This is a genomic window from Hafnia sp. HMSC23F03 (assembly GCF_001816025.1).
Classification (GTDB): domain Bacteria; phylum Pseudomonadota; class Gammaproteobacteria; order Enterobacterales; family Enterobacteriaceae; genus Hafnia; species Hafnia paralvei.
Window position 1 is genome coordinate 52364 of sequence record NZ_KV824196.1, and the last position, 57114, is coordinate 109477.

Genomic DNA, 57114 nt, shown 5'->3' on the forward strand with positions numbered 1-57114 from the left:
CCGCCGATATCGTGACGTTTTAGATCACGGCCAGCACGCCAGCCAGTCCCCATCCAGCCACCACCGGGCTCACCCCAGATGTTGCTGTTGAGCGCATCGTGCATTAGGAACGCCAGAGGCGTGCTGATGATGTGCGGTGCATACTGCTGATCTGAGTCTTGGCTAGCTTGTGCTGCGGTTACCTGCTCCAACTGCGGCATTGGTACGGCAGAGTTTGCGTTGCCATCTTGAGAGACGGCCACGTTTTCTACGTTGTCATCCGTCAGGGCAACGGATTTTGGTGTCTGCCCGTAAATAACCGGCAAGTTGCAGCTTTCACAAACGACTTTAGGTTTTGCCTCAAAAATGACCTTATCTTCACCGTCGAGGATCTTGGTGATGAAATAAGGGTCAATCAGATAGCCGCCGTTGGCAAATGCGGCGTAGCCGCGAACTAACTGCATTGGCGTGAACGACGCCGAGCCTAATGCCAGTGATTCGGTATGCGCGATGTTTTGTGCAGGGAATCCGAAACGTTGCAGATACTCAGCGGCATAATCCACACCCATTGCACGCATGGCACGTACCATCACCACGTTTTTAGACTCACCCAATCCCTGACGTAGGCGAATTGGACCGGCATAGGTCGGTGGTGAGTTTTTAGGGCGCCAATCGGTGCCAGCACCGGCATCCCAACGCGAAATTGGCAGGTCGTTCAGGATACTTGCTAGTGTTAAACCTTTGTCCATCGCAGCGGTATACAGGAACGGTTTAATGTTCGAGCCAGCCTGACGCAGAGCCTGAGTAACGCGGTTAAATTTACTCTGGTTAAAGTCAAAACCACCCACTAGCGCTTTGACCGCACCATCTTGTGGATTCAGAGAAACCAGCGCGGAGTTAACATCAGGAACCTGCGCTAGCCACCATTTCTGATCTTCATCTTGGCGAACCCAAATTTGCTGGCCTGCTTGAATCACATCGTTAACACGTCGTGGTGTCGGGCCCTGAACGCGGTCGGTCTTAAACGGACGAGCCCAACGGACTGTTGCCATTGGCAGTGTCACGTTGGTGCCATTTGCCAACATAACCGTAGCTTCGTCCGCGTTAGATTCAGTGACGACGGCTGGCAACAGTGGTCCATAAGTTGGCAACGTTTTCAGCGAATTAATAATTTGTTCGCGAGACCACGTAGGCTGTCCCACCTTCCATAGCACGTTTGATGGCCCACGGTAGCCGTGGCGCATGTCGTAAGCGATAACGTTGTTACGCAGCGCGCTCTGTGCGGCTAATTGCAAGCGCTTGGTTACCGTGGTGTAAACCTTGTAGCCATCGGTATACGCATTTTCACCGTACTGTTTCACCATCTCTTGGCGCACCATCTCAGAAAGATAAGGTGCAGAGAAGTCGATTTCAGGTCCGTGGTAACGGGCTTCTAACGGCTCGTTACGCGCTTGGTCATATTCCGCACGGGTGATGTATTTTTCATCCAACATGCGGCTCAGAACGACGTTACGACGAGCCAACGCGCGGTCATGAGAGTACAGCGGGTTAAACGTTGAGGGCGCTTTTGGTAAGCCGGCAATCATGGCAATTTCACTCAGCGTGAGCTGATCGACAGTTTTGCCAAAATAGACCTGCGCAGCGGCACCAACGCCATAGGCGCGGTAACCCAAATAAATTTTATTGAGGTATAAATCTAGAATTTCATCTTTGGTCAGCAGTTGTTCGATGCGGATCGCGAGGAAAGCCTCTTTGATTTTACGCATCAAAGTACGTTCTGGACTTAGGAAGAAGTTTCTAGCCAACTGTTGGGTAATGGTACTCGCGCCCTGCGAGGCATGACCGGTGAATAACGCCACGGAAGCGGCGCGGAAAATCCCCACCGGGTCTACACCATGGTGTTCGAAGAAGCGGCTGTCCTCAGTCGCAATAAAGGCATTGACCATCTGCGGCGGAACTTGCTTAAGCGGCAGAGGAACACGGCGTTTTTCGCCGTATTGCGCGATGAGGTATCCATCGGCGCTATAAACTTGCATTGGAGTTTGCAGTCGGACGTCTTTTAGCGTCGCGACATCTGGTAGCTGTGGCTCAACGTATTTGTACAGGCCAAATACAGCGGCTGCTCCCAGCAAAATGCAACAGACTGCAAGAATGATTAAATACTTTACGAACTTCACCTAGAATTTCCCATCACTTGTCAATTGGGCAGTTTATAAACAAACGCGCAGTAGTATAAAGGCAAGCCTGCACGGAGGATACGTTCTTTTCTTTCATTGACGATTCGGAGATCGTTACATATGTTCGCACGGACTTGGCAGTTAGGGATAGACATTCAGCCTCGCACACTTTGTGCCGTGGCGGTCACTTTTCAGCGTAAAGGCTGGCAGCTCAGACGTTGGTGGCAGTTTTCATCACCCATAAATGTGGTTGAAAGCGGGCGATTACGCCAGTCTGATGGGCTGAATCATCTGCTATCCAAGCTGCGAAGTCAGCTTCCATCGAATACTTCAGTTCGTATCGGACTCTCCCCCGAAATTATTATGCAACAAAGCATTTCGGTGTCGGATACTGGTGTCCCTGCCAGTCTGCAACAAAACTTACTTGATTTGGCTGCTGAGAAGAGTTTGTTATTGCCACGATCCGAGTTTGTATGTGATTACAGCCGCCTGCCTTCCTCCCCTAAAGATTGGTTGATGACCGCAGTTCGCCAGCAAGATATGCAGGATTGGATGACTCCGCTAGCAAATGCCGGCTTAGCGCCCAGTATTGCCGATATTACTCCCTGCGCGATGCGCCGTTCTGCGGCACTCAGTGGACAATCCCCCACGGCGCTGTTGCTGCATGTGGGGGAGTCTGTGCTGACTTGGGCCGCGCCCTTCTCTCAGTCGCTCGCCTTCGGCTACATCCCGCGTGAGGTCGGAGAAGCGCATTCCAGTGTGGTGGAGCGCGTCACTTCACATGCTGCTCAGCGTGATGTCCTGACCAGTTCGCTGCTGTGCTGTGGCGCGGTGCCATCTAGCGTCTGGTCTCCTTTTAGCGCATTGACCTATCTACAGCCTCCGTTACCGGCACAGCCGGAAATGTTTGCTTTGGCTATCGGTTTGGCGCTATGCGCAGAGAGAACATCATGGAGCAGATAAATTTATGTCCGTGGCATGCGGCGTTACGTATTAATCGGCTACGCAAGTGCGTGCAGTGCGCGATAGCGACTGCGATTTTATTCGCGCTAGTGGCCTGCTACGTCAGCTATAGCGCTTATTTACACATGCGCCATTGGCGAATGGATACTGCGATTTATCAGCAACACACTCAACGACTGCAACAGCAGAAAACTCAGTTACTCATGTGGAATTCTCAGGCAAAGACGCAACTTAGCCAGTATCAACGATACGAGAAGGGGCGTGAGTCAGGGTTACAACTCTCTTCTCTGCTGTTGGATATACAGCGCTATGTGCCCGCGCAAATATGGTTTACACGTCTGTCGTTGCAATCGGGTCAGCTTGAACTTGAAGGAACGGCGTTAACCCCCGAGGCGATCGCCGTTTTTATTGGGCGCTTCAGCGGAGCTGGCAGCATTGCAGATTTACATCTGCTGAAAATGGCCGACGCAGGGCAAGGTCAGCAGAGCTTTTTGTTGCAAGGGAAGAACGTTGGTTGGCAAAGCGGAAAAACACAGGGACGTTCACATGAGGATCAATAGTGGTGCTCTAGAGCCGCTTATCTGTTGGCTGTGCATGCTATCACTCCGGCGTTTTTATTTTGTTTTGCTTGCCGCGAGTCTGATTTGTCTTATTGGCGGGAAGCTTGGTTTAACGGCTCTAGCTCAGTGGGTGGAGTCTCCGACTTGGACAGCCAAGAACGGGGCAGAGATGCTTCAAGAACGCGTGGCCAAGGATGTTTTGAGCCAAAGAGTGCAGCTACTCAAACTTTCTGTTGGTACGTTGCTGTTTAAGCCATTAGCCACTCAGTGCACCGATTTGCCGGTCGGTGAGCGTTTTGCCCAGCAGATTAACTGGCAGAAGGACAAAAATACGCAGGAAGCGAATAGTGGACGATGGCAAATGAATGCCATGTTTAACTTCGCTCAACTGATGCAGTTAGTCGATAGATTGGCACAGTGTGCTAGACCGATTATGCAGATAGAACTCCGCTCTGAGCCGGAAATGATTTCAGGCCAGCTACTGGTCGGTGAGCCACAGTGAATTTGGGCCAAGCAATTCGTCGCGGGTGGTTTTTGTTGTTGCTGATATTGGAAATGGCGCCGATATCAATCACCCAGGCAGAGCGAGATCCATTTCACTCTTGGATACCTGAGTCAATAAAAACAGAGTCAGATGCAGCCAGAGTCCTTGGAGTTATTGGGAATGGTCGCTGTTGGACGGTGTGGTTACTTTTGCCAAATGGCGAGAGCGTGATGTCTGTGCCTAAATTTTCCCCGCGAGTGAAAGACGAAGACGTAAAAGGTGAAGGTCATGCCGAATATTCAGCCATCAGGCGGCCGACTGTTTATCCGTTTGGCTGTGCTGCTGAGAGTATTGGAGATGGAGCAAAGGAATGAAGAGATTAAAATATGGATGCTGTTATGGCTGCCTACTGTGGGCGTTGGCTTTTACCTCATGGGCTACAAAAATACGAGATGATACGCCGATTACACTCGCTTTCTCTGATGCTCCATTGGTGAACGTATTACAGGCTCTGGCAGACAATCAGCACCTTAATCTGATTGTTAGCGAGGATGTGAAAGGCAATACCTCGTTGAAACTGGTCGATGTGCCTTGGAAGCGGGCAATACAGGCGATCGCACGTTTGCATGAACTCTCAATAGAGCAGACAGGCAATATTCTTTTTGTGCAGACAATGGCTGTGGTTGATAAGCGGCAGGAGCGGGTTCACAACAAGCAGCTACAGGAAAATGCGCAGCGGCCCATTTCTCTGACTATCGCGCTACAGCAGGCGGATGTTGATGCCGTGGTAAAAAATCTGACTCAGCAAAAGGGTGGGTTATTAAGCGCTCAGGGGACGGTCAGTGCGGATCCCAGAACGAATACGATTCTGGTGCGAGACCTTCCCGAAAATACCAGAGCGGTTCAGGCATGGATAGATGAGCTTGATCAACCGGTGTCTCAGGTGCAACTCACTGCGCACATTGTGACTATTAATCGTGAAAGCCTGAATGAACTTGGTGTGCGCTGGGGGACCGCTGACTCCGATGAAGCAACATCTTCAGATTCAAGTTCAAACTCGAGTAATTTTCGGCTGAACCAATTCAACATGGGGCTGCCAGCCGAAGGGCGTTCATTTAATGCTGGATTTCAGATCGCTCGCATTGGTGGCCGTTTATTGGAGCTGGAACTTTCGGCACTTGAGCAGGAAGACAACGTCGAGATTATTGCAAGCCCGCATTTGATGGCGACGAATTTGCAAACTGCCAGCATTAAGCAGGGGACAGAAATTCCTTATGAGGTTTCCAGCGGAGCCAGTGGCTCTACCTCGATAGAGTTTAAGGAGGCGGTGTTAGGCATGGAGGTCACGCCTCGCGTAATGCGCAATGGAAAAATCACGCTAACGCTGCAGATTACGCAAAATATGCCTGGTAGGAGTATCAAGCAGGGCGATGGCGAGGCATTAGCTATCGACAAACAAGAAATAAAAACGCAGGTCACTTTGTCTGATGGGGATACTGTGATTTTAGGCGGAATCTTTCAACGACAGACGACGCATGGGAAAACGCAAGTGCCTAAGTTGGGCGATATCCCCCTGTTTGGGGCACTTTTCCGTGACTCAACAGATGAGGCTAAACGCCGTGAGCTGGTGATTTTTATCACTCCGAAGCTGGTAAAAGCCGAAACGCCCTCATCATTACTCAGGAAATAACCATTCGATACTTTTTTTACCCAAATGGTAAAATTTTTTATCACATGAATGGTTTCCGCGTTTGACGCTGCGCTTGATTTAGCTTACAAGGGTAGCGAATTAAGCACCGAGCTTTTCCGTACCCCGGCCAAAGCGTTATCGCCGTGATTTAACCTTTGGCGTGCGCTGTGATTTATTCGGTTGCCAAACTACCTAGAGTGTTGAGATAATTTTTCGTCTGATCTCACACTATCGCTCATGAGGTTTCAGTTTAGGTCCCGTCGCTAATTTGATTGGCGGGGCGGGTTATCATTAACGAATTGTCTTAGTAGTACCGAAAAACATGGCAGAGAAACGCAATATCTTTCTGGTTGGGCCTATGGGTGCCGGCAAAAGTACTATTGGTCGTCAGTTAGCTCAGCAACTGAATATGGAGTTCTTCGATTCCGATCAAGAAATTGAGCGACGCACCGGAGCTGATGTTAGCTGGGTATTCGACGTGGAAGGCGAAGAAGGATTCCGCGATCGTGAAGAAAAAGTCATCAATGAACTGACTGAGAAACAAGGCATTGTCTTGGCAACGGGTGGTGGTTCCGTGAAATCTCGCGAAACCCGTAACCGCTTGTCAGCTCGCGGCGTGGTTGTTTATCTTGAAACCACCATCGAGAAGCAGCTTGCTCGTACGCAGCGTGATAAAAAACGTCCGCTGTTGCAGGTAGATACACCGCGTGAAGTGCTGGAAGACTTGGCAAAAGAACGCAATCCGCTGTACGAAGAAATTGCTGACGTGACCATCCGTACGGATGATCAAAGTGCTAAAGTTGTTGCAAACCAGATTATCCATATGCTGGAAAGTAACTGATTATATTGAATTCTTAATCTGAAAAAGGTTCTGAGCACACCATGGAAAGGATTACCGTCACTCTTGGGGAGCGTAGCTACCCGATAACGATAGCCTCTGGTTTGTTTGAGGAGCCTGCTTCATTCCTGCCTCTAAAGGCGGGCGATCAGGCGATGTTAGTGACTAACGAAACGTTGGCGCCAATCTATCTTGATCGTGTTAGACATGCTCTTGAGCAGACCGGTGTTCGGGTGGATCAGGTGATCTTGCCGGACGGCGAACAATACAAAACGTTGTCTGTGATGGAACAGGTTTTTACTGCATTACTGCAAAAGCCCCACGGGCGTGATACTACGCTCATCGCTCTGGGTGGTGGTGTTATTGGCGATTTAACCGGTTTTGCGGCCGCGTGCTATCAGCGCGGAGTCCGTTTTATTCAGGTGCCAACGACATTACTGTCTCAGGTTGACTCTTCTGTTGGCGGAAAAACAGCGGTCAATCATCCACTTGGAAAGAATATGATCGGGGCTTTTTACCAACCCGCATCTGTTGTTGTGGATATTGACTGTTTAAAAACGCTGCCAGCGCGCGAACTTGCTTCTGGTTTAGCCGAGGTCATTAAATACGGCATTATTCTGGATGGTGAATTCTTCGTTTGGTTAGAAGAACATCTGGATGCTTTGTTAAACCTTGAACCAGCTGCAATGGCATACTGCATTCGTCGTTGTTGCGAGCTTAAAGCGGAAGTGGTTGCTGCGGATGAAACAGAGCAGGGCGTACGCGCATTGCTGAACTTAGGTCACACCTATGGTCATGCGATTGAAGCAGAAATGGGCTATGGTAATTGGTTGCATGGTGAGGCCGTTGCGGCTGGTATGATGATGGCTGCGCATACAGCTCGTCGTCTTGGCCAGTTTAGTGAGGCTGATGTTGCTCGCGTCAGAACGTTGATTGCGCGGGCGGGTCTGCCAGTTTCCGGGCCAAAAAGTATGACTCCAGAATCCTACCTACCACATATGATGCGTGATAAGAAGGTTCTGGCTGGTGAACTGCGTCTGGTGCTGCCAATCGCGATTGGTCAGTCAGAAGTGCGTGCAGGCGTGGCTCATGAGATTGTCCTAGCTGCAATTGCGGATTGCCGCGATTGATGTTGTCGAATCATTAAATATTGAGTTGACCGGTGAGAATAAAAGCGCCCCACCGGTTTTGCCTCTGACTGGAGGGTGGATATGGAAGAAGAAGAGTTCAAACCTGATGAAGATCTGAAGCCTGATGCTAGCGATCGTCGTCCAACTCGTACACGCAAGGCTCGCCCTGCGGCCCCAAAATTAGCGGTTTCTCGTCAGCACATGATGATGGGGATCGGTATTCTGGTGCTGTTGGTGTTAATCATTGGTATCGGTTCTGCGCTGAAATCACCGACGAAAAGTGAAACAGCCCAGCAGCCTAGCAATGGTGGAACCAGAGATATTAGCCTTTCGGGGTCATCTTCCCTATCCAACAACACGGCCAGCAATACCACCGATGAGCATGATGGCAGTGGTGTGAACAACTCAGGCATGATTGACCACTCTGCTGATAGCGGTAGCGCGACTGCGTCACAACCGCAGGATGTTTCTGTTCCACCTATTTCTGGAACGCCAACTCAGGCTGCTCCCGTTCAGGGCGAGCAAGGTCAGCAACGTATTGATCTTGCTGGTAACAATATGTCTGATGCGTTGACTCAGCAGCAAGGTCAGGTAGATTCTGCTGTCCAGGGCGTTGACGGTGGGGTTAATGCTTCAACATTGCCAACGGCTCCTGCGACATTGGGTTCTGGCGCAGTGGTCGCTAAACCGTCATCAACCACCACGGGTGCCGTACAGAATATTCGACCAGTGCAGACTAAACCTGTAGCGACGTCTAAGCCTCATTCAGGTAAAACAACGGTCGGTAAAACACCAACAAATGTTGCCAGCGCGGCGAAACCAAATGCAAATACTGCGAAGGTTCCGACAAAACCGGTGACAAATAGCGGTGCGGTAAGCTCTGCGGTAAGTGGTGCCAATACGTCTCTGAAAGGTGCTCCAGCTAGCCATTACACATTACAGCTAAGCAGTGCATCACGTTCTGAGTCGTTAAATGCCTTTGCGAGAAAACAGAATTTGTCGCATTACTGGGTTTATGAAACGACGCGTAACGGTAAGCCATGGTATGTACTGGTGAGTGGTAGCTACTCAAGTCCTGCTGAAGCAAAACGGGCGGTATCTACATTGCCTGCTGAGGTTCAAGCGAAGAATCCTTGGGTACGTCCGATGGCTCAAGTACAAAAAGATCTCAAAAAATAAACAGTGGAATACTTTGCTTCAATGGGCAGCGGTATCGTTTGATGCCGCTGTTCTCAAGTTGCAGGGTATAAAATGCGCGCTGAAGTGCTGTCTCGAACAGTGTTTGATCCGCCGATTTGAATTGTAAAAGTAGCTTACTGACGGCATGAAGAAAAACCGCGCTTTTTTAAAATGGGCTGGTGGAAAGTATCCACTGGTAGACGAGATCCGTCGATATTTGCCTGCAGGAAAGCGGTTGATCGAGCCCTTTGTTGGGGCCGGCTCCGTATTTTTGAATACGGATTATGAAGAATACTTGTTAGCTGATATTAATGCTGACCTGATCAATCTGTATAACATCGTAAAGACCCAGCCTGATAATTTTGTTCGCGACGCCAAGGTGATGTTCAGTGGCGAATTTAATCAGTCTGAGATGTTTTATGCGTTACGCGCTGAGTTTAATCAGAGCGTTGACCCGTACCGGAGAGCGGTACTGTTCTTGTATCTGAACCGCCACTGTTATAACGGTTTGTGCCGCTATAACTCACGCGGTGAATTTAACGTGCCATTTGGCCGTTACAAGAAACCTTATTTCCCTGAAGCAGAACTGTACTGGTTTGCACAGAAAGCCCAGAAAGCGACCTTTGTCTGTGAGCACTATACGCAGTCAATGGGGCAGGCCGTGGAAGGAACCGTTGTATATTGCGATCCTCCCTATGCGCCGTTGTCGGCAACCGCGAATTTTACGGCTTACCATACCAACAGTTTTAGCATGACAGATCAGATGAAGCTGGCCGAAGTGGCTTCGCATTTGTCGTCGCGGCAGAAGATTCCAGTTCTGATTTCGAATCATGACACCGAACTGACGCGTCAGTGGTATGCACAGGCGGATCTGTTTGTAGTGAGTGCGCGCCGCACAATCAGCAGCAAGGTAGGCGGACGCAACAAAGTAGACGAATTGTTGGCGCTGTATTCCTGAAATTTGCACAGTGTCTGAACCGAGCACATGGAGAAACGGATGAAACAGTATTTAATTGCCCCGTCGATTTTGTCAGCAGACTTTGCCAGATTAGGCGAGGATACTGCGAAAGTACTGGCGTCAGGCGCAGACGTTGTTCATTTTGACGTAATGGATAACCATTATGTCCCGAATTTAACCATTGGCCCGATGGTGTGCAAGGCACTGCGCGATTATGGAATCACCGCGCCGATAGATGTCCATCTGATGGTAAAGCCGGTTGACCGAATCATTCCTGATTTTGCCGAAGCCGGTGCTAGCATTATCTCTTTTCATCCAGAAGCCTCTGAGCACGTCGACCGCTCATTACAGCTGATTAAATCTTTAGGTTGTAAAGCGGGGCTGGTATTCAACCCGGCGACATCACTCAGTTATCTTGAATACGTGATGGATAAAGTTGACGTGATCTTGTTGATGTCGGTCAACCCTGGCTTTGGTGGTCAATCATTCATTCCTGCAACGCTGGATAAGCTACGTCAGGTACGTAAGCTGATTGATGCTAGCGGCCGTGATATTCGCTTAGAAGTCGATGGTGGTGTGAAAGCCGATAATATCGGTGCCATTGCCGCAGCAGGCGCAGATATGTTTGTCGCGGGTTCTGCTATTTTCGGTCACCCAGACTATGAACAAATTATCACTCAGATGCGCGGCGAAATCGCTAAAGCCACCGCTCAGAGTGAATAACATGAATAGCTCAGCGTCGGCTGGTTTTTCTCCTCGCCTGTTCGAGAAGATACAGGCGGTAGCCTTCGATCTGGATGGTACGCTTGTCGATAGCGCCTCTGGTCTATCGGCGGCCATGGATAAGGCGATGAAAGAGCTGGGTTTACCTGTCCCAGGCTTGGCCCGCGTTAAAAATTGGATCGGCAACGGTGCCGATATGTTGGTTAATCGAGCGCTAGTCTGGGCCGATAAAGAGCCAACGGATGCGCTGTGTCAACGAGCTCGAGCCGCGTTTGATTTCTACTATGCCAGCACGGTTGAAACCGGCAGTCAGCTATATCCTCAGGTCAAAGAAACGCTTGCCGCTTTATCCCATAAAGGCTATCCGCTTGCGGTTATCACGAATAAACCCACCCCTTTTGTTCGCCCGTTATTGGCCTCTCTCGGCATCGATGGCTATTTTAGCCACATTGTCGGCGGCGATGATGTGGTGAGGAAAAAACCACACCCTGCGCCGTTGTATTTGGTTTTAGCCCAAACGGGTGTATTGGCGAGTGAGTTGCTATTCGTGGGTGATTCTCGTAATGATATTCAGGCTGCACATGCGGCCGGATGCCCTTCAGTTGGGATGACTTATGGGTATAACTACGGCGAACCGATCGAGCGTAGCGAGCCAAGCTGTGTGCTGAACCAATTTTCTGAGTTGTTGCCCCTGATCGGGCTACCCCCTTTAAGCTAAGACGTATAGGAACCGAGACATGAGTAAGCCCATCGTTTTCAGTGGCGCACAGCCATCTGGTGAACTGACCATTGGTAACTACATGGGAGCTTTGCGCCAATGGGTGCAGATGCAAGATGAGTATGACTGCATTTATTGCATCGTTGACCAGCATGCGATTACCGTGCGTCAGGATGCACAGCAACTGCGTAAAGCAACGTTAGATACGCTAGCGCTCTATCTGGCCTGTGGTATTGATCCAGATAAAAGCACTATCTTCGTACAGTCTCATGTTCCTGAACATGCTCAGCTTGGCTGGGTGCTTAACTGCTACACCTATTTTGGTGAGCTGAGCCGTATGACGCAGTTTAAAGACAAATCTGCGCGCTATGCTGAAAATATCAACGCAGGTCTCTTTGATTACCCTGTACTGATGGCGGCTGATATCTTGCTGTATCAGACGACTCAGGTACCGGTTGGGGAAGATCAGAAACAGCATTTAGAATTGAGCCGTGATGTTGCAGCCCGATTTAACGCATTGTATGGCGATATCTTTAAGGTTCCAGAGCCGTTTATTCCTAAGTCTGGCGCTCGTGTGATGTCCTTGCTGGAACCAACCAAAAAGATGTCTAAATCTGACGATAACCGTAACAACGTGATCGGTTTGCTGGAAGACCCAAAATCAGTCATCAAGAAGATTAAACGCGCGGTGACAGATTCTGACGAACCTGCAGTTGTTCGCTATGACGTGGTGAATAAGGCTGGCGTGTCGAACCTGCTAGATATTTTATCTGGTGTGACCGGCAAAAGCATTCCAGAACTCGAGCAAGAGTTCGAAGGGAAAATGTATGGTCATCTGAAAGGTGCGGTTGCTGATGCCGTTTCTGGCATGCTAACTGAATTGCAGGAACGCTATAACCGTTTCCGTAATGATGAAGCCTTCTTACAGCAGGTGATGCGTGACGGTGCACAGAAAGCGCGTGCTCGTGCGCAGGAAACCGTGAAAAAAGTTTACGATGCGATAGGATTCGTTGCTCAGCCGTAAGCTTCAAAGCGCATGAATAATCAGAACCCGCCTCTTGGTGGGTTTTTTTATGCTTCGCGATTATGATGTGAATATAATCTGAAACAAGTTATTTGATAATAGAAATAGGATGTTATTCAGAAAATACGAGAACTGTGGGCTTAATGTTCTCTATTTTATTGGGGTGTATTGCCCTTGGAATAAGAGCAATATTGGTGATTGGCCACCGATGGTTAATAATAAAACCATAAATATAGATTTGATGAATGTCTAATGTGGCCACTCTGATAGGTTAAGAATTACTTCTGTGAATCAACGTCGCCACAGCCACCAATCATTTTAGAGATTGAAATAGCAGGGTGGAATAAATAGTCGTAGCTACAGTTTTTTGCTTTGTTATCAATGTGTCCAGTACAAGCGGTCAGCGTGGACAGTACTGCGGCAACAATGGAGAGTTTAATAAATTTATTCATTTTTCATTCCCGATCTTAAACTGAAATTAATAGTGGAGTATTAATATCTGAAACAAATGTTTGATTAAAAAAAACAGAATGCTCAAATATAGGTATGAAACTATAGATTATCGTGGTTGTGCATACAAGCATGATATTTAAATGGTGGGATAAATCGGAAGAATGCTTTTTTTAGTCCTGCTTAATTACATTTCCCATGTCATTTATATATGAAGTTATATTAATTTATTCATTGTTATTATTTGTTATTTATAATCTGTGATTTCAGGTTTATTGTGTATTTTTCACATTGTATTAATTTTGTTTCTCATAATCAGGTTATTTTGATGAGATTATTACGTTAATGTAACTTACTTTTATACGGATCTCTTTAATAATATATCTACGAAATCCTGCATCGTAGATATCTTGGGAAGGGATGACATCATAGCGCTTGCCCAGTTAATTTTGACGCTATAGGTCAAGGTGCGCTAAAACCCCGATCTCGAAGGTTACTGTGTAAGAGTTAGATTTATACTCTGGGATGGAAAGGCGTAGTTGATTTTCTTCTGTTATGAATAATATGCGTTTTTAGTTTTTAAACGGGCTAAACCTTGAGGCGTCGGCCTCAAGGCTTGAATTGAAGGGATAGTGTTTTGTCAGTGGTTGCTTTCAGTAAACCGTTTAGTGCTACTTTTTCGTCGCCGCGCTAAACCAGTTGAGCCTGTCACGTAATGAAACCACCGTGCCGACAATGATCAGGCTTGGGCTTTCAACCTGCTGAGCTAACTCACCAAGCGCTGACAGTTCACCGGTAACGACTTTTTGCTGCACCGAGGTGCCATTTTCAACCAAGGCGATTGGCATAGATGTGCTCATGCCATGCTTGATGAGCTGTGCCTGAATTTCAGCGGCCTGATTGAGGCCCATATAAAACACTAATGTTTGTTTTTCGGCGGCTAAATTAGCCCAGTCCAGCGAGGTGTCTTTCTTGGCATGTCCAGTCACCAGTCGCACGCTTTGCGCATAATCTCGGTGCGTGAGTGGAATACCGCTATAGGCTGAACAGCCTGATGCTGCCGTGATCCCAGGGACAACGGAAAACGCGATACTGTCGTCTGCTAATACTTCTAGCTCCTCGCCACCGCGACCAAAAATGAAGGGGTCTCCACCTTTTAAGCGAACTACGCGTTTGCCGTTACGCGCATTGCGTAGCAGGATTTGATTAATTTCATCCTGCGGTACGCAGTGGTAGCCAGCCCGTTTGCCGACGAAAATGCGTTCGGCGTCGCGTCGAACTAAATTCATAATGTCGTCAGAGACCAGCCGGTCATAAACGACTACGTCGGCCTGCTGGATTTGCTGTAGACCCTTTAGCGTGAGTAGCCCTGCGTCACCGGGGCCTGCCCCCACCAATACAACTTCACCACGCTGCTCCAGAGGCTGTTCAAAGAGATCGGTGAGGTGTTTGTCTACCATCGCTGCATCCTGATTCGCCAGCGACTGAGCTAAGCGGTCATGCGCAAAGAGACGCTCCCAAAAACGGCGACGTAGCGTGATGGTTGAGAATTTATCTTTCACCTGCTGGCGTAAATCACCCGCTAAACGAGCGAGCTGGCCTAAATGCTGTGGCAGGATTGCTTCCAGTTTTTCACGTAGCAAACGCGCTAGCACCGGGGATTTACCACCGGATGAAACGGCAACCATAAGCGGTGAACGGTCGATAATAGAGGGCATGATAAAACTGGCGCGCTTAGGTGCATCGACCACGTTGCAGAAAATCTGGCGATCGCTGGCCTGTTGGAACACGAGATCGTTGACACTCTCATCGTCAGTCGCTGCGATAACCAGCCATACGCCTTCGAGTAGAGCAGGGGAGAACTCACCGTGCGCCTGCTTTAGCTTGCCATCTTTTGCCCATAGGTCGAACTGTGGCGTGAACTCTTTGGCATTAACCGTGATATCAGCCCCTGCATCCATCAGCAGTCTTGCTTTACGTTCAGCGACTTCGCCGCCGCCAACCAGCAGACAGGCCTTTTGTTGCAACTGACAAAAAATCGGTAAATAGTCCATCGAACAATCCTCACTACGGAAATTTGCTTCGGCAAAAAAGCGCATCGCCTAAGCGATGCGCCATAAAATCATTAAGCTGTCTGATTCTGTTGTGCCGAAACTTTCGCCACCGGGCGCTGCGCGCGCGGTGTTGCATACCAGTAACCGAGACCCATAAAGACCGCACCGGATAACGTATTACCCAGTGTCACCCACAGCAGATTGTGTCCAATACCGCTTAGAGTAAAGGATTCGCTGTGATTACCGAGCCAAGATAGGGCAAAAAGGGTCATGTTGGCAACTGAGTGCTCGTAGCCTGATGCGATAAATGCCAGTAAACACCACCAGATAGCGAGGAATTTTCCTGCGCCTTCGGTGCGAAGTGCCATCCAGATTGCCAAGCAAACCAGCCAGTTACACAGCGCGCCTTTGAAGAAGAGTACGGCTGCGGGAGCTGTTGTTTTTGCTAACGCTGCGGTGTGAACCAAGCTGCTGTCAACCGGTAGTAGGTTGCCGCCGCCGTAGTAATACAAAACGGCGACGAAGATTGAACCGATAAGGTTCCCCAACCATGTTTGCGGCAGGATGGCTAACCATTGGCTTCTGCTAATAGTGCCCGCTTTTACACCAAGGGTCAGGAACATCGTGTGGCCGGTAAACAACTCAGATCCTGCGATAATGACTAGTGTCAGGGCGATACCAAAAGTGGCTCCCATTAACAGCGGACGCAATGCGGGCTCGACCATATTTCCCAGTGTAAAAATCAGAATGATGCCGAGGCCAACATAAGCCCCCGCCATCGCAGAGCTAATCCAAAAACCAAACGGGTTATCTTTGTTCAGGCGAACAATGCGTGCTGCATTGGTAGCGCATTTATTGATGGTGTCGGTAAACATACTGGCTTCCATTAGTTGCTAAAGATTAAAGGTGAAAATTTTGGTGAAAACTGAAATCAGGGTGACTTGATATTTTGTTGCTGTGTAAGGTTTCGACCGCCCGTCAATAACAGCTTCCAGCACATTGTCCTTCAGCCGAAGGGAGGCGTCCGGCTAGGATTCGCCGACAGGACGTCGGCGAAAGAACGGAGGAGCCAGAATGGCGATTGAGCCGCCTTGCTCGGACGCTTGCACTAGCGCATATGTAGATTTCGGTGCCTTAGGCGTACGAAACCTTACACTGACCGGATATCCGCCCCGCTCACTAACCCACCGCCTGCACCTGCACAAACCCATCAACTAAACGGGTCTTAAAGTGCGGAACCGAGTGGGTTTCATCCTCAAGACAATAGCCATCTACCAAGCGGAAATGCTGCTTTTTCAATGGACTGGCTACCCATAACTCACCTTGATGCTCGGCAATCAGTCCGCGAGATAGCACGCTTGAACCGGCAAACGGATCGATATTGCTGATGGCGAATACTTGTTCATCCTGATACGGGCGAAACACGGCGACCTGATGACTTCCGACTAATGCGCACACGCCGGTGCCTGGCAGGATGTCGTTTAACGGACAGACATTGATCCACTGGCTCATGCGTTAGCCTCCTCGGTTGCAATCAGGGTGACAGGAATACGTTCATCTGGACGCGCAGGGCGATGCTGAGCGCGCTCTGGAACGATTTGGACATTAGGATCGCGTTGGTCACTGTTGATAAAGTGTGCGAAACGAACCTGAGCGGCTGGCGTGTTAACGGTTTCAGTCCACTCGCAGATAACTTTTTCGCGTAGGCGGGTCATTTCTTGTTCTAACAGGGCGTTCATACCCAGCTTGTCGTCAATGATGACGGAGCGCAGGTAGTCGATACCGCCTTCCAAGCTTTCCAGCCAAACGGAGGTTCGCTGCAATTTATCGCCGGTGCGGATATAGAACATCATGAAGCGGTCGAGATATTTAATCAGGGTTTCACGATCCAGATCGGCGGCCAGCAGATCGCCATGGCGCGGTTTCATCCCGCCGTTGCCGCAAACATAGAGGTTCCAGCCGTTTTCGGTGGCGATAATCCCCACATCTTTGCCCTGTGCTTCGGAACACTCACGCGTACAACCAGACACACCAAACTTCATTTTGTGCGGAGTACGGATGCCTTTGTAGCGGTTTTCCAATTCCACGCCAAAGCCAACGCTGTCGCCAACGCCATAGCGGCACCAGGTACTACCGACGCAGGTTTTCGCCATACGCAGCGCTTTGGCATAGGCGTGACCGGTTTCGAAACCTGCCTCAATCAGTTTGCTCCAGATAGCGGGTAGATCGTCTTTTTGCGCTCCAAACATACCGATACGCTGCGAGCCCGTGATTTTGGTATACAGATTATATTCGCGCGCAATTTCGCCGATCGCCATCAGTCCTTCTGGCGTAATTTCACCGCCGGCAGAACGAGGAATGACCGAGTAAGTACCATCTTTCTGAATGTTAGCAAGGAAGTTATCGTTGGTATCTTGTAGTGGAGTGAGGTCTGGCTGTAGAACGTAGTCGTTCCAGCAAGAGGCTAACAGAGAACCGACGGTAGGTTTGCAAACTTCGCAGCCGTAGCCTTTACCGTATTTTGCCAGCAGTTCGCTGAAAGATTTGATCTCTTCGACGCGAATCAGGTGATAGAGCTCCTGACGTGAATAGGCAAAGTGTTCACACAGATGGTTGTTAACTTCGATACCTTGTTTCGCCAACTCAGCGTTCAAAACCTGAGTAACGAGTGGAATACAGCCACCGCAGCCGGTGCCCGCTTTTGTTGCAGACTTAATCGCGGCGACGGTATGGCAACCCGCATTCACCGCTTTGATGATGTCGCCTTTGCTGACGTCGAAGCAAGAACAGATTTGAGCAGTTTCAGGCAGAGACTCTACGCCAATAGCCGGTTTACCTTTCCCCGCATGAGCCGGCAAAATGAGGCTGTCTGGGTGCTCTGGCAGCTCGATGTCGTTCAGCGTGAGCTGTAGCAGATTACCGTAGTCGCTGGTATCTCCGACTAAAACGGCGCCGAGCAGGCGTTTGTTATCAGCGCTGACGATAATGCGTTTATAGATTTCTTGGCTTTCATCCAGATAAACATAGCTGCGTGCGCCTTCGGTACGGCCATGGGCATCACCGATGCCGCCTACGTCTACGCCCAACAGTTTCAGTTTGGCGCTCATATCTGCGCCATGGAATCCATTTTCTTTACCCAGCAAATGGTCAACGGTGACCTGAGCCATTTTGTAGCCCGGAGCAACCAAGCCGAAAGTGCGATCGTTCCAAGAGGCACATTCACCGATGGCATAGACGTCGGGATCTGAGGTTTGGCACTGATCGTTAATCACGATCCCGCCGCGACGGGCGGTGGCTAAACCGCACTGATGTGCCAGTTTGTCTTGTGGGCGAATCCCCGTGGAGAAGACGATAAAGTCGATTTCCAGCTCAGTGCCGTCGGCAAAGCGCATGGTTTTACGAGCTTCGCTGCCTGAATGCACAATCTCTTGCGTGTTTTTGCTGGTATGAACGCGCACGCCCATACGCTCAATTTTCTCACGCAGTTGTTGACCGCCCATTGGGTCGAGCTGCTCGGCCATAAGCACGGGCGCGAATTCAATAACATGGGTTTCAACGCCGAGGTTTTTCAGTGCCCCCGCGGCTTCCAGACCTAACAGTCCACCGCCGACCACGGCACCGCGTTTGCTACGGCGTGCACAGGCTTCGATAGCGTTAAGGTCTTCGATGGTTCGGTAAACAAAGCAATCTTGGCCTTCACTTCCCTTGATTGGCGGAACCCATGGATAAGATCCGGTTGCCATAATCAGTTTGTCGTAGTGGATAGTACGACCTGAGTTGGAATAGATGATTTTTTCGCTGCGATTGATGGTGATGGCGCGCTCGCCAACCAGCACATTCACGTTGTGTTTTTGATAGAAGCCTTCACGAACCAGAGAAAGCTCTTCAGCGGTGTGATGCGAAAAATAGGAAGAGAGATGAACGCGGTCATAGGCGACGCGGGGTTCTTCACAGAATACGGTAATCTCAAATTGATTCGGTTCAGCTTTTTCTAATAGTTCTTCGATGAAGCGATGGCCGACCATCCCGTTACCGATAATGGCGAGTCTTAGTTTGCTCATTTTTGCCTCAGAATTTGCTGCAAATGAAAGAAGTCTACGCCTACCATAATCCTCCGCGGTGAGTGTTTATTGATGTAAATCAATTTGCCCCTCATATACCTCTAAGGTGGTAGTTGCCTGATTTTATTGAAAATTTGTTAAGTTGCGGATTTTTCGCAACTTTGGCTGAAACGAGTCAGTCATGGAGGGAAATGGCTAATTAGCATCAGAAAAAGTGAAATGCCATTTTGTTTTAATTTTAAACAATAGAGAAATCACATCGGCCAAACAGGCTGGAATCGATAAAATTCTTACCCCCTGTACGAAAACGATTGCTTTTTGTGTGCAGAGGAATAGAATGCGGCGGATTTTTTGGCCTGAAAACAGCGAAAGGAGGAATGTCGTGTCGCAAGATAACAACTATAGTCAGGGGCCCGTCCCGCAGTCAGCGCGGAAAGGGGTATTGGCATTGACGTTCGTCATGCTGGGATTAACCTTCTTTTCCGCCAGTATGTGGACCGGAGGCGCTCTCGGAACCGGTCTTAGTTATCATGATTTCTTCCTCGCAGTACTCCTCGGTAATCTTCTCCTCGGTATTTACACTTCTATTCTTGGCTACATCGGCGCTAAAACCGGCCTAACCACACATCTTCTTGCTCGATTCTCTTTTGGCGTTAAAGGCTCATGGCTACCATCGCTGTTGCTGGGAGGAACTCAGGTCGGCTGGTTTGGTGTGGGCGTTGCGATGTTCGCTATTCCGGTTGGGAAGGCGACAGGGCTCGATATTAATTTGCTAATCGCAGTTTCAGGGCTGTTGATGACGGTGACCGTTTTCTTTGGCATTTCAGCACTGACGGTGCTTTCGGTGATTGCGGTTCCTGCCATTGCTTGCCTTGGCGGTTACTCGGTTTGGCTTGCGGTACACGGAATGGGCGGCTTAGATGCGTTGAAAGCGGTGGTACCTGCGGAGCCTTTGGATTTCAACGTCGCGTTGGCATTAGTGGTGGGGTCTTTTGTTAGTGCTGGAACGTTAACCGCTGACTTTGTCCGTTTTGGACGTAACGCCAAGCTGGCGGTGTTAGTTTCGATGGTGGCGTTTTTCCTCGGCAACTCTTTGATGTTTATCTTTGGTGCTGCCGGTGCCGCGGCGTTGGGCATGGCGGATATTTCTGACGTGATGATTGCCCAAGGCCTGCTGCTGCCTGCTATCGTGGTGCTGGGGCTGAATATTTGGACGACTAACGACAATGCGCTGTATGCGTCAGGTTTAGGTTTTGCCAACATTACCGGCATGTCGAGCAAAACGCTGTCGATTATAAACGGTATTATCGGCACTCTCTGTGCCCTGTGGCTATATAACAATTTTGTTGGCTGGCTGACCTTCCTCTCTGCCGCCATTCCTCCCGTCGGGGGCGTGATTATCGCTGACTACTTGATGAATCGTCGCCGCTATGAGCACTTTGCTACCGCGCGTATGATGAGCGTCAACTGGGTCGCTATTCTGGCCGTAGCATTGGGGATTGCGGCTGGCCATTGGCTACCAGGCGTAGTGCCGGTGAATGCGGTACTCGGCGGCGCTCTGAGCTATCTGGTACTTAACCCGATTCTGAATCGTAAAACTGCAACAACAGCAGTATCAACAATAACAAACGCGGAGGCTAACGGTGTCGAATAACTTACTTCAGGCGGTCATTAATGCTCGGTTACCGGGCAAAGAAGGTCTTTGGCAGATTCGTTTGCACGATGGAAAAATAAGTGCCATCGAAGCGCAATCTGGCGTATTACCGGTTTCGCCAAATAATCTGGACGCTGAACAAGGGCTCGTTTTACCGCCATTTGTTGAACCGCATATTCATCTGGATACGACCCAAACCGCTGGGCAGCCAAGCTGGAACCAGTCGGGAACCCTGTTTGAAGGTATTGAGCGCTGGGCCGAACGCAAAGCCCTCTTAACTCATGACGATGTGAAACAACGCGCATGGCAAACGCTAAAATGGCAAATCGCCAACGGTATTCAGCATGTGCGCACCCACGTTGACGTTTCCGATGCCACATTAACGGCGCTTAAAGCGATGCTCGAAGTGAAGCAGGAAGTTGCTCCGTGGGTCGATCTGCAAATCGTCGCGTTTCCGCAGGAAGGGATTATGTCTTATCCTAACGGCGAAGCTCTGCTGGAAGAGGCGTTACGTTTGGGTGCTGATGTCGTTGGTGCCATTCCGCACTTTGAATTCACGCGTGAATACGGTGTGGAATCTCTGCATAAAACCTTTGCCTTGGCGAAAAAGTATGATCGTTTGATTGATGTTCACTGTGACGAAATCGATGACGAACAATCTCGCTTTGTGGAAACCGTTGCCGCGCTGGCGCACCGTGAAGATATGGGGGCGCGAGTTACGGCAAGCCATACTACGGCGATGCACTCTTATAACGGCGCCTATACCTCACGTTTGTTCCGTTTGTTGAAAATGTCAGGTATTAATTTTGTGGCAAACCCACTGGTGAATATTCATCTGCAGGGGCGCTTCGATACTTATCCAAAACGCCGTGGCGTTACGCGCGTGAAAGAGATGTTGGAATCAGGCATTAACGTCTGTTTTGGCCATGATGATGTATTTGATCCATGGTATCCACTTGGCACAGCAAATATGCTGCAGGTGTTGCATATGGGCCTACACGTGTGCCAGCTGATGGGTTACGGTCAGATTAATGACGGTATCAATTTGATCACTCACCATAGCGCCAAAACCTTGGCTCTGAAGGACTACGGGGTCGAAGTGGGAAACAGCGCCAATCTCATTGTATTGCCTGCTGATAGTGGTTTTGACGCCGTACGTCGTCAGGTTCCCGTGCGCTATTCCGTACGTAACGCTGCGGTGATTGCTTGCACTCAGCCCGCGAAAACGACGTTGCACTTGGAACAGTCGGAAACCGTGGATTTCAAGCGTTAACCACAGTATTTGGGCAATAAAAAAACCGGCCATTTTACTGGCCGGTTTTTTTTCAGGATAAGCCTGAATTATTTAGTGCTGTGGCCATGTAGGCGGTGACGTGTCACGAAGCCCAGCAGTAAACACATCACGAATACCACCAGATACAGACCATTGGCCGTTGCCAGCGCTGCATGAGCACCGCTTTTTGCAACGATTGGGCCGGTAACGATGAAGGTCAGCATAGTACCGATAGTGCCGCAGGTCAGAATGAAGTTCACCAGTTTTGGTGAAGACACTTTGGTTTGCAGCGAGCCCAGAGTAATCAGCGTGGTATAAATTGCGCTGCTCACGAAGCCAAGACCCAGAATGTACATGCTCAGCATGCCAACTTGCTCAGTGGTGACGAACAGATACATCATCACGGTAGAAAGCGCCGCTAGAACGGTCACGATGCGTTGTAGATCGAAGAAACGCAGGATGAAGCTGAAGATCCACATGCCGACCATATAAGCAGTCCAGAAGTTGCTCACTAGCGCGCCCGCTTCTTCGATGCTCATATTAAAGTGTTTGCTGGCATATTCTGGCACCCACTGGATAAAGCCCAATTGGCCAAGGATGTAGCACAGCGCTGCAATCGACAAGAATAGTACGCCAATGCCCCACTTCTCTTTAGCGACAGGCTCGCTTTGATCGTCTTTTTTCTTGCCCAAAACAGGGAAGTCAGACATCAGCGTCAACACGAAAATCGCCAGATATAACACGCCGATGCAGGCATAAACCCAGTACCAAGTAACATGGTTAGCCAGTAAGGTTGCGGCCACAATTGGGAACACCATCCCCGCCATACTAAAGAAGGAGTCGGTGAACAGCAGGCGTGAGCCGCGCTGACGGCCTTCATAGATATGGGTGATGAGGAAGGTACCGATAGACATCGTAATCCCGCTCACCACGCCCAGTACAAACATGCACAGCGAGAACATCACCAAACTGTGTCCGACCATCAAGCCAGCAACGGCTAAGATCATCAACACGAAACCGAAAATCAGCTGGCGCTTGAGAGGAATGATTTCCATCAACCATGCATTGAGGAAAATAGAGACCAAAATACCAGCATTAAGGAATGTAAAAGTGTTACTCATGCTGGAAATCGGCAGATTGAAATATTCTGCGATATTGCCCATCACCATCCCGGTGACAATCACCAATGCACCGGTAAGTGCATAGGAGAAGAAACTGATCCATGTTAGGCGAATGCGGTTGCTGTTGGTCATAGCAAGGCCCGTGTCAGTAGTATTGAGGAAATAGGAAAGTATTTACGAGGGGTCGAAACAAGAATAATCGATCCCACAAGGCGGCGAATCCTAGCATAGTTACAGGCTATTTTTGTGATGAAAGTCGATTTTTTGCTGTAACTTTATGAATGAGTTTCTTACAAAGGCGATCTGGGTAGAAATTATTGGTCTTATTCGCTCATAAACTGTCTTTTCGAGCAATCACCGAACCACGATCAATGATCGTTGGTATAAAGACTTCTGGTGCGCATTTGGGATCGATCAGACGTTCGGTGGCATGCCGTGCCATATCAGTTATTGGGAAATGAAGGCTGGTTAGCGCTGGGCGTACGAAGGCTGCACGTTCACCGCTGTCGTAACAGATGAGCGAAATGTCATTGGGGATATTGAGTCGATGCTCGGTGATAGCGAGCAATGCGCCGATCGCCATCTCTTCATTGCAGCAATAAATCGCTGTTGGGCGACGACTTTGCAGCAGCTTATCGGCCATTTGGTAACCGCTTTGCATATCGTAATCACCTTCCAAACAGGCAACGGGTAGCAATCCTGCTGCTTGCATCGCATCTAAAAATCCTTGGCGGCGCAGTTGACTGGACGGTCGGGCGGAGGAACCGCTGATGCAGGCGATTTTGGTGTGCCCAAGTTCGATGAGTCTGTTAGTTGCCATTTGGCTGGCGCGATTATGGTCGAAAGCGATACAGCGATCTTCGAGGCCAGGAACGAGGCGATCCAGAATTGTAAATGCTTTTCCCTGCTGTGCTAGCTGGCGCAGTTGCTCGTCGCTGAGTGCTCTGACATGCAGAATCAACCCGTCGCAGCGTAAATTATATAGACGTTGGATTGCCTGCCATTCATTTTCGGCGCTGTTTTTCCCCTGAGTCACCAGGAGCTGTTTGCGATGGCTTTCGGCTTCACTTTGTACATTGTCCATCAGTGCGCCGAAAAAACCTCCGCGATAGGACGTGGTGACTAAACCTAATGTTTGGCTTTGGCTGGAGGCTAATGCTCTGGCGGCGGGGTGAGGGCTATAGCCTAGCTCGGCAATCGCCATTTCAACCATGAGACGCGTCTTTTCCCTGACGTTACTGTCGCCATTAACGACGCGTGAAACCGTGGCGCGAGATACACCAGCGCGGGCGGCAACGTCTTCAAGAGTGGTCATGGTTAATTTCCTTATGTACCCGTCATACTTTAAGTTGCATTTTTGTTGACTGCGTTCACTCACCCAAATCACAGACTAGAGTAAGTTTATCGGGGAGCTCTCACTGGCCGCCTTAATGCAACTCGAACCATTTAGGGTATAGCCGTTTTCAGTCCAACATTGCTGGCCGCTCTAGCACGTCGGCGAGCTAGGTTTATACCCCAGCAACGCTGCTGGGGTTTGCTTGCCCATCAACTAAATTGTGGCAGATATTCTTTGTTAACCGCCAGCACTTCATCTAATAAAGGTGACGCGAGTGCGGCATCGCCAATGAGTGGGTTAGTGACTAGTGCCAGAAGCGCAGATTTTCTGTCGCCGTGTACTGCGGCTTCAATGGTTAAGCGCTCAAATGATTTCACTTCTTGAGTGAGTCCAACCATTGAGACGGGAAGAGAACCAAAGGCCAACGGATGAGCACCTTGAGCATCCACAATACAGTCAGTTTCAATCACAGCATCATCAGGAAGATCGCGGATCGCCCCGCGGTTTGGTGTGTTAACGACCAGACGGGTGCCAAGATTGTTGTGGATGGCGCAGATCAGTTCCAGTGCGACCTCTGAATAGAAAGAGCCTCCGCGGAAGCTGAGCTGCTCTGGCTTGTGATCTAAATGCGGATCGGCATACAGCTCAAACAGTTCTTTCTCGACTTTCATCACCTGTTCAGCGCGGGTTCCACCTTCGCTGGCTTCAGCCATTTCATCCTTCAACATTGAGCGTGTTTGATAGAAATAACGATGGTAAGGGCAAGGGATCGCCCCCAGTGCGCGCAGGAATTCCGGCGGCCAAGGTTCTTCTTTTATGTTGTTCATGGTTAGTGCCGCGCCATCGCACAACATGTCGATCACTCGCTGTGTTTGGTCTTGTCCGTCTGCGGTGACCTGATGTACCCACACCATATGATTCAATCCAGCAAAGCGTAGTTGGACGTCTTGATAAGGGCGCTGTAACATTTTTGCGATCATATGGTGCATGGTGACCGGCACGTTGCACAGGCCGATGATTTTGGCTTTGGTGTAGCGCGAAACGGCTTCGGTGACTATTCCTGCCGGATTGGTAAAGTTGATAATCCACGCATCGGGCGCTAACTGCTCAACTTTACGAGCGATATTCAACATCACGGGGATAGTGCGCAGCGCTTTGGCAAAGCCACCAACACCGGTGGTTTCCTGCCCAATCAAACCAAATTTCAAACCGAGGCGTTCATCGGCGGCACGAGCGGGAAGCTGCCCCACACGCAGTTGAGTTAATACAAAACTTGCGCCGCGGATGGCATCGTCAGGCGAAAAATGTACGGTGACTTTTACGTGCTCAAGACCATTGCGTGCCAGCATCCGGCGGGTCAAATCGGCAATGATATCCACTTTGTGATGGCCAGCTTCTACGTCTACTAAGGCAAGTTCAGACAGCGGGATGTGTTCTGAACGCTGAATGATGCCTTCCACCAGTTCTGGGGTGTAACTGCTACCGCCGCCAATAATGGCAATTTTTATCGGGATCATGCGAGACTCTCCTCTTGAACCTGCATAACAGACTCTGCGGGCAGTCGGCGATACAGTTCGATCATATCTCCCGCCAGATCCTGAATGACCATGGCATTCATCAGATGATCCTGTGCGTGCACGGTAATCAGATTAATTTGTAATTTTCCACAGCCCTCATCCATGCCAATCAGCGTCGTCTGGATGCCGTGTGCTTCACGCGTAGCCGCTCTGGACTCATCCATCATTTCTTGAGCACCCACAAAATCTCCGGCTCTGGCGCGTTGAAGTGCCATCAATGCACTGCTACGAGCGCTGCCTGAATGAACCAACAGCTCCATAATCGTTTGTTCAAAATCCATAATTCCTCCGATACATCTTTCAAATCGGTTTAAGGTTGCGGCTGAGTTTCAGCGGCAGCGGCCATTTCTTGGGCTTGCTCATTTTCTTGAGCGAGTAGCTGTTTTTCATAGACTTTAAAGAACGGGTACCAAATCAGGATATCGATAACCATCAGCACTAAGACCAGAATCAGCGCTTTGTAATCCCAAGCGGCGGAGATCATCGCGCCGAGCGGCGCGGGAGCTGTCCATGGGGCTATTGCCACCATTTTTTGTACGAGATCTAAATGCAGCGCTACATAGGCCAAAATAGCGTTGACCATAGGAACGACGATCAATGGGATAAACAGCGTCGGGTTCATTACCACAGGAGAGCCAAACAGCAACGGTTCGTTAATATTGAAGATGGCCGGCACTACGCTAAGTTTGCCGATGGTTCGCAGATGAATAGAACGGCTGCGTAGGTAAAGGATTGCGAGAACTAAGGTAGAGCCGGAACCGCCAATACAGACATAAAATGACCAATAAGGTGCGGTGAGTATTTGAGTTGTTTCCATTCCGTGGGTCATTAACGCAGCGTTGGCGGCAATATTGGCCATAAAAATCGGGTTAAGCAGGCCGGTAACAATGTTGTCGCCATGAATTCCTGCAAACCACAGCAGGTTGGCAATCAGCAGTGCTAGCAAGATGGCAGGAAGCGTGTCACCGACGGCGATTAGCGGCTGGAAAACTTGCATCACGGCGGCGGGCAGCAGCAAGTTGAATTCGCTCTGCATAAACAAGCTAACCGGATAGACCGTGAGCAAAATACCGACGACCGGATAGAGTAGCTCAAAGGAGCGGGCTATCGCCGGTGGAACCTGTTCCGGCATACGAATCGTGATGTTGTATTTTTTCAGTAAGCGGATCAGTTCAACGGACCAGATCGCACAAATGAGAGCGGTGAAAACCCCTTGGCCACCGAGGTAGTCGAGCGCCATTTTGTTTTCAAGCTGAGGAGCCGCTGCCAGCAGGAATGCCATTAGCGCTAACAGTGCCGCGGTGAGACCGTCAATCCCATAAGATTTTGCCAGACTATATGCAGTGCCTACCGTAACAAACACGCTCATTAGCCCCATCGTCATGAAGAAAGGCATGGTGATAGTGTCCCAGTGCGCTTTGGCGAAGGAGAGCCATGCTTGTCCAAACGAAGAGGTGGTTTGTGCATCAAACGGCGGGTTGGCGATAATCAACATGATACTGCCGATAATCAGGAAGGGCATGGCTGAAATAAAGCCGTCGCGGATAGCGATGATGTGCCGCTGACTACCGATTTTCCCCGCGAGAGGGGCGATGTGGCTTTCAACCACGCGCATCAATGAAGCATAGAAACTCATAGCAGTGACTCCACAAGGTGAAGATAACGCTGACAGGGGGAATAAGACCCAAATAAGAAATCGTTATGCGATTAGCGCCAGCGCCTTATCGAGCACTTTGTCGCCGCGCAGCATGCCGTAGTCCATCATATCGATGACGGCAACGGGCTTGCCAAAAGGCTGGGCGATAGCGCTAAAGCGCGCCAGTTCATACTTCACCTGTGGGCCAAGCAGTACGACATCGGCATCTTGGATACGCTGTTCGAACTCAGCGGCGGGAACGGCTTGAATATCAACTTCAATGGCGCGTTTGGTTGCTTCGGTATTCATTCGTTGAACGAGCATGCTGGTGGACATTCCAGCTGCACAGCACAGTAAGATTTTTTTCATCACCCGCCTCACAAATCAGATTAATTAAAGAGAGTTATTTGTTGTAATTGTTAAATGAGAGCGCTCTCATTTGCATTTAAGACTAGCAACTTTCCTCAAACGGTTTGGGAGATGGTTCGCAAAAATTAACGATGGAATAAACTAGCCAAGATGGAACTGTGATCGTAATCCCAAATATTTACGGAGGTTAGCGCTGAAAGTCGGCTTTTTATCGGACTTATCCCATCGTTAAGTAAATGTGAGTAAATGGGTAGCTAATAGGGCTAGGCCTAATTAGAATTGTGAGGTTATTTTGTTGTTCACCTGCTTTGAAAAAGCCCGTTGAGAAAGGATGTGTCATGTTCAAAAGAGTATTAGTCACCCTAGCCGCGCTATTTTCGCTGACGGTATTGGCTCCGGCCGCTCTGGCTGCCAATAGCCATGTTTTACTGTCTACGACTGCTGGCAATATTGAGATTGAGTTAGATAGTCAAAAAGCGCCGGTGTCGGTGAAGAACTTCCTCGACTATGTGAACAGCGGGTATTACAACAACACGATTTTCCACCGTGTGATCCCTGGCTTTATGGTGCAGGGCGGCGGTTTCACTGCCGATATGCAGCAAAAAACCACGAATGCGCCAATTAAGAACGAAGCTGATAATGGTTTACGTAATCTGCGTGGCACCATTGCGATGGCGCGTACCGCAGAAAAAGACAGCGCGACTAGCCAGTTCTTTATTAACGTTGCGGATAACGCTTTCTTGGATCACGGCCAACGCGATTTTGGTTACGCGGTATTTGGTAAAGTGACGAAGGGAATGGATATTGTGGATAAAATCGCTCAGGTGCGCACTGAGAATGTCGGTCCATACCAGAATGTACCTTCAAAGCCGATTGTCATTACTTCGGTGAAAGTTCTGCCATAGTTTCTAAAACTCTCGCGGACGGCTAACGCCGTTCGTTTAAGAGATCGAGATACACTGGTCTACCACACCGCGGGGCGCTCAGGCGGCTTACGCCGCTACGACCCCATCGGTGTGCTCCCCCTAAAATCGAACTTAAGTGAACGATGTTACGCCGACGATGGTTTAGCGCCGTAAAAAGTTCTGTAGTAGCTCATGTCCCTGTTCACTCAAAATACTCTCTGGATGAAACTGCACGCCCTCAACGTCTAGGGTGCGATGGCGTACGCCCATAATTTCATCTTGTTCGCCGTTGTTTTCGCTCCATGCGGTAATTTCCAGACAGTCAGGCAGCGTTTCTTTTTCCAGAATCAAGGAATGATAGCGGGTCACCGTGAGTGGATTATTGAGACCATGGAACACACCACTGTTGGTATGGCGAATCGCACAGGTTTTACCATGCATGACCTGACGAGCACGAACAACCTTGGCTCCAAATACCTGCCCCAATGCCTGATGCCCTAAGCAGACACCGAGCAGAGGTATCTTGCCTGCAAAATGTTGTATCGCAGCTAAAGAGATACCGGCTTCATCGGGTGTACAGGGCCCTGGCGATACCACCAGATGTGAAGGCGCTAGGGATTCAATGAGATCAAGCGTTAGCTCATCATTGCGGCGCACCACAACGTCTGCCTTGAGCTCACAAAAATATTGATAGAGGTTATAGGTAAAAGAGTCGTAATTATCGATCAATAACAGCATCAGGGGTTCGCTTTGCGCAGTAAAAACATTAGATGCCCCGATGATAAATCATGCGGGGCACAAGTAAGAGGGGCACCATTAAGAATGGTTATAGCGCTATTTGCGTCCACCCATAATCGAACCTAAAACACCGCGTAGAATTTGGCGTCCTAGTGAACTACCGACCTGACGAGCCATGCTTTTAGCTGCGGTTTGCACCACACCATCTTTTTTACCCCCGCGTGGGCCGGTAGTGCCGAACAAAATTTCATTCAGACTTCCCATCAATCCGCCGCCTTCTTGTGCGCTGGCTTCTGGTTTTTTCACGTCGTCGGCGCTGGCTTTTTCATCACCGCTATCGACAGTGCTAAAGCCTTGTTGAGTAATTTTTTCATAAGCGGACTCGCGATCGATGGCTTCATCGTAGCGGCCATAAAGTGGAGAGTGATTGATCGCATGATTTAGCTCATCGGCGGTTAATGGCCCCATGCGAGATTCCGGAGCGATGACCATCGCTCGTTCAACGATGGTTGGACGCCCACCTTCATCCAAAAAAGACACCAGCGCTTCACCCACACCGAGCTCGGTGATGGCCACTTCGGTGCTGAATTCAGGGTTGGCGCGCAGGGTTTGAGCGGCTGCTTTAACCGCTTTTTGGTCACGAGGTGTGAAAGCACGCAACGCGTGCTGCACGCGGTTACCCAACTGACCCAGTACATTATCGGGAATATCCAGAGGATTTTGGGTGACGAAGTAAATCCCTACGCCTTTGGAGCGAATCAAACGAACGACTTGTTCAATTTTGTCGAGCAGCGCCGCAGGCGCGTCGTTAAACAGCAGATGAGCTTCATCGAAGAAGAACACCAGTTTTGGCTGAGCAACGTCACCCACTTCTGGAAGCTGTTCAAATAATTCGGCGAGCAGCCACAGGAGAAACACGGAATAGAGTTTAGGCTGATTAATTAACTTATCGGCGGCGAGGAGATTGATAACGCCCATACCATTGGCGTCGCAACGCATCAGATCGTTAATATCCAGCATCGGCTCGCCAAAGAAATGGTTAGCGCCCTGCTGGTCTAGCGTGAGCAAACCGCGCTGAATAGCGCCAATGGACGCAGTAGAAATGTTGCCGTACTCAGTGGTGAACTGTTTGGCATTATCCCCCACGAATTGCACCACGGCGCGGAGATCTTTCATGTCGAGCAGCAGCAGATTGTTGTCATCGGCAATCTTGAACACCAGCTGTAGCACACCGGACTGTACGTCGTTGAGATCGAGTAGGCGGGAAAGCAGCAGTGGCCCAAGGTCTGATACTGTTGCGCGAATAGGATGACCTTTCTCGGCAAAAATATCCCAAGGAACCACCGGACAGGCCTGCGGTGACCAGTCGGCTACCTGCAAGGCATCTAATCTTTTCTGTAACTTTTCTGAAAGCGTTCCTGCCGCTGCGATACCGGATAAATCACCCTTTACGTCGGCTAAAAAGACGGGAACGCCAATGCGAGAAAACTGCTCCGCCATTTTTTGCAGCGTCACGGTTTTACCCGTGCCTGTTGCACCGGTAATCAGCCCATGGCGGTTTGCCAGAGCGGGAAGGAGATGCAGCGTGACTTTTTGATTCTTGGCAATGGTAAGCGGAGCGCTCATGGTCAGTCCTTAAATAAAGAGGCGGAATGTAACTTCCAAGTTCAAAGTATAAGCACGCTGTATCTTAGTCTCAACTTTAGCGTCGTTGCCAAACGTGGGATTCGGAGAAAACCCAAGAGAAAATACGGTTGCCATTTTTTGATTTATTATGCATATTTTATGATTATATTTTCACTCATTGTGAGTGGGATTTTCTGGCAATGTAAAAAGGATGGTTGCGTAATGGCGAAGCAGCAGGCAGTCGCAAGAGACACATTTGAAAAAGTAATGTTGCCTATCTATGCACCGGCAGATTTTGTTCCTGTGCGCGGAAAGGGAAGCCGAGTGTGGGATCAACAGGGGCGAGAGTATGTGGATTTTGCGGGTGGTATTGCTGTAACGGCGCTAGGGCATTGTCATCCGGCATTGGTGGCAGCTTTACATGAGCAGGGCGAAAAGCTGTGGCATGTTAGCAATGTTTTCACCAACGAACCCGCGCTGCGTTTGGCACAGAAGCTGATTGATGCCACTTTTGCGGAGCGTGTTTTCTTTGCCAACTCCGGTGCGGAAGCCAACGAAGCGGCGTTTAAATTGGCGCGTTACTACGCATCGAGCAAAATCAGCCCATACAAATCCAAGATTATTGCGTTCCACCACGCGTTTCATGGCCGCACGTTGTTTACCGTTTCTGTCGGCGGGCAGCCTAAATATTCTGACGGTTTTGGCCCGAAACCTGCGGATATTGTTCATGTACCTTTCAACGATCTCGACGCGGTGAAAGCCGTTATCGACGATCATACCTGTGCCGTTGTTTTAGAACCGGTTCAGGGCGAAGGTGGGGTAATGCCTGCGACTGAAAGCTTCCTTAAAGGTGTGCGCGAGCTGTGCGATCGCCATCAGGCGCTGTTGGTATTTGACGAAGTGCAAAGTGGAATGGGGCGTACCGGCAAGCTGTTTACTTATATGCATTATGGCGTGACGCCGGATATTCTGACTACCGCTAAAGCTTTGGGCGGCGGTTTTCCGATTAGCGCCATGCTGACGACGAATGAAATTGCCAGCGCGATGCATGTGGGAACGCATGGTACCACCTACGGTGGTAACCCTTTGGCCTGCGCGGTAGCAGAGGCAGCGCTGGACGTGATTAATACTCCAGAGGTTATGGCTGGTATTGAAGAACGTCACTCGTTGTTTGTCGAGGCGCTGGCGAACTTGAATGCTAAGTACAATGTCTTTACGCAGGTACGTGGTATGGGGTTGTTACTGGGCGCTGAACTGAGCCCCGAATATCATGGCAAAGCACGCGATATTCTGCACGCCGCCGCCGCTGAAGGTCTCATGCTGCTGAATGCGGGCCCTGATATTTTGCGCTTTGCTCCATCACTCGTCGTGGAGTTTGCGGATATCCATGAAGGTATGATGCGATTAGAAAAAGCGATTGGGGCGGTGATCGCCAAAAAGTCGTAATGCTTGGCTGTACGGGAGCGGTGTAAGACATTTAACTCATGGGGTAATTGATTGTTTATTTGGCGTCTTTTACAGATTGAGACAAACGCTTTACCGCTGCCGTCATATCATTGCAGTTGGATTCATATCCATAGTTTGGAATGGATTTAAGGCCATCGATATATTTTTGTTGAGTTGCGCTGTTGTTGGATTGGATCGCCAATGTAGAGGTGGTGGCTAAATCAGCAATCATGTAGGAGTAGCAAAGGTTGGAACTTAACCCTTGCGAAAATGTGCCAATGAAATACGCGAGTGGCATGACTGAAATGACGGAAAGCGTAGTGAACACGATATGTATTAGCGGGTATTTTCTGAATAGCAGAAGAGAAACAATAAGTATTATTTGAAATGATATTAGCAGTGAAAATTGTATGTTCATCAATGAGTTGGCGTTTTATCTTGGCGTGAAGAAGAATATACGCCATTTCTTGAAAAAAACGGTAGAGATTTAATCCCTTAATCGACGGCTCATCCAAATCCCATGATGCGGTCGTTGCCGCCAGGCTATCGATGAAATGGTATGCATGGCACGCAGGTGCGCAATGATACGGCGTAGATGAACTTCAATCTGGGTTACGGGCATTCCACTGGTTTCCTGCTCATCAGATTGGAAGACGGCGGCGTTATTGCTCAGGGTTGGACCATCGTGTTCTAAGCGCTGTTGACAGAGCTGTAGGGCGATTTCACAGCGTTGCAAATAGTCTTGCGCTAGGTTTTCAGTCAGCATGTAGTGATCGCGGGCGAGGATTGTCATTGCGTTAAGATGTTCCACGATAAACTGGCTGTGAGTGATCCACAGACGCATGTCTGTTAGGTAGCGGGAATCAAACCCTGGCTCCTGCATCGCCTGGTTTAGCGAGGTGAATACGGCATTATGTGCCTGATTGACCTTCATGCGGGCATAGGCTAAATCGGTTGCTTTAGGTTCAGGAGAGAGCAGTAGGCGAAGCTCATCTTGATAGGCTTCTAATGCCTGATGAGCATTTTTGCGCAGTAGACCACTTTGCCATTGTGGCCACAGCCAGATGGTACTCGCGAAGGCGAGAATACAGCCGAGTACGGTATCAATCAGCCTTGGAACCAAGAAATGGAGCCCATTGAGCTGCAAAAGCTGTAGGGTATAAACGGCAGTCACGGTGAAACCAATCACCGCCAGCCCGTAGTTTTTACGTAGTACTAAATAGGCTGCAATAGTGATCACCAGCATGCAGGTTAAGGTGACATTTAACGGTAGGTCTAACTGTAGTAATCCCGCAGCAATAATCAGTCCGATAAACGTTCCTAGCGCACGGTGTTGGATCCTTACACGCGTCGCATTATAGCCATTTTGAATGACCAACATGGTCGTGAGCAAAACCCAGTAGGGTTTTGGCAGATGGAATAGCATCCCCAAACTACTGCCTGCAGCGAGAGTAATGCCCAAACGTGCTGCATTACGTAGCGCTACGGATTTAAATGAGAGATAGGCGCGTAATGCAGGCCAGAAAGGAAGGCGCTGCTGTGTAGACATTAGATTGCGCTGATAGAGAGGACGCTGACGAACCAGCAACCGAGCCACGCGGCTAAAATGGTAATAGCAAAACTTTCCAACGGGGTTGTCTGGGTGCTGATTAGCCAGTTTTTCCAGCGCGGCTAGCTCGTTATCCATTGAAAAATGTTTGGGATAGCGGTGATACAGAATATCGCCAGCCACCGTTCTGAGCCGCTCTGATATGACTTGAGCGTTGCGGCGCAAAATAGCTTCAGCCTGACTTTTGGCGACTAGACTTTGCACTTCATCGGGCTGAGATAAGCTAACGGTAATATGTTCCTGAAGGTCCAATGCAACTTGAAAATAGCGCAGTAGACGTTTGTACTCAGGATTATGCACCAGAGATAACATGTGCATTTGCTGGTAGAGCTGGGTAATTAAGTCCATCACTTTTTGCTGGCGCTGTAACAGCGGCGGCAAGGCCGTTTCTGGATCGATATGCTGAGTCAGCAAGCTATATTTGGCGTCCATATAGTCGCCAAGTTGCGTGTAGAGCTGGCTGAGATTTTCGCGGATCGGTTGCCCTTTCCATAAGAGAAACCAGAACCAAGTAAAGGCGCCATACCAGATGGTGCCGACGATATACAGAAGTGGCCCGTGCCAGATGGGAACTGTTCCAGCCATACTTAGCGTAAATATCGACGCGACGAGTGCTGCGGGAAGAAGCCTTGCGTGTAGGGGGCTGATCTCACCGTTAACGCCGAGCAGTAACGCAAGCCCAAGCATGATAAGCGGCAGAGGAATTTGCCATAGCAGGCATTGTTGTAATAAGAAACTGGAAAACGCGAATAGGCTGCCGCCAACGATTAAGCGTTTGATGAAGCGCTTATGAGGGGTATCGAGCCCTGCAATATTGCAGCAGGCAGGCACCAAAGAAAACATTAGACCAAGCTGGAGATTGCCGGTCAGTAGGCCAAATAAAACAGGGAGGCACAGCACCAGCGTTTGACGCAGTGCATAGTTGACTTCTGGGTGGTAGATAAACCGCCGCCACATAACGAAAGAAACCCGTGCAGCGATGCTACACGGGCATCATTTATCAGCGAGTGCCGTAAACGACGATGGTTTTTCCGTGCGCGGAGATCAGATTTTGATCTTCCAGCATCTTCAGAATTCGACCAACGGTTTCACGGGAACAGCCAACGATCTGGCCAATTTCCTGACGAGTAATCTTGATCTGCATACCATCTGGATGAGTCATGGCATCTGGCTGTTTTGCCAGATTCAGCAGCGTCTGTGCGATACGGCCAGTCACGTCTAAGAACGCAAGGTTGCCCACCTTTTCAGAGGTAACCTGTAAGCGGCTAGCCATCTGAGCAGAAAGGCGCATCAGAATATCTGGGTTAACCTGAATCAGCTGGCGGAATTTCTTGTAAGAAATTTCAGCAACTTCGCAGGCTGTTTTTGCACGAACCCAAGCGCTACGTTCTTGTCCTTCCTCAAATAAGCCCAGTTCACCAATGAAGTCGCCCTGATTAAGATAGGAAAGGATCATTTCTTTACCTTCTTCATCTTTAATCAATACTGCAACGGAGCCCTTAACGATGTAGTACAGGGTTTCCGCCTTCTCGCCTTGGTGGATCAGGGTACTTTTGGACGGATACTTGTGGATATGGCAATGAGACAAGAACCATTCAAGAGTCGGGTCTGTTTGCGGTTTGCCGAGAACCATTCGCTATTATCCTCTGTTGTTATCGCGGCCCTAATATCGGGATACTGATCCAGACAGTGTGCTTATTGTGGCACGGGGCTTTGCTTATTAACTTGTTATAGCACTGCATAATCGAGATATAGAGTAATAGGCTAAGGTAATTGTTTCCTAGAGTTATTGATCTATACCCGTTTCAATCCATAAAGATCCATTTCGGCATAGTTTGTAGCACAGCTTTGTTCAGGTGTCTCGTGTTGTCTCGCTTCAGCATCAGAAGTGAGGCCTCGGATTGCCTGTTTTTTACAGAAAGCGTAGTCTGATGACAGAATTTAACCAAAGGGGCGATCAACATGCAGGCACGAGTGAAATGGATTGAAGGAATGACTTTTCTGGGCGAATCGGCTTCAGGACATCAGATTCTTATGGACGGAAACGCTGGTGATAAAGCGCCAAGTCCAATGGAAATGGTATTGATGTCAGCAGGTGGTTGCAGCGCCATTGACGTCGTTTCCATTTTACAGAAAGGGCGATTGGACGTGCGCGATTGTGAAGTCAAATTGACGTCTGAACGTCGCGAGGAAGCTCCGCGCTTGTTTACTCACATTAATCTGCATTTTATTGTCACGGGCAAAGGCCTTACGGATAAAGCCGTTGAGCGCGCCGTTGCGCTTTCTGCGGAAAAATACTGCTCTGTTGCGTTGATGTTGGGTCAAGCCGTTAACATTACCCATAGTTTTGAAACTATCGTGGTTGAGTAATTTGATTCACTTCATCAGGCACCGGTGGTCTTGTTCCAAGGTGCCTGATATCACGTAACACGTTGTTATTCGATTTTCTTACCTTCGATAAGACGCTGCACCAACGGTGTCATGATCAGTTCCATTGCTAACCCCATTTTCCCTCCCGGAACCACTAACGTGTTGATATGCGAGATAAACGATCCTTGCAGCATCGCGAGTAGATAGGGGAAATCAATATTGTCTAACCCTTGGAAATGGATCACCACGAAACTTTCATCTGACGAAGGGATCGCTTTAGCTGCAAAAGGGTTAGAGGTATCAACCGTTGGTACGCGCTGGAAGTTGATATGCGTGCGGGAAAACTGGGGGGTAATGTAGCCGATGTAGTCTTCCATGGAGCGAACAACGGAATCCATCACGGCTTCGCGTGAATGGCCGCGCTCACCGGTATCGCGCACCAGTTTTTGAATCCACTCTAGGTTAACGATAGGCACTACGCCGACCAGTAAATCGACATGCTGGGCCACATTGTGCTGCTGCGTGACGACTCCGCCGTGTAATCCCTCATAGAATAAAACATCAGTCGGCTCTGGCAACGGTTCCCACGGCGTGAATGTGCCGGGAACCTGATTGTAGGGAACGGCTTCATCGTAGGTATGCAGATACTTACGTGAGCGCCCACGACCATGCTGACCATATTCGATAAAGCTTTGTTCGAGAAAAGAGAAATCATTGGCCTCGGGGCCGAAATAGCTGATATGACGCCCTTGCTCGCGGGCTTTTCGAATTGCAGCGTCCATTTCTGGGCGGGTATACCGGTGGAAACTATCGCCTTCCAACTCAGCGGCTTTCAAATGGAACTGTTGAAAGATCTTGCGGAAGGCTACGCTGGTGGTGGTGGTGCCGGCTCCACTGGAGCCGGTCACGGCAATGATCGGGTGTTTCGCTGACATAATTAACACGGCTCCGGTGGTTGGGGGGCTACGGTTTATCGTAAATTGTAATAACTTACATCTACGGTTGTATCCTGAATTTGGATATCGCTCCACTCTTTTGGCACGGCTTTTAACTGACCATTAAGAATGGCATCTTTGATTTTAGTGCTATCCAACTTGTCTTTAGTCACATCATCATCAAAGTTGATGCGGCTGACAACGTGCCATTTCCCTGCTCGTTGAACATAAATTTGGCAGAAAGGCTCTTTGGGAGCGCTGAAATTGCACAGTATAGGCTCTTTATTTCCATCATTATTCAGATCTAATGTTGTGACAACACAAGCGTTAGCCATCAAATAGCATTCGCTAATATTATTTCCTCGGCTGATATCTTTTGGTAAAGATTCCCACCACGTTGATTCTGGTGAAGGTGTTCCGGCTGCCAGCTGAATATTCTTGCGTGCTATTTCTGGTGTAAACGCCGCATAGGGTTTTTTATCATCATCGCCATAGGATCCCCAACGAGTGGTTTGTATTATCGTTTTCTCCAGCTTGAGTTTACGACGTGGGTCGCTGACAAATTTGACATCAGATCGTAGCGCCTGTAGCGCATCGTTGCCCCTGCGGCCGCTGTCAAAACGTAGCATGAAGAGATCTAAATCATCAGGAGATACCTTTCCTGTGGAATATCGATTCATTTGGTCGTTCACGCTAATGCGGTAAGGATCGATGATCGGAGAGTTGCACAGCACCACAGCCACAGCGATCAGCCACATTATTTTTTTGTTGATACTACCGAGCGAGTGCAGCCAAATGTTATTTTTGCGAACCACAGCGCTGGCATAGGCAAGGGTTAAGCATAGAGAGAGGCCGACAATGACTGAAGCCCTGAGTCGATCGGGAGTCCAGCCATATTGCACGATGCGCTGGCCCAAATAATAAGTGGACAGTATCGCGTAGATCGGCAAAACAAGCAGCGAACCGTTGATGATATAGCGGATTAAATTTGGATACGGTTTCTTATCTACGCCATCAGAACTCAAATATATCGCATTGACCAGCAGGGCTAACAGTAGAGACATGGTGGTTAGCAATGTGGTTGCAGACGACCATTTATCGGTTAGCGCATCGATACCGGTAAACGGAAGGCTGAAGATAAAAATCAGAGCGAAAAACGACAGCAAAGGTAGTAGGCCTTTTACCGTCAGGGATAAAAGGTTACGTACGGTAATGATTAATTTTGGGTGGGTGCGGCTAATGAGAACGCCAATGGCAACAATCAGACCGTTAGCAAGGTACATGAATATTTCATGTTGGAAAAAGAGCTCATAAAAAAAATCGATGCCAATCAGTTTGAATAGACCAGCTCCCAGCGACAAGATCCCCCACATCAAACCCGAAACCAGCAAGGTTAGCACCACGGTAATGGTGTTTTTCCATATATAGCCGTGCAGCTCAGAGTAGTCGATGGGAGAGCTAGGATTATTTATTCGTGCCTGTAACCACGGAAGGGTAACAAACACCATAAGGCATAACGCGAGATAAAACGTTCCGATTAGACTGCCGTAATCTTTTACTCCTGCATCATTCCATTTTACCCAAGTGGTCATAGCCACGAATATAACGGTATAGGCCAGCAGAGCTTTCCACAATATTTTGTCTCGTAGAGTATTCACAGACAGCACGAAGATCAGGGGCAGAGAGCCCGATAAAACTTGTGTGTAAAGCAGCGCTGAACTATGGGGGATCATCCACTCGCGATCGCTGAAGTGGTTACATAAATAAAGCAAACATCCTTGAATGAGACAGACTAAAACAATGACGATGCGCGTTTTGAGCGGTAGGTCAGAGAGCGAGACTTGAGTCTTGCTATGATGTGCTGTGAGCAGAGACATCCATGATTCTCCTTATTGCGTAAAGTGAGGTTCTTAGACCACAAATTAAGCATAATGTTTGGATGCCTATACTTATTATTTTATTGGCTTTACTGAGGCTTATACCTAGAGTCTATTCATACTCTTCTGGGGTGTCACGGAACTGCCCTTTCGGCATGATATTGACCGTTTCATGCAGCTCTGACCACACCAAAACAGCTTCGCCATTCTTTAGCTGGCGGCGGACATCTTCAACTTTTTGCGTCAGCGATTTCTCGTGTACACCGTAATCAGTGCCTTCTCGCAGCACAAAAGACTCGATCAGACTATCCAACGTATCCGTTGCTAGATTCTCCCAAGGGATAATCACTGTGTTTTCTCCAAATGTGGGGCTAACCAAGCAGGGATACGTTGCTCGAGCCACATCTGAGGCTTTTTAAAACTGCCGCTGATGAAGCCAACGTGTCCACCAAATTCGGTAAGCTGATATTCAATATTAGACGGTAAATCTTCAGGCCGAGGGATCACTTCTGGTGTCATAAACGGATCGTCTTTGGCATGAATGATCAACAGCGGCACGGTTATTCTAGGGAGTAAAGGTAACGCACTACAGCGGCGATAATAGTCGGTTGCGTTATCAAAGCCGTGAATGCGAGAGGTGATGACGTCGTCAAAATCGCGAATGCGTTTCAGGTTTTTTAGCGCTTTTAGATCGAGTGGTAATGTATTCGGGTAACGCTCTAATTTGCGCTGAGCATTTTGCTTGAGTTGCCCAAGGAGATAGTTTTGGTAGACGCGTGAAAAGCCCTGTTCTAATCGATATGAGCAAGGTTCAAGCATCAGTGGGGCTGAAACAACCACGGCTGCATCCAGCGTGGCGTTGGCACCTTCCTGACCCAAATAATAGGCCAGCATATTACCGCCGAGCGAAACGCCGACGGCCGCGGTAGGTGCTGCTCCGTGAGTTTCGCGTAGCCAGTTGAGAAAGAATCGCGCATCTTCTGTTTCACCAGAATGATAGATACGGTTCATTTTATTGGGCTCGCCGCTGCACCCGCGAAAATGCATCACCACACCCAGCCAGCCCGCTTCTTTCCAAGCATGCAGCAGGCCGTGCGCGTAAGGGCTATAGAAACTGCCTTCTAAACCGTGAAACAGAACCACGCGCGGCTTATGTTGAGCCTGCTCCGGTGGTTCGCTCCAGGCCAGATCGATAAAATCCCCGTCGGGCAAGGCTAAGCGTTGCCAATGAGGCTGTAATAACACCTTGCGGCGAAATAATCTGGGCAAAATAGTTTGCAGGTGCGGATTGCTGATCCCGCGCATGGGTGAGAACTGATTATTCATAAGGTGATTAATTTTCATGTCATCTTTCTTGTGCGATCAATATCACACTGATAGCTTCAAGGTCACGACAAACATCATTAAGGGTGGGGAGTTTTCAGTAGATGGAGCTTGGATTATTTCTTTCGATGCTGGGGTTTTTATGGGTGGCGGCGATTACTCCTGGCCCAAATAATATGTTATTGACGTCATCTGGCGCCAATTTCGGTTTTATGCGATCGATTCCGCTGATGCTTGGCATCATGCTGGGAATGCAATCGTTGTTGCTGTTGGTGGCTTTTGGCGTAGGGAGCCTGCTGCTGGTTTATCCTGCGCTGCATACCGCGCTTAAAATACTGGGTAGTGCCTATCTTCTGTATATCGCATGGAAGATCGCGAGCTCAAGCTATGAAAAACTCGATCCTAATGCCGTAAAAGTTAACAAGCCAGTTAACTGGTATCAAGGTTGGCTACTCCAGTTTTTAAATCCCAAAGCATGGCTGATGGGATTGGGCGCCGTGGCGAGTTTCAGCTTAGCTGGCTCCGGCTATAACCATTCTATTATTGCTATCAGCATTGCGATGGTTATGGTGAATTTGGTCTCCGGCATTATCTGGCTTGGTTTTGGCACCGTGATTGGCCGTTTGCTCAATAGCCGCCGTGCTTGGTTTACCTTTAATATCTCAATGGGCTTGCTGACGGCGGCCTGTGTGTTATTAATCTGGCACTAAACCTGGCGTCTCCGGTTATGCCGGAGGCTCATCCATTTCAGTCTTATTTCCTTCCTCGGCGTTCACGTTAGTCCCCAGAACGAGAAAACTCAATTATCGCTATTTGGAATAAAGAATATTTTTTTATTCCTTCTTTGCTAAATCAGGCTCGGCTACAACTGTGTTTAGCGCGGGGCATATTGCTCCAGATACAGAAAAATGAGCGGAGCATATGATGATGAGCAAAACCTTTTCTTTACGCGGCGTTGCGGCGTTTCTTTCACTGACGTTGGCGGCAACGAGTGCCTACGCGTTGGATGTCACCGTGGCCTATCAGACGTCGGCTGAGCCTGCGAAAGTAGCACAGGCAGATAACGCGTTTGCCAAAGCCTCTGGAGCCAATGTGGATTGGCGCAAGTTTGATAGCGGTTCCAGCGTGGTAAAAGCGTTAGCCTCCGGTGATGTGCAGATTGGCAATATTGGTTCCAGCCCGCTGGCGGCTGCTGTTAGCCAAGGGCTGCAGATAGAAGTTTTCCTGCTAGCCTCGCAGCTAGGAAACTCGGAAGCGCTGGTGGTGAAAAAAGAGATTAAGTCTCCACAGGATCTCATTGGCAAACGCATTGCCGTACCGTTTGTTTCGACCACTCACTACAGCTTGTTGGCCGCACTGAAACATTGGGGGATTAAACCCGATCAACTCACTATTCTGAATCTTCAGCCACCGGCGATAGCCGCAGCGTGGCAGCGTGGTGATATCGATGGCGCATACGTTTGGGCACCTGCGGTTAACGAGCTAGCGAAAACGGGCAGCGTATTAACGGATTCTGAGCAGGTAGGTCAATGGGGCGCGCCAACGCTGGACGTTTGGGTTGTACGTAAGGATTTTGCTCAGCAACATCCTGATGTCGTAACGGCATTTGCTCGCACGACGCTGGCCGCACAGAAAGCTTATTTGGCGGAGCCAGACCAATGGCTTAAAGAGAGTCAAAACATCGATAAGCTCGCCAAGCTGAGCGGCGTGCCGCAGGAACAAGTGCCGGGGCTGGTTAAGGGAAATCGCTACCTGCCTGTTGCAGAGCAGGTGAGTGAGCTGGGGCAACCGGTTGATAAAGCCATTCATGACACCGCCGTGTTCTTACAGCAGCAGGGCAAAATCCCTCAGGTGGCTAAAGACTATCGTAGTTTTGTTAATAATCAGTTTGTGAAGCAGGTACAGGCTGAACCTCAGTCATAAGGAGCATTTCATGCTGTCAGTGAATCATCTCAGTGCGTCCTATGACGGAAAAAAGGTTCTCGATGACATCTCACTACAGATTGCGAGCGGACAATTGGTGGTGGTTCTCGGGCCTTCTGGATGTGGAAAAACGACCCTGCTGAATTTGGTGGCGGGGTTTAGTCAGCCGGATGCCGGTTCCATTAGCTTATCTGGACGTAACGTCTCTGGATCCAGCGCGGAACGCGGCGTGGTATTCCAGAATGAAGGGCTACTGCCGTGGCGAAATGTGTTAGCCAACGTCGCGTTTGGTTTACAGCTACAGGGCGTGGCGCGCGAGGAGCGCACGTCGATTGCTTTACGCATGCTGCGATGGGTGGGGTTGGAAGGCTACGAACGTCACTTTATCTGGCACCTTTCAGGCGGGATGCGTCAGCGTGTCGGCATTGCGCGCGCGTTGGCAGCAGATCCACAGCTGTTGTTGCTGGATGAACCTTTTGGTGCGTTGGATGCTTTTACCCGTGAACAGATGCAGGAGTTATTGCTAGGTGTGTGGCGCAAGACGGGCAAACAGATTTTACTGATTACGCACGATATCGAAGAAGCGGTTTTTTTAGCCTCCGAGCTGATCCTGTTGTCACCGGGACCCGGACGGATCGTCGAACGTTTGGCGCTGAATTTTGGCCAGCGTTATGCGGATGGAGAACCGTGCCGAGCCATTAAATCCGATCCGGCGTTTATTGAACGTCGTGAATATGTGCTGTCGCGTGTTTTTGAACATCGAACTCCACACGCTCAGGAGGCATGGCTATGAGTATTCACTCCACGCTAAAAAACGATACCCGAGAGGTAGCCAGTAAAGTTGCTGTGTCTCGAGGGGGGAAAGTTAGAGTTCCCTCTAACGTTGTTGTCAGCGCTTTCACGCTGCTGGTGATTTTGGCCGTATGGTGGGCGGTTACGGCGCTGCACCTCATCAGCCCGCTGTTTTTACCCGCGCCGCAGCAGGTGTTGAAACAGTTGGTCAGTATCAGTACCCAAGGCTTTATGGACGCGACGCTAGGCCAGCATCTGGCCGCTAGTCTAAGCCGTATTCTGATAGCGCTGCTGGCGGCGGTGGTGATTGGTGTACCGGTCGGCATTGCCATGGGATTGAATCCCACGGTGCGCGGAATTCTTGACCCCATTATTGAAATTTATCGTCCAGTGCCGCCGTTAGCTTATCTGCCACTGATGATTATCTGGTTTGGCATTGGTGAAACGTCCAAAATTCTGCTCATTTATCTGGCCATTTTTGCCCCGGTAACGCTAGCGGCTGCTGCTGGCGTACGCAGTGTGGAGCAGGTGAGAGTGCGTGCTGCTCAGGCGCTAGGGGCAAGCCGTTGGCAGGTGCTGTGGTACGTGGTGCTACCAAACGCCTTACCTGAAATTTTAACCGGCTTACGCATTGGTCTTGGCGTTGGTTGGTCGACGCTGGTGGCCGCTGAGCTGATTGCCGCTACGCGTGGTTTAGGATTTATGATTCAGTCCGCAGGTGAATTTTTAGCGACTGATGTGGTTATTGCTGGCATTAGCGTTATCGCGTTTATTGCCTTTGCATTGGAGCTGGGCTTGCGAGCTTTGCAGCGCCGCTTAACCCCGTGGCATGGAGTAAAAAAATGAACGAACGTTTAACTATTCAGCCGCTGAGCCCTGCCATTGGTGCCGTGGTGAGTAATATCAATCTCTCTCGTCCACTGAGTGACGCCCAGTTTGAACAGCTGTATCACGCGTTGTTGAAACATCAGGTGCTGTTTGCGCGTGAACAAGTGATAACGCCGTTGCAGCAACGTGAGTTGGCGTCACGGTTTGGTGATTTGCATATTCATCCTGTTTATCCGCATGCGGCGGGCGTGGAGGAGATCATTGAGCTGGATACTCACAATGACAATCCGCCAGATAATGATAACTGGCATACCGACGTTACCTTCATTGAGAATCCGCCTTTGGGCGCCATTCTGGCCGCCAAGCGTTTACCTGAAGTGGGAGGCGATACACTGTGGTCGAGTGGTATTGCGGCCTATGAGGCGCTTTCACCTCAATTGAAAGTGTTATTGAGTGGGCTACAGGCTGAGCACGATTTTGAAAAGTCGTTTCCCGAGCATAAACATTTGCGTTCAGAAGAAGAGCATCAGCGTTGGCTGCAGGCCAAACGCCAGCATCCGCCGTTGTTGCATCCGGTGGTGCGAACTCATCCCGTTAGCGGGCGTCAGGCGCTATTCGTGAATGAAGGCTTTACCACACGATTGGTCGGGATACCCCAACAAGAAGGCGAAGCCTTATTGCAGTTCTTGTTCCGCCATGCGACCAAGCCGGAGTTTCAGGTTCGCTGGCGCTGGCAGCAAGACGATATTGCGATTTGGGATAACCGTGTGACTCAGCACTATGCTAACGCTGACTATTTGCCTCAGCGTCGGATTATGCATCGTGCAACGATTCTCGGCGATAAACCGTTTTATCGTGGCTAGTGGGATGGCTTATTGAGTAGACCCGCGCTCAGCGTTGAAGTGAGCGCGGGGGAGAAAAAACCTCTTGGCTGCGAGGCTTAGTCGTTTTCTGCTTCGAAGGCCAGCGTCATGGCTTCCAATTTTTCCTGACCATCCAACCATTCCATTTCGGCTTCTTCTAGCGCGGCTTTGGTTTGGTTTTGTTGCTGTAAGCACTCAGTGAGCTCTGCTTTGCGACTGATGTCATACAGACCACTATCGGCCAGTTTTTCTTCCAGCGTCGCCAACTGTGCGCTCAGCTTTTCCATCTGCTGTTCCATCTTCATGATGTGTTTGCGGATGGGCTGGGTTTGAGTACGGAACTCGGCGGCGCGACGTTTTTGATCTTTACGCGCCTGAGCGCTGTTACCGCTGGTTTCACCTTCAGCCTTGTTCGAATCTTGCTGTGCCTGTTGGCGTTGAAGATCGATCATCCACTGCTGGTAATCTTCTAGATCGCCAGCAAACGGTTCGACCTGACCATCGTGAACCAGATACAGATCGTCTGTAGTCGAACGCAATAAGTGACGGTCATGGGAGACGACAACCAGTGCACCTTCGAAATCAATCAGTGCTTCGGTCAATGCCTGACGCATGTCCAAATCGAGGTGGTTGGTGGGTTCGTCGAGCAGCAGTAGGTTAGGACGTTGCCAAACGACCAGTGCGAGCACTAAACGAGCTTTCTCGCCTCCGGAGAAACGAGCCGTATGCTCGGTCACTTTATCACCACGGAAGCCGAAACCTCCGAGATAGTCACGTAATTGTTGTTCAGTTTCACGTGGGGCGATACGAGTGAGGTGCTGTAGCGGAGACTCGTCAGCACGCAAATATTCCAACTGATGCTGTGCGAAGTAGCCCAGCTTCACACCTTTGGCTAAGCCGATTTCACCCTTCTGTGGCGCAAGCTCTCCTGCCAATAACTTAATCAGCGTAGATTTACCTGCGCCGTTGCGGCCTAACAAGCCAATGCGTGAGCCGGGAACCAAATTCAATTTGATCGAATCAAGAATGGTTTTGTCACCATATCCAGCACTGACTTTTTCCATCCGCAGCAACGGATTTGGCAAACTTTCTGGTTCACGGAAGCTGAAATGGAATGGGTTGTCGACGTGTGCAGGGGCAATTAGCTCCATACGCTCCAGCATTTTAACGCGGCTCTGTGCCTGTTTTGCCTTCGACGCTTTGGCTTTAAAGCGATCGATATAGCTTTGCAGATGCGCAACGCGCTGCTGTTGGCTTTCATACATTGACTGTTGCTGTGACAGCTTAGTCGCACGCTGCTGTTCAAACGATGAGTAGTTGCCGGTGTATTCAAACAGCTGCTCTTGTTCAATGTGTAGAATTTTATCCACGATAGGATCGAGGAAATCACGGTCATGCGATATCAGAATCAAGGTGCCGGTGTAGCTTTTTAACCAACGCTCTAGCCAGATAACCGCATCTAAATCAAGGTGGTTAGTTGGTTCGTCGAGCAGCAGCAGGTCTGAGCGGCAAATCAGCGCCTGAGCGAGGTTGAGGCGCATTCGCCAACCACCAGAGAATGATTTTACCGGTTCTTCAAGCTGGCTTTGACTAAAACCTAAACCATGTAACAGGCTGGATGCGCGCGAGCGAATGGTCCATGCCTGAATGGCATCGAGTTTTCCGTGAATGAGCGCAATGGCATTGCCATCGTTACGTTCATTGGCGTCATTAAGCTCGGCCTCGAGCTGGCGAAACTCACGATCGCCGTCGAGGACATACTCTAATGCCGGAATGTCTAAGGCTGGAGTTTCCTGGTTTACCCACGCTAACGCCCAGTTGCCAGGGAAATTGAAGCTGCCTGCGTCGGCAGTCATTTCACCTTTTAACAGCGACAGCAGCGTTGATTTCCCACAGCCATTTTTACCCACCAGACCAACCTTTTGGCCGGGGTTAACCGTAGCACTGGCATTGTCCAGCAGAACGCGCGTACCGCGTCGAATTTGTAGCGATGAGAAAACAATCATAAAGCGCCGTCTATTGATAATGTGTTAAATTGTCGTTGTTTTAGCGTGAACAATAATGAGTATTCAGAACACGCACACTATTAATTTTAATCTTAGCGCTGCATGGTAGCTGAAATGCTCACCGATGACGACGCTTTGGGGAGGGGAATAGATGTCGCAGCCACCGAAAGTATTGCTGCTGTATGCCCATCCGGAATCACAGGACTCGGTTGCGAATCGAGTTCTACTGCAGCCGGCACAACAATTGGAACATGTCACAGTGCACGATCTCTACGCGCACTATCCTGATTTTTTTATTGATATTCACCATGAGCAGCAGTTGTTGCGTGAACATCAGGTCATTGTTTTTCAACACCCTTTATATACCTATAGCTGTCCTGCTTTACTCAAAGAGTGGCTCGATCGCGTGCTGACGCGTGGTTTTGCCAGTGGCGTGGGGGGAAACGCTCTGCGTGGAAAGTATTGGCGCAGCGTGGTGACTACCGGCGAACCAGAAGGGGCATACCAAATGGGTGGCTATAACCGGTACACCATGGATGAGGTTTTGCGCCCATTCGAGCTCACTGCGGGGATGTGTCATATGCATTGGATGCCACCGATGGTGGTGTATTGGGCGCGTCGTTTAAAACCGGATGTATTACAGAGTCATGCCAAAGCTTATGGGCAATGGCTGGAATCACCATTAGCTGGAGGCGGTAGCTTATGACTGAAGAGGGCTCACTCTTACCAGCGATACTGCTGTTTTTGTTTGCGGCAGTGGTAGCCGTGCCGATTGCTCGGCGGATTGGCATTGGCACGGTACTTGGCTTTTTGATTGCAGGGATTGCGATTGGCCCTTGGGGGCTAGGCTTTATTCGAGATGTGGATGAAATTCTGCATTTTTCGGAGCTTGGCGTTGTATTCCTGTTGTTTATTATTGGGTTGGAACTGAATCCGAGCAAACTTTGGTCGCTGAGACGTTCTATTTTTGGTGTCGGAGCTGGGCAGGTATTGCTCACTGCCGCCATTTTAGGCGGATTACTGCTACTGACCGATTTTTCTTGGCAGGCTGCCGTGATCGGTGGGATTGGGTTAGCCATGTCTTCAACGGCGATGGCCTTGCAGATGATGCGAGAAAAGGGCATGAACCGCAATGAGGGCGGGCAACTCGGTTTCTCGGTTCTGTTGTTTCAGGACATGGCTGTCATCCCTGCGTTAGCGCTAATTCCTGTGCTGGTGGGCTCTAGTAACAAAGACACTGACTGGGCGTTTATCGCGATGAAGGTTGGTGCGTTGTTAGGAATGTTGATCGGCGGCCGCTATTTGCTGCGCCCGATCTTCCGCTACATCGCTGCGACCGGTGTCCGTGAGATATTTACCGCTGCGGCGCTGTTGGTGGTGCTGGGCTCTGCCATGTTTATGGATGCGCTCGGGGTGTCTATGGCGATGGGGACGTTCATTGCGGGCGTTCTGCTGGCAGAAAGCGAATTTCAGCACGAACTGGAGATCGCCATTGAGCCATTTAAGGGCCTATTGCTGGGATTATTTTTTATCTCTGTGGGCATGGCGCTAAATCTGGGTGTTTTATATACCCATTTGCCAGAAGTATTGATGGGCGTGGCTATCTTAGTCGTGGTGAAAGGGGGCGTGTTATATCTATTGGCACGTATTGCGGGGATTCGCCGCTCTGTGCGTATGCAGTTTGCTGCGGTGCTTAGCCAAGGCGGTGAATTTGCATTTGTGTTGTTCTCCGCCGCCAGTACCCAAAAACTGCTGCAGGGCGATCAGATGGCTCTGTTGCTGGTGATCGTCACGTTATCTATGGTGACGACGCCTCTGCTGATGCAGTTGGTCGATAGGATATTGGAAAAACGCTATAACCCGTCAGACGAAAACGAAGAAGCACCTTTCGTGGAAGATGACGATCCTCAGGTCATTATCGTTGGGTTTGGGCGTTTTGGTCAGGTGATTGGGCGTTTGCTGATGGCAAACAAAATGCGCATTACGGTTCTGGAACGTGATGTGAGCGCGGTCAGTATGATGCGTCGCTACGGATATAAGGTTTATTACGGCGATGCGACTGAACTTGAGCTATTGCGTGCGGCTGGCGCAGAAAAGGCCGAAGCTATTGTTATCACCTGTAATGAACCCGAGGATACGTTGGCGGTGGTGCATCTGTGCCAGCAACATTTTCCGCATTTAAAAATCCTAGCGCGTGCGCGTGGTCGTGTTGAAGCACATGAGCTGCTGATGGCGGGAGTGAATCAATTTAGCCGTGAGACATTTTCTAGTGCGTTAGAATTAGGGCGTAAAGCATTGATGGAATTAGGTATGCATCCACATCAGGCACATCGGGCTCAGCAGCATTTTCGGCGTCTAGATATGCGAATGCTGCGTGAACTCATGCCTCATCATCAGGGGGATGTTACCCAAATTTCACGCGTGAAAGAGGCTAGACGCGAGCTAGAAGATATTTTTCAGCGCGAGATGCAGCATGAGCGGCGGCAGATGAATGACTGGGACGAAGAAGATCTGTGATGATATCGAATCAATAAGGTAACAAAATGAAAAAGAGATTTATTGCAGGGGCAACATGCCCAGCCTGTAAAGCACAAGATACACTCGTGGTTTGGCGTGAGAATAATATTGAGCATGCAGAATGCGTTAAGTGTGGACACCAATTGAGCCAACCAGAGGCGGATGTGAGCGAGCATGTGCAGCACAATAATCAAATGATCGGTATTTTTAAGCCAGAATAAGCGGCAAGGGTGGCGTTTCCTGTAGGGATTTTTTATCCTTGTGGGTACAGTGGCGCAAAATTCCGCTACAATCTGCGCCAATTTAGTTTCCAACGCTAGGAGATATCATGAAAGTAGCAAAAGACCTGGTGGTCAGCTTGGCCTATCAGGTACGTACAGAAGACGGTGTTTTAGTTGATGAGTCTCCGGTGAGTGCACCGTTGGATTATCTGCACGGCCATGGCTCCCTGATCTCTGGTCTGGAAGCCGCTCTGGAAGGTCACGCTGAAGGCGATAGCTTTGATGTTCACGTTGGCGCAAATGACGCTTACGGTAACTACGATGAAAACTTGGTGCAGCGTGTACCAAAAGACGTTTTCATGGGCGTTGACGAACTGCAGGTTGGCATGCGTTTCTTGGCTGAAACCGATCAGGGTCCAGTACCAGTAGAAATTACCGAAGTTGACGACGACCACGTTGTTGTTGATGGTAACCACATGCTGGCAGGCCAGAACTTGAACTTCCACGTTGAAGTTATCGCTATTCGTGAAGCAACAGCTGAAGAGCTGGAGCACGGCCACGTACACGGCGAGCACGATCACCACCACGAGCACGGTGAAGGCTGCTGCGGTGGTCATGGCCACGATCACGGTCACGACCATGGCGAAGAAGGCGGTTGCTGCGGTGGTAATGGCAAAGGCAACGGTGGTTGCGGCTGCCATTAATTCTGTAGATTAGATGCAGAATGGAAAAAAGCGGCCTTGGCCGCTTTTTTTGTCGTGAAGATTCGCCAGTTAGTAATGAGGTGGGGGCGTTTCTTCTGACGGATGAGCCATCATTGATGGCTGTGCTGCTTTGAGTTTATCTACCAATAAGTGCATCTGCTCGCGATATTTGTTCATTTCTAACTGCAGGGCGATAACCGTCTGGTTCAGCTCTTCGATGGTCATTTCCTGAAAAGCCAGTCGGCTCTCGAGCATTTCAAATCTGGATTCAAGCTCTTCGCGATCCAAAGCCGATGGTTGCATAATATTTCCTCTTATAACGGTGTAGTTTCCGTTCACAATTTCATAGGTGAAATTTCACCTCATTCTCGTTATTTTACTCATAACGCAGACGAATTGCGCGTTACGCTTGTTGATTGGGAAAGAGAATGAAACTTTTTGCAGGCAACGTAGTCTGAATTTATCAGACTGGCGCGCTTAGTGATTGTTTTATGAGTCGACAGACCGCTATAGTAACCCACTACATTTAGCTCATCGTTATTTAAGGTCACTTGCCTTAAAGTTTGGAGAAATGGATGAAATCTTTTTTTAAAGTTACCGTGCTGGCAACAACAATGGCTCTGGCCCTGAACGCATCAGCTTTCGCTGCTGACGCTGCCAAAGCAACGGACGCTGCACCTACGGCGACCAACAGCAAATTCAAGAATGACGATCAGCAGGCTGCATACGCGTTAGGCGCTTCTCTGGGTCGTTATATGGAGAACTCCCTGAAAGAGCAAGAGAAACTGGGTATCAAACTGGATAAAGACCAGTTGATCGCCGGTGTTCAGGATGCGTTTGCTGGCAAGAGCAAGCTGACCGACCAAGAAATCGAAGGTACTCTGCAAGGCTTTGAGGCACGTGTAAAAGCGTCTGCACAAGCTAAGATGGAACAGGATGCCAAAGCTAATGCGGATGCAGGTAAAAAATTCCGTGACGCATTTGCTAAAGAGAAAAACGTTAAGACCACGAAAACTGGCCTGATGTATCAGGTTGATAAAGAAGGTACTGGCGCTGAACCAAAAGACAGCGATACCGTTGTGGTTAACTACAAAGGGACTTTGACCGACGGCACCGAGTTTGATAACTCATATAGCCGTGGTGAGCCACTTTCTTTCCGTCTTGATGGTGTTATCCCTGGCTGGACCGAAGGCCTGAAACACATCAAGAAAGGCGGCAAGATCAAACTGGTTATCCCACCAGAATTGGCTTACGGTAAAACAGGTGTCCCAGGCATTCCTGCAAACTCTACTCTGGTATTCGACGTAGAACTGCTGGATGTTAAAGCCGCACCTAAAGCTGATGTAGAAGCTGCGAAAGCCGAAGCAAAAGCAAAAGCAGAAGCAAAAGCCGGTAAGTAATTGCCTTGAATGATTGGAAAAAGCCGTGGATTATTCCACGGCTTTTTTGTTTTTTGCCGCAGGATGATAAAAAAATCTTTTACCCCGCCGGCTACAAGGATTTAAATAGGGCAGTTTTGCTAAACTTTATTTTTTAAATAGCACGTTTTCTTGAATCTGCATCCATTGATGGGTGCGTAGCTAAATCCTCCGTGGGGGTTGTCTTCAATGTCCAATACGCTTATGCCTGGTGACACCAGCGAGCTAGACTTACTGGATGAGCGTCCGTTCAGCCAGACCGATCATGAAATTCTGAAATCATATGAGGCTGTTGTTGACGGTCTTGCGATGCTCATTGGTTCCCATTGTGAAATTGTTTTGCACTCGCTTGAGGATTTGAAGTGTTCAGCAGTGCGAATTGCTAACGGTGAGCATACTGGGAGAAAAATTGGTTCACCGATTACCGACTTAGCGCTTCGCATGTTGCACGATATGGCGGGCGAAGATAGCAGCGTATCAAAGGCGTACTTTACTCGCGCCAAAAGTGGCGTGTTAATGAAGTCGGTGACGATTGCGATTCGCAATAAAGATCAGCGAGTGATCGGTTTGCTGTGTATCAACATGAATCTGGATGTGCCTTTTTCTCAGATCATGGAAACCTTCATTCCGAAAGCTTCGCAGGACGTGGCGTCATCAGTTAACTTTGCTTCTTCTGTTGATGATCTGGTGGCACAAACGCTGGAGTTCACTATCGAAGAGGTTAACGCCGATCGTTCGGTGTCTAACAACGCCAAAAATCGTCAGATTGTGCTGAATCTGCATGAGAAAGGGATCTTTGATATCAAAGATGCCATTAATCAGGTTGCGGATCGTCTCAACATCTCTAAGCACACCGTGTATTTGTATATTCGCCAATTTAAAAGCGGTGACCTACAGGGTAGCGATCGCTAATGCTGAGCTATTCTCTGTTTGTGACCGGTCCAGCCTACGGCACTCAAGCGGCCAGTAGTGCTTACCAATTTGCACAGGCGGTTATTGCCAGCGGACATCACTTAGCTAGCGTGTTCTTCTACCGTGAGGGCGTAAGTAACGCAAACCAACTGACCTCACCGGCAAGCGATGAGTTTGATCTGGTTCGTGGATGGCAGAGTCTGGCGCAAGAACATGGCGTGGTGCTAAATGTTTGTGTCGCGGCGGCTTTGCGCCGCGGCGTGGTATCGCATGATGAAGCGACCCAGCTTGGGTTACCAGCCTCTAATCTGCAGGATGGTTTCGTATTAAGTGGTCTAGGCGCGTTGGCTGAAGCCGCGTTAACCTGCGATCGCATCATGCAGTTTTAAGGGGATGGGATGAAACGTTTAGCCTTTGTGTTTACTCAACCTCCGCATACGACAAGTTCAGGGCGAGAAGGATTAGACGCGCTGTTAGCGGCCTCTGCTTTTAGCGAAGATATTCAGGTGTTTTTTGTGGGCGATGGTGTATTCCAACTGTTGCCCGATCAAAAACCGGCTGAAATTCTTTGTCGTGACTATGTGGCAACCTTTGGTGTCATGTCACTTTACGATATCGAAGAGGTCTATCTCTGTTCAGAATCTCTAGAAGAAAGAGGTTTGCTGGGGTTTGAACGCTGGATTATTGACGTTCAGGTGAGAACTGCGGCACAGATTCGACAAAATCTTGAACAACGCGATGTTGTGCTAACCTTCTAGCCGCTGGAGAAGTTTTACATGTTACATACGCTGGCAAAGTCACCTACTGCAGCAGATCTGACAACTCTTTGCGCTATAGCGGGTAATAATGATGCGATCTTGTTGCTACAGGATGGTGTTCTGTGTGGGTTGGTAAATACCCACTCCCTTGAAAAGCTCATTTCTGCCTCCACATCCCTATATGCGCTGAAGGCCGATGTTATTGCTCGCGGTTTGAGTGCTCGAATTTCATCCAATATCGTGCTCCTAGACTATAATCAGTTCGTTGAGCTGAGTGTTAAACACCCGCAACAGTTATCTTGGTGAAGACGCGATCTTGTATATTTCTTGACACCTATACTGGGCAGCCATAAAATTCTGCGTCCTCATATTTTGCCCATGGCTTTATGGGGAGATTTATCACACTTGTTTACGAAGCAAAAAACGAAGCAAATACCAGGAGCTATTAATGGCAACAATTAATCAGCTGGTACGCAAACCACGCTCCATGAAGGTTGCTAAAAGCAACGTTCCTGCGCTGGAAGCTTGCCCGCAGAAACGTGGCGTATGTACTCGCGTATATACCACCACTCCTAAAAAACCAAACTCCGCACTGCGTAAAGTTTGCCGTGTGCGTTTGACTAACGGTTTTGAAGTTACCTCCTACATCGGCGGTGAAGGTCATAACCTGCAGGAACACAGCGTGATCCTGATCCGTGGCGGTCGTGTAAAAGACTTGCCAGGTGTTCGTTACCACACCGTTCGTGGTGCGCTTGACTGCTCCGGCGTTAAAGACCGTAAGCAATCACGTTCCAAATACGGCGTGAAGAAGCCAAAGGCTTAATGGTTCTCCGTTAAGTAAGGCCAAACGTTTTAACTTTAATGTCAAACTCGAACTATAGAGTTTTGGACAACCCTGAATTAACAACGGAGTATTTCCATGCCACGTCGTCGCGTCATTGGTCAGCGTAAAATTCTGCCGGATCCTAAGTTCGGATCAGAACTGCTGGCTAAATTTGTAAACATCCTGATGGTAGATGGTAAAAAATCTACCGCAGAAGCAATCGTATATACCGCGCTGGAGACCCTGGCTCAGCGTTCTGGTAAAAGCGAACTGGAAGCTTTTGAAGTAGCCCTGGACAACGTCCGCCCAGCTGTCGAGGTTAAATCTCGTCGTGTTGGTGGTTCTACTTATCAGGTACCAGTAGAAGTCCGTCCGGTTCGTCGTAATGCTCTGGCAATGCGTTGGATCGTTGAAGCTGCTCGTAAACGCGGTGATAAATCCATGGCTCTTCGCCTGGCGAACGAACTTTCTGATGCTGCAGAGAACAAAGGTACTGCAGTTAAGAAACGTGAAGACGTTCACCGTATGGCTGAAGCCAACAAGGCGTTCGCTCACTATCGTTGGTAATACCTTCATAGTGTTAGTCACCAAGCGGGCGCTTCAAGCAAGCCGCCCGCTATGGGTAACTTAACTTGAACGTCCTAGGAATAGAGGAATCAAATGGCTCGTACAACACCCATTGCCCGTTACCGTAATATCGGTATCAGCGCACACATCGACGCCGGTAAGACAACTACTACCGAACGTATCCTTTTCTACACCGGTGTAAACCATAAAATCGGTGAAGTTCATGACGGCGCAGCCACCATGGACTGGATGGAACAGGAACAGGAACGTGGTATTACCATTACCTCTGCTGCGACCACTGCATTCTGGTCTGGCATGGCTAAGCAGTTTGAACCACACCGTGTAAACATCATCGACACCCCAGGGCACGTTGACTTCACTATCGAAGTAGAACGTTCCATGCGTGTTCTTGATGGTGCGGTAATGGTTTACTGCGCCGTTGGTGGTGTTCAGCCTCAGTCTGAAACCGTATGGCGTCAGGCGAACAAATATAAAGTTCCACGCATCGCGTTCGTTAACAAAATGGACCGTATGGGTGCTAACTTCCTGAAAGTTGTTGGTCAGATCAAAACCCGTCTGGGCGCGAACCCTGTTCCGCTTCAGTTGGCGATTGGTGCTGAAGAAGGTTTCACCGGTGTTGTTGACCTGGTGAAAATGAAAGCTATCAACTGGAACGATGCCGATCAGGGCGTTACCTTCGAATACGAAGATATCCCTGCTGATATGGCCGATCTGGCTGAAGAATGGCACCAGAACCTGATCGAATCAGCAGCAGAAGCTTCTGAAGAGCTGATGGAAAAATACCTGGGTGGTGAAGAACTGACTGAAGAAGAGATCAAGAAAGCTCTGCGTCAGCGTGTTCTGAACAACGAAATCATTCTGGTAACTTGTGGTTCTGCGTTCAAGAACAAAGGTGTTCAGGCGATGCTGGATGCGGTAATTGATTACCTGCCATCCCCAATCGACGTACCTGCGATCAACGGTATGCTGGACGACGGTAAAGATACTCCAGCTGAGCGTCATGCTAACGATGATGAGCCGTTTGCTGCTTTGGCATTCAAAATCGCAACCGACCCGTTTGTTGGTAACCTGACCTTCTTCCGCGTTTACTCCGGTGTGGTTAACTCCGGCGATACCGTACTGAACTCCGTGAAATCTGCACGTGAGCGTTTTGGTCGTATCGTTCAGATGCACGCTAACAAACGTGAAGAGATCAAAGAAGTTCGCGCAGGCGACATCGCTGCTGCTATCGGTCTGAAAGACGTAACTACTGGTGACACTCTGTGTGACCCTGATGCGCCAATCATTCTGGAGCGTATGGAATTCCCAGAACCGGTAATTTCTATCGCAGTAGAACCGAAAACCAAAGCTGACCAAGAAAAAATGGGTCTGGCTCTGGGCCGTCTGGCTAAAGAAGACCCGTCATTCCGCGTATGGACTGATGAAGAATCCAACCAGACCATCATTGCAGGTATGGGTGAGCTGCACCTCGACATCATCGTTGACCGTATGAAACGCGAATTCAACGTTGAAGCGAACGTCGGTAAACCTCAGGTTGCTTACCGTGAAGCGATTCGCGCGAAAGTTACCGATATCGAAGGTAAACACGCCAAGCAGTCTGGTGGTCGTGGTCAGTACGGTCATGTTGTTATCGACATGTACCCACTGGAGCCGGGCTCAAATCCGAAAGGTTACGAGTTCATCAACGACATCAAGGGTGGTGTAATTCCTGGTGAATACATCCCTGCCGTTGATAAAGGTATTCAGGAACAGCTGAAATCTGGTCCACTGGCTGGCTATCCGGTAGTTGATCTGGGCGTGCGTCTGCACTTCGGTTCTTACCATGACGTTGACTCCTCTGAGCTGGCGTTTAAATTGGCCGCTTCTATCGCCTTCAAAGATGGCTTTAAGAAAGCGAAACCAGTTCTGCTTGAACCAATCATGAAGGTTGAAGTAGAAACTCCAGAAGAGAACACTGGTGACGTCATCGGTGACCTGA

Annotated in this window: 56 protein-coding genes (1 of these 56 running past the window's edge); 33 read left to right on the forward strand and 23 right to left on the reverse strand. The window is 49.4% G+C overall.

Annotation, left to right across the window (positions count from 1 at the left end; genetic code table 11):
- On the reverse strand, positions 1–2156 hold a 2156-nt coding region (gene mrcA / locus HMPREF3091_RS03455; RefSeq protein ID WP_246839951.1), incomplete at its 3' end, for a peptidoglycan glycosyltransferase/peptidoglycan DD-transpeptidase MrcA.
- Positions 2157–2276: 120 nt separating this feature from the next.
- Between mrcA and pilM the strand changes: the two genes are divergently transcribed.
- From pilM to trpS, 11 genes are all read left to right on the forward strand, one after another.
- On the forward strand, positions 2277–3119 hold the full coding sequence (gene pilM / locus HMPREF3091_RS03460) for a type IV pilus biogenesis protein PilM (RefSeq protein ID WP_070714265.1): 843 nt from the start codon (positions 2277–2279) through the stop codon (positions 3117–3119).
- Positions 3107–3679, forward strand: coding sequence for a PilN domain-containing protein (locus HMPREF3091_RS03465; RefSeq protein ID WP_070714268.1), 573 nt, complete (start codon positions 3107–3109; stop codon positions 3677–3679). The genes pilM and HMPREF3091_RS03465 overlap by 13 nt, the downstream gene beginning before the upstream one ends.
- The gene (locus tag HMPREF3091_RS03470; protein WP_070714270.1) at positions 3666–4181 is read left to right on the forward strand and encodes a hypothetical protein; all 516 of its coding nucleotides are present in this window, start codon (positions 3666–3668) and stop codon (positions 4179–4181) included. The genes HMPREF3091_RS03465 and HMPREF3091_RS03470 overlap by 14 nt, the downstream gene beginning before the upstream one ends.
- 352 nt (positions 4182–4533) lie before the next feature.
- A complete protein-coding gene (gene hofQ / locus HMPREF3091_RS03480; protein WP_070714272.1) occupies positions 4534–5853 on the forward strand; it encodes a DNA uptake porin HofQ in 1320 nt (439 codons plus the stop codon).
- A gap of 322 nt (positions 5854–6175) precedes the next feature.
- Positions 6176–6694, forward strand: coding sequence for a shikimate kinase AroK (gene aroK / locus HMPREF3091_RS03485; RefSeq protein WP_004090980.1), 519 nt, complete (start codon positions 6176–6178; stop codon positions 6692–6694).
- A 41-nt stretch (positions 6695–6735) separates the two neighbouring features.
- Positions 6736–7821: a 3-dehydroquinate synthase gene (gene aroB / locus HMPREF3091_RS03490; RefSeq protein ID WP_004090979.1), complete on the forward strand. Its 1086-nt coding sequence runs from the start codon at positions 6736–6738 to the stop codon at positions 7819–7821.
- Positions 7822–7902: 81 nt separating this feature from the next.
- Positions 7903–9000 carry an SPOR domain-containing protein gene (locus HMPREF3091_RS03495; RefSeq protein WP_004090978.1) on the forward strand — a complete coding sequence of 366 codons (1098 nt, stop codon included), beginning with the start codon at positions 7903–7905 and terminating at the stop codon, positions 8998–9000.
- 145 nt (positions 9001–9145) lie between these two features.
- Complete coding sequence (dam, locus tag HMPREF3091_RS03500; RefSeq protein WP_070714274.1) at positions 9146–9958, forward strand: adenine-specific DNA-methyltransferase; 813 nt, start codon at positions 9146–9148, stop codon at positions 9956–9958.
- Positions 9959–9997: 39 nt separating this feature from the next.
- Positions 9998–10681: a ribulose-phosphate 3-epimerase gene (gene rpe, locus HMPREF3091_RS03505; protein ID WP_035502757.1), complete on the forward strand. Its 684-nt coding sequence runs from the start codon at positions 9998–10000 to the stop codon at positions 10679–10681.
- A gap of 1 nt (position 10682) precedes the next feature.
- Positions 10683–11399, forward strand: a complete 717-nt coding sequence (locus HMPREF3091_RS03510; protein WP_004090972.1) for a phosphoglycolate phosphatase — start codon at positions 10683–10685, stop codon at positions 11397–11399.
- A 19-nt stretch (positions 11400–11418) separates the two neighbouring features.
- On the forward strand, positions 11419–12423 hold the full coding sequence (gene trpS / locus HMPREF3091_RS03515) for a tryptophan--tRNA ligase (protein WP_070714275.1): 1005 nt from the start codon (positions 11419–11421) through the stop codon (positions 12421–12423).
- A 278-nt stretch (positions 12424–12701) separates the two neighbouring features.
- Here trpS and HMPREF3091_RS03520 read toward each other — a convergent pair whose 3' ends face one another.
- The 5 genes from HMPREF3091_RS03520 to nirB all read right to left on the reverse strand — a co-directional run bounded on the left by HMPREF3091_RS03520 (position 12702) and on the right by nirB (position 18988).
- Positions 12702–12875 carry a YhfL family protein gene (locus HMPREF3091_RS03520; RefSeq protein ID WP_004090966.1) on the reverse strand — a complete coding sequence of 58 codons (174 nt, stop codon included), beginning with the start codon at positions 12873–12875 and terminating at the stop codon, positions 12702–12704.
- 669 nt (positions 12876–13544) lie between these two features.
- Entirely contained in the window at positions 13545–14927 is a 1383-nt protein-coding gene (gene cysG, locus HMPREF3091_RS03525) for a siroheme synthase CysG (protein WP_070714278.1), read from the reverse strand.
- A gap of 71 nt (positions 14928–14998) precedes the next feature.
- A complete protein-coding gene (gene nirC / locus HMPREF3091_RS03530) occupies positions 14999–15802 on the reverse strand; it encodes a nitrite transporter NirC (protein WP_070714281.1) in 804 nt (267 codons plus the stop codon).
- 304 nt (positions 15803–16106) lie between these two features.
- Positions 16107–16439 carry a nitrite reductase small subunit NirD gene (nirD, locus tag HMPREF3091_RS03535; RefSeq protein WP_004090960.1) on the reverse strand — a complete coding sequence of 111 codons (333 nt, stop codon included), beginning with the start codon at positions 16437–16439 and terminating at the stop codon, positions 16107–16109.
- Positions 16436–18988: a nitrite reductase large subunit NirB gene (gene nirB / locus HMPREF3091_RS03540; RefSeq protein WP_070714282.1), complete on the reverse strand. Its 2553-nt coding sequence runs from the start codon at positions 18986–18988 to the stop codon at positions 16436–16438. Before nirB ends, nirD begins: the two co-directional genes overlap by 4 nt.
- Positions 18989–19370: 382 nt before the next feature.
- Between nirB and codB the strand changes: the two genes are divergently transcribed.
- Together codB and codA are read left to right on the forward strand one after the other, a co-directional pair.
- Positions 19371–20642 (forward strand): cytosine permease, encoded by a 1272-nt coding sequence (gene codB / locus HMPREF3091_RS03545; RefSeq protein WP_035502751.1) that lies wholly within the window; start codon positions 19371–19373, stop codon positions 20640–20642.
- Complete coding sequence (gene codA, locus HMPREF3091_RS03550; RefSeq protein ID WP_070714284.1) at positions 20632–21915, forward strand: cytosine/isoguanine deaminase; 1284 nt, start codon at positions 20632–20634, stop codon at positions 21913–21915. Before codB ends, codA begins: the two co-directional genes overlap by 11 nt.
- Positions 21916–21983: 68 nt before the next feature.
- Here the strand turns inward: codA and tsgA are convergent, their stop codons facing one another.
- The 6 genes from tsgA to HMPREF3091_RS03580 form a co-directional block, all read right to left on the reverse strand.
- Positions 21984–23168 (reverse strand): MFS transporter TsgA, encoded by a 1185-nt coding sequence (tsgA, locus tag HMPREF3091_RS03555; protein ID WP_004090948.1) that lies wholly within the window; start codon positions 23166–23168, stop codon positions 21984–21986.
- 199 nt (positions 23169–23367) lie between these two features.
- Positions 23368–24366 (reverse strand): LacI family DNA-binding transcriptional regulator, encoded by a 999-nt coding sequence (locus tag HMPREF3091_RS03560; RefSeq protein WP_256385876.1) that lies wholly within the window; start codon positions 24364–24366, stop codon positions 23368–23370.
- A gap of 215 nt (positions 24367–24581) precedes the next feature.
- A complete protein-coding gene (locus HMPREF3091_RS03565) occupies positions 24582–25889 on the reverse strand; it encodes a 6-phospho-beta-glucosidase (protein ID WP_070714287.1) in 1308 nt (435 codons plus the stop codon).
- Positions 25886–26230: a PTS lactose/cellobiose transporter subunit IIA gene (locus HMPREF3091_RS03570; protein ID WP_070714289.1), complete on the reverse strand. Its 345-nt coding sequence runs from the start codon at positions 26228–26230 to the stop codon at positions 25886–25888. Before HMPREF3091_RS03570 ends, HMPREF3091_RS03565 begins: the two co-directional genes overlap by 4 nt.
- Before the next feature lie 29 nt (positions 26231–26259).
- Positions 26260–27585 carry a PTS cellobiose transporter subunit IIC gene (locus HMPREF3091_RS03575; protein ID WP_008815488.1) on the reverse strand — a complete coding sequence of 442 codons (1326 nt, stop codon included), beginning with the start codon at positions 27583–27585 and terminating at the stop codon, positions 26260–26262.
- Positions 27586–27648: 63 nt separating this feature from the next.
- Positions 27649–27954 carry a PTS sugar transporter subunit IIB gene (locus HMPREF3091_RS03580; RefSeq protein WP_004090936.1) on the reverse strand — a complete coding sequence of 102 codons (306 nt, stop codon included), beginning with the start codon at positions 27952–27954 and terminating at the stop codon, positions 27649–27651.
- 338 nt (positions 27955–28292) lie between these two features.
- Here HMPREF3091_RS03580 and ppiA point away from each other — a divergent pair, with 338 nt between their 5' ends.
- Positions 28293–28859, forward strand: coding sequence for a peptidylprolyl isomerase A (gene ppiA / locus HMPREF3091_RS03585; protein ID WP_004090935.1), 567 nt, complete (start codon positions 28293–28295; stop codon positions 28857–28859).
- Between the two features lie 162 nt (positions 28860–29021).
- Here ppiA and HMPREF3091_RS03590 read toward each other — a convergent pair whose 3' ends face one another.
- Together HMPREF3091_RS03590 and HMPREF3091_RS03595 are read right to left on the reverse strand one after the other, a co-directional pair.
- Positions 29022–29597: an aminodeoxychorismate synthase component II gene (locus HMPREF3091_RS03590; RefSeq protein ID WP_070714292.1), complete on the reverse strand. Its 576-nt coding sequence runs from the start codon at positions 29595–29597 to the stop codon at positions 29022–29024.
- Positions 29598–29693: 96 nt separating this feature from the next.
- A complete protein-coding gene (locus HMPREF3091_RS03595; protein ID WP_070714294.1) occupies positions 29694–31223 on the reverse strand; it encodes a helicase HerA-like C-terminal domain-containing protein in 1530 nt (509 codons plus the stop codon).
- Between the two features lie 222 nt (positions 31224–31445).
- Between HMPREF3091_RS03595 and HMPREF3091_RS03600 the strand changes: the two genes are divergently transcribed.
- Positions 31446–32669, forward strand: a complete 1224-nt coding sequence (locus HMPREF3091_RS03600) for a bifunctional acetylornithine/succinyldiaminopimelate transaminase (protein ID WP_070714296.1) — start codon at positions 31446–31448, stop codon at positions 32667–32669.
- A 55-nt stretch (positions 32670–32724) separates the two neighbouring features.
- On the opposite strand, the gene HMPREF3091_RS22605 is transcribed toward HMPREF3091_RS03600, so the two are convergent.
- From HMPREF3091_RS22605 to crp, 3 genes are all read right to left on the reverse strand, one after another.
- Positions 32725–32901 (reverse strand): hypothetical protein, encoded by a 177-nt coding sequence (locus HMPREF3091_RS22605; protein ID WP_156518148.1) that lies wholly within the window; start codon positions 32899–32901, stop codon positions 32725–32727.
- A 255-nt stretch (positions 32902–33156) separates the two neighbouring features.
- Complete coding sequence (locus HMPREF3091_RS03605; RefSeq protein ID WP_004090926.1) at positions 33157–35235, reverse strand: YccS/YhfK family putative transporter; 2079 nt, start codon at positions 35233–35235, stop codon at positions 33157–33159.
- A 43-nt stretch (positions 35236–35278) separates the two neighbouring features.
- The gene (gene crp, locus HMPREF3091_RS03610) at positions 35279–35911 is read right to left on the reverse strand and encodes a cAMP-activated global transcriptional regulator CRP (protein WP_004090925.1); all 633 of its coding nucleotides are present in this window, start codon (positions 35909–35911) and stop codon (positions 35279–35281) included.
- Between the two features lie 329 nt (positions 35912–36240).
- Here crp and HMPREF3091_RS03615 point away from each other — a divergent pair, with 329 nt between their 5' ends.
- Positions 36241–36648 (forward strand): OsmC family protein, encoded by a 408-nt coding sequence (locus HMPREF3091_RS03615; RefSeq protein WP_070714297.1) that lies wholly within the window; start codon positions 36241–36243, stop codon positions 36646–36648.
- Between the two features lie 65 nt (positions 36649–36713).
- Here HMPREF3091_RS03615 and HMPREF3091_RS03620 read toward each other — a convergent pair whose 3' ends face one another.
- From HMPREF3091_RS03620 to HMPREF3091_RS03635, 4 genes are all read right to left on the reverse strand, one after another.
- Positions 36714–37583: a phosphoribulokinase gene (locus HMPREF3091_RS03620; RefSeq protein ID WP_004090919.1), complete on the reverse strand. Its 870-nt coding sequence runs from the start codon at positions 37581–37583 to the stop codon at positions 36714–36716.
- A gap of 35 nt (positions 37584–37618) precedes the next feature.
- Positions 37619–39460, reverse strand: coding sequence for a DUF4153 domain-containing protein (locus tag HMPREF3091_RS03625; protein ID WP_070714299.1), 1842 nt, complete (start codon positions 39458–39460; stop codon positions 37619–37621).
- Between the two features lie 112 nt (positions 39461–39572).
- The gene (locus tag HMPREF3091_RS03630; protein WP_004090917.1) at positions 39573–39809 is read right to left on the reverse strand and encodes a YheU family protein; all 237 of its coding nucleotides are present in this window, start codon (positions 39807–39809) and stop codon (positions 39573–39575) included.
- Positions 39806–40786 carry a hydrolase gene (locus HMPREF3091_RS03635; protein WP_070714311.1) on the reverse strand — a complete coding sequence of 327 codons (981 nt, stop codon included), beginning with the start codon at positions 40784–40786 and terminating at the stop codon, positions 39806–39808. The genes HMPREF3091_RS03630 and HMPREF3091_RS03635 overlap by 4 nt, the downstream gene beginning before the upstream one ends.
- Positions 40787–40887: 101 nt before the next feature.
- Here HMPREF3091_RS03635 and HMPREF3091_RS03640 point away from each other — a divergent pair, with 101 nt between their 5' ends.
- The 5 genes from HMPREF3091_RS03640 to tauD all read left to right on the forward strand — a co-directional run bounded on the left by HMPREF3091_RS03640 (position 40888) and on the right by tauD (position 45189).
- Positions 40888–41493, forward strand: a complete 606-nt coding sequence (locus HMPREF3091_RS03640; RefSeq protein ID WP_004090915.1) for a LysE family translocator — start codon at positions 40888–40890, stop codon at positions 41491–41493.
- Between the two features lie 214 nt (positions 41494–41707).
- Positions 41708–42706 (forward strand): taurine ABC transporter substrate-binding protein, encoded by a 999-nt coding sequence (gene tauA / locus HMPREF3091_RS03645; protein WP_070714313.1) that lies wholly within the window; start codon positions 41708–41710, stop codon positions 42704–42706.
- A gap of 10 nt (positions 42707–42716) precedes the next feature.
- A complete protein-coding gene (gene tauB, locus HMPREF3091_RS03650; RefSeq protein ID WP_070714301.1) occupies positions 42717–43499 on the forward strand; it encodes a taurine ABC transporter ATP-binding subunit in 783 nt (260 codons plus the stop codon).
- On the forward strand, positions 43496–44344 hold the full coding sequence (tauC, locus tag HMPREF3091_RS03655; RefSeq protein ID WP_035502742.1) for a taurine ABC transporter permease TauC: 849 nt from the start codon (positions 43496–43498) through the stop codon (positions 44342–44344). Before tauB ends, tauC begins: the two co-directional genes overlap by 4 nt.
- A complete protein-coding gene (gene tauD, locus HMPREF3091_RS03660) occupies positions 44341–45189 on the forward strand; it encodes a taurine dioxygenase (protein ID WP_004090910.1) in 849 nt (282 codons plus the stop codon). Before tauC ends, tauD begins: the two co-directional genes overlap by 4 nt.
- 77 nt (positions 45190–45266) lie before the next feature.
- On the opposite strand, the gene HMPREF3091_RS03665 is transcribed toward tauD, so the two are convergent.
- Positions 45267–47195 (reverse strand): ABC transporter ATP-binding protein, encoded by a 1929-nt coding sequence (locus tag HMPREF3091_RS03665; RefSeq protein ID WP_070714303.1) that lies wholly within the window; start codon positions 47193–47195, stop codon positions 45267–45269.
- A gap of 151 nt (positions 47196–47346) precedes the next feature.
- Between HMPREF3091_RS03665 and kefG the strand changes: the two genes are divergently transcribed.
- The 4 genes from kefG to slyD all read left to right on the forward strand — a co-directional run bounded on the left by kefG (position 47347) and on the right by slyD (position 50637).
- A complete protein-coding gene (kefG, locus tag HMPREF3091_RS03670; RefSeq protein ID WP_070714305.1) occupies positions 47347–47901 on the forward strand; it encodes a glutathione-regulated potassium-efflux system ancillary protein KefG in 555 nt (184 codons plus the stop codon).
- Positions 47898–49712, forward strand: a complete 1815-nt coding sequence (gene kefB / locus HMPREF3091_RS03675; protein ID WP_004090905.1) for a glutathione-regulated potassium-efflux system protein KefB — start codon at positions 47898–47900, stop codon at positions 49710–49712. Before kefG ends, kefB begins: the two co-directional genes overlap by 4 nt.
- Positions 49713–49738: 26 nt before the next feature.
- On the forward strand, positions 49739–49933 hold the full coding sequence (locus HMPREF3091_RS03680; protein WP_004090904.1) for a YheV family putative zinc ribbon protein: 195 nt from the start codon (positions 49739–49741) through the stop codon (positions 49931–49933).
- A 107-nt stretch (positions 49934–50040) separates the two neighbouring features.
- Positions 50041–50637 carry a peptidylprolyl isomerase gene (slyD, locus tag HMPREF3091_RS03685; RefSeq protein ID WP_004090902.1) on the forward strand — a complete coding sequence of 199 codons (597 nt, stop codon included), beginning with the start codon at positions 50041–50043 and terminating at the stop codon, positions 50635–50637.
- Positions 50638–50706: 69 nt separating this feature from the next.
- Here slyD and HMPREF3091_RS03690 read toward each other — a convergent pair whose 3' ends face one another.
- Positions 50707–50940, reverse strand: a complete 234-nt coding sequence (locus tag HMPREF3091_RS03690; RefSeq protein ID WP_004090901.1) for a SlyX family protein — start codon at positions 50938–50940, stop codon at positions 50707–50709.
- A gap of 272 nt (positions 50941–51212) precedes the next feature.
- On the opposite strand from HMPREF3091_RS03690, the gene fkpA reads away from it, so the two are divergent.
- From fkpA to fusA, 8 genes are all read left to right on the forward strand, one after another.
- On the forward strand, positions 51213–52037 hold the full coding sequence (fkpA, locus tag HMPREF3091_RS03695) for an FKBP-type peptidyl-prolyl cis-trans isomerase (RefSeq protein ID WP_070714307.1): 825 nt from the start codon (positions 51213–51215) through the stop codon (positions 52035–52037).
- A gap of 207 nt (positions 52038–52244) precedes the next feature.
- Entirely contained in the window at positions 52245–52967 is a 723-nt protein-coding gene (locus tag HMPREF3091_RS03700) for a helix-turn-helix transcriptional regulator (protein WP_004090896.1), read from the forward strand.
- A complete protein-coding gene (gene tusD / locus HMPREF3091_RS03705; protein ID WP_070714310.1) occupies positions 52967–53356 on the forward strand; it encodes a sulfurtransferase complex subunit TusD in 390 nt (129 codons plus the stop codon). Before HMPREF3091_RS03700 ends, tusD begins: the two co-directional genes overlap by 1 nt.
- 9 nt (positions 53357–53365) lie before the next feature.
- Positions 53366–53725: a sulfurtransferase complex subunit TusC gene (gene tusC, locus HMPREF3091_RS03710; protein ID WP_004090894.1), complete on the forward strand. Its 360-nt coding sequence runs from the start codon at positions 53366–53368 to the stop codon at positions 53723–53725.
- A gap of 18 nt (positions 53726–53743) precedes the next feature.
- Positions 53744–54031, forward strand: a complete 288-nt coding sequence (tusB, locus tag HMPREF3091_RS03715; RefSeq protein WP_004090893.1) for a sulfurtransferase complex subunit TusB — start codon at positions 53744–53746, stop codon at positions 54029–54031.
- A 142-nt stretch (positions 54032–54173) separates the two neighbouring features.
- Positions 54174–54548 (forward strand): 30S ribosomal protein S12, encoded by a 375-nt coding sequence (rpsL, locus tag HMPREF3091_RS03720; RefSeq protein ID WP_002212323.1) that lies wholly within the window; start codon positions 54174–54176, stop codon positions 54546–54548.
- A gap of 96 nt (positions 54549–54644) precedes the next feature.
- On the forward strand, positions 54645–55115 hold the full coding sequence (gene rpsG / locus HMPREF3091_RS03725) for a 30S ribosomal protein S7 (protein WP_004090892.1): 471 nt from the start codon (positions 54645–54647) through the stop codon (positions 55113–55115).
- A 93-nt stretch (positions 55116–55208) separates the two neighbouring features.
- Positions 55209–57114, forward strand: the 5' portion of a protein-coding gene (gene fusA, locus HMPREF3091_RS03730; RefSeq protein ID WP_004090891.1) for an elongation factor G. 209 nt of this gene lie beyond the right edge of the window; only the first 1906 of its 2115 coding nucleotides appear in the window; its start codon is at positions 55209–55211; its stop codon lies beyond the right edge, outside the window.

Excerpts from the sequence above, each read along its gene's own strand:
- pilM (WP_070714265.1), top strand. The coding sequence starts at position 2,277 with ATGTTCGCACGGACTTGGCAGTTAGGGATAGACATTCAGCCTCGCACA.
- HMPREF3091_RS03465 (WP_070714268.1), top strand. The coding sequence starts at position 3,107 with ATGGAGCAGATAAATTTATGTCCGTGGCATGCGGCGTTACGTATTAAT.
- HMPREF3091_RS03470 (WP_070714270.1), top strand. The coding sequence starts at position 3,666 with ATGAGGATCAATAGTGGTGCTCTAGAGCCGCTTATCTGTTGGCTGTGC.
- hofQ (WP_070714272.1), top strand. The coding sequence starts at position 4,534 with ATGAAGAGATTAAAATATGGATGCTGTTATGGCTGCCTACTGTGGGCG.
- aroK (WP_004090980.1), top strand. The coding sequence starts at position 6,176 with ATGGCAGAGAAACGCAATATCTTTCTGGTTGGGCCTATGGGTGCCGGC.
- aroB (WP_004090979.1), top strand. The coding sequence starts at position 6,736 with ATGGAAAGGATTACCGTCACTCTTGGGGAGCGTAGCTACCCGATAACG.
- HMPREF3091_RS03495 (WP_004090978.1), top strand. The coding sequence starts at position 7,903 with ATGGAAGAAGAAGAGTTCAAACCTGATGAAGATCTGAAGCCTGATGCT.
- dam (WP_070714274.1), top strand. The coding sequence starts at position 9,146 with ATGAAGAAAAACCGCGCTTTTTTAAAATGGGCTGGTGGAAAGTATCCA.
- rpe (WP_035502757.1), top strand. The coding sequence starts at position 9,998 with ATGAAACAGTATTTAATTGCCCCGTCGATTTTGTCAGCAGACTTTGCC.
- HMPREF3091_RS03510 (WP_004090972.1), top strand. The coding sequence starts at position 10,683 with ATGAATAGCTCAGCGTCGGCTGGTTTTTCTCCTCGCCTGTTCGAGAAG.
- trpS (WP_070714275.1), top strand. The coding sequence starts at position 11,419 with ATGAGTAAGCCCATCGTTTTCAGTGGCGCACAGCCATCTGGTGAACTG.
- HMPREF3091_RS03520 (WP_004090966.1), bottom strand. The coding sequence starts at position 12,875 with ATGAATAAATTTATTAAACTCTCCATTGTTGCCGCAGTACTGTCCACG.
- cysG (WP_070714278.1), bottom strand. The coding sequence starts at position 14,927 with ATGGACTATTTACCGATTTTTTGTCAGTTGCAACAAAAGGCCTGTCTG.
- nirC (WP_070714281.1), bottom strand. The coding sequence starts at position 15,802 with ATGTTTACCGACACCATCAATAAATGCGCTACCAATGCAGCACGCATT.
- nirD (WP_004090960.1), bottom strand. The coding sequence starts at position 16,439 with ATGAGCCAGTGGATCAATGTCTGTCCGTTAAACGACATCCTGCCAGGC.
- nirB (WP_070714282.1), bottom strand. The coding sequence starts at position 18,988 with ATGAGCAAACTAAGACTCGCCATTATCGGTAACGGGATGGTCGGCCAT.
- tsgA (WP_004090948.1), bottom strand. The coding sequence starts at position 23,168 with ATGACCAACAGCAACCGCATTCGCCTAACATGGATCAGTTTCTTCTCC.
- HMPREF3091_RS03565 (WP_070714287.1), bottom strand. The coding sequence starts at position 25,889 with ATGATCCCGATAAAAATTGCCATTATTGGCGGCGGTAGCAGTTACACC.
- HMPREF3091_RS03570 (WP_070714289.1), bottom strand. The coding sequence starts at position 26,230 with ATGGATTTTGAACAAACGATTATGGAGCTGTTGGTTCATTCAGGCAGC.
- HMPREF3091_RS03575 (WP_008815488.1), bottom strand. The coding sequence starts at position 27,585 with ATGAGTTTCTATGCTTCATTGATGCGCGTGGTTGAAAGCCACATCGCC.
- HMPREF3091_RS03580 (WP_004090936.1), bottom strand. The coding sequence starts at position 27,954 with ATGAAAAAAATCTTACTGTGCTGTGCAGCTGGAATGTCCACCAGCATG.
- ppiA (WP_004090935.1), top strand. The coding sequence starts at position 28,293 with ATGTTCAAAAGAGTATTAGTCACCCTAGCCGCGCTATTTTCGCTGACG.
- HMPREF3091_RS03590 (WP_070714292.1), bottom strand. The coding sequence starts at position 29,597 with ATGCTGTTATTGATCGATAATTACGACTCTTTTACCTATAACCTCTAT.
- HMPREF3091_RS03595 (WP_070714294.1), bottom strand. The coding sequence starts at position 31,223 with ATGAGCGCTCCGCTTACCATTGCCAAGAATCAAAAAGTCACGCTGCAT.
- HMPREF3091_RS03600 (WP_070714296.1), top strand. The coding sequence starts at position 31,446 with ATGGCGAAGCAGCAGGCAGTCGCAAGAGACACATTTGAAAAAGTAATG.
- HMPREF3091_RS22605 (WP_156518148.1), bottom strand. The coding sequence starts at position 32,901 with ATGATTGCTGATTTAGCCACCACCTCTACATTGGCGATCCAATCCAAC.
- HMPREF3091_RS03605 (WP_004090926.1), bottom strand. The coding sequence starts at position 35,235 with ATGTGGCGGCGGTTTATCTACCACCCAGAAGTCAACTATGCACTGCGT.
- crp (WP_004090925.1), bottom strand. The coding sequence starts at position 35,911 with ATGGTTCTCGGCAAACCGCAAACAGACCCGACTCTTGAATGGTTCTTG.
- HMPREF3091_RS03615 (WP_070714297.1), top strand. The coding sequence starts at position 36,241 with ATGCAGGCACGAGTGAAATGGATTGAAGGAATGACTTTTCTGGGCGAA.
- HMPREF3091_RS03620 (WP_004090919.1), bottom strand. The coding sequence starts at position 37,583 with ATGTCAGCGAAACACCCGATCATTGCCGTGACCGGCTCCAGTGGAGCC.
- HMPREF3091_RS03625 (WP_070714299.1), bottom strand. The coding sequence starts at position 39,460 with ATGTCTCTGCTCACAGCACATCATAGCAAGACTCAAGTCTCGCTCTCT.
- HMPREF3091_RS03635 (WP_070714311.1), bottom strand. The coding sequence starts at position 40,786 with ATGAATAATCAGTTCTCACCCATGCGCGGGATCAGCAATCCGCACCTG.
- HMPREF3091_RS03640 (WP_004090915.1), top strand. The coding sequence starts at position 40,888 with ATGGAGCTTGGATTATTTCTTTCGATGCTGGGGTTTTTATGGGTGGCG.
- tauA (WP_070714313.1), top strand. The coding sequence starts at position 41,708 with ATGATGAGCAAAACCTTTTCTTTACGCGGCGTTGCGGCGTTTCTTTCA.
- tauB (WP_070714301.1), top strand. The coding sequence starts at position 42,717 with ATGCTGTCAGTGAATCATCTCAGTGCGTCCTATGACGGAAAAAAGGTT.
- tauC (WP_035502742.1), top strand. The coding sequence starts at position 43,496 with ATGAGTATTCACTCCACGCTAAAAAACGATACCCGAGAGGTAGCCAGT.
- tauD (WP_004090910.1), top strand. The coding sequence starts at position 44,341 with ATGAACGAACGTTTAACTATTCAGCCGCTGAGCCCTGCCATTGGTGCC.
- HMPREF3091_RS03665 (WP_070714303.1), bottom strand. The coding sequence starts at position 47,195 with ATGATTGTTTTCTCATCGCTACAAATTCGACGCGGTACGCGCGTTCTG.
- kefG (WP_070714305.1), top strand. The coding sequence starts at position 47,347 with ATGTCGCAGCCACCGAAAGTATTGCTGCTGTATGCCCATCCGGAATCA.
- kefB (WP_004090905.1), top strand. The coding sequence starts at position 47,898 with ATGACTGAAGAGGGCTCACTCTTACCAGCGATACTGCTGTTTTTGTTT.
- HMPREF3091_RS03680 (WP_004090904.1), top strand. The coding sequence starts at position 49,739 with ATGAAAAAGAGATTTATTGCAGGGGCAACATGCCCAGCCTGTAAAGCA.
- slyD (WP_004090902.1), top strand. The coding sequence starts at position 50,041 with ATGAAAGTAGCAAAAGACCTGGTGGTCAGCTTGGCCTATCAGGTACGT.
- HMPREF3091_RS03690 (WP_004090901.1), bottom strand. The coding sequence starts at position 50,940 with ATGCAACCATCGGCTTTGGATCGCGAAGAGCTTGAATCCAGATTTGAA.
- fkpA (WP_070714307.1), top strand. The coding sequence starts at position 51,213 with ATGAAATCTTTTTTTAAAGTTACCGTGCTGGCAACAACAATGGCTCTG.
- HMPREF3091_RS03700 (WP_004090896.1), top strand. The coding sequence starts at position 52,245 with ATGTCCAATACGCTTATGCCTGGTGACACCAGCGAGCTAGACTTACTG.
- tusD (WP_070714310.1), top strand. The coding sequence starts at position 52,967 with ATGCTGAGCTATTCTCTGTTTGTGACCGGTCCAGCCTACGGCACTCAA.
- tusC (WP_004090894.1), top strand. The coding sequence starts at position 53,366 with ATGAAACGTTTAGCCTTTGTGTTTACTCAACCTCCGCATACGACAAGT.
- tusB (WP_004090893.1), top strand. The coding sequence starts at position 53,744 with ATGTTACATACGCTGGCAAAGTCACCTACTGCAGCAGATCTGACAACT.
- rpsL (WP_002212323.1), top strand. The coding sequence starts at position 54,174 with ATGGCAACAATTAATCAGCTGGTACGCAAACCACGCTCCATGAAGGTT.
- rpsG (WP_004090892.1), top strand. The coding sequence starts at position 54,645 with ATGCCACGTCGTCGCGTCATTGGTCAGCGTAAAATTCTGCCGGATCCT.